Consider the following 57671-nt stretch of genomic DNA (forward strand, 5'->3'; position numbering starts at 1 on the left):
TTGACACCTCTATATAGATTGAGTACAATTAAATTATAAAAAATATAAAATCGGTTAATGGAGGTTGTTCCTATGTCCTTATACAATATTGAAGTAAAGACTATTAGAGGCGAAAAACAGACTCTAGCCCCTTATAAAGGCAAGGTCATGCTCATCGTGAATACAGCTACCAAATGCGGCTTCGCCCCGCAGTTCAAAGGACTTCAAAAACTTCATGACACCTATAATAAACAAGGCTTTTCTGTACTAGGCTTCCCCTCCTCGCAATTCGCCAATCAAGAGCTTAGCGACGACAGCAAGGTTGCAGAAGCATGCGAAATCAATTTCGGAGTATCGTTCCCTTTATTCTCCAAAGTGGATGTAAACGGCAGCACTGCGCACCCTTTATTCCAGCACCTGACGAATGAAGCGCGCGGCTTCCTCGGCACAAGGTCGATCAAATGGAATTTCACCAAATTTCTTGTCGACCAGAACGGTAAGGTACTAAAGCGCTTCGGATCAAAGGATACACCTGAGAAAATCGAACGATATGTACAGAAGCTGCTGTAAAGTTCTGTTAAGGTCTTAACCTCTCCAGTTAATATATCCCGCAAATAAAGAAGCCTTCTTCCCCACTCAAAGTGTGGATAAGAAAGCTTCTTTTTTAATTGCCGCAATATTCGCGTTACTGCTGCGAGCATGAAAAATCAATCGGATGATCACTTCTTTTAGCGATTAACCACTACCTTTGTCAGCCGTGCAGGAGAGCATGTTTTCGGCACGAATAACTCTAGTAATTAATAAGCGAGGTGATGACAATGGCGTTGTTAAAAACCAAAGAAGCCGCTCAGCTTCTTGCTGTCAGTGAAACAACAGTCAGACGTTGGATATCCCAGTTCCCCTCTTCTTTCGGTAAGGATACGCTCGGTCACTATACCTTTGATGAGACGGCTCTTCATAACCTGCAGCTGATTAAGCAAGAATTGGAGGAAGGGATCAGTCTGCAAGACATAAATCTTTCTCCCGTTCCACAAGATCTGCAGGCATCTGCACCTGTATACGAGGATCGAGAGGAACTGCTCCATCGACTGAGCCGTTTGGAAGCTTCCCTATCCCAGAAAGCGGATGAAGTCGTCACTTACCAGCTTCTGAGCCACCGGCAGGAGCTCGATGAGCTGCGGCTCGTTCTGACTCAGCTAACCGCAAGCATGGACGCTCTGCAATACCCCAAGCAGCATATCGCCGCCGCATCGCTTCCAACAAAGGATCGCACCAAACGACGCAAGCTGATCAGCATCCTATTCCCTTTCCTATAACGACTAATCCTCTAGCTCTCGTAATGTCTCATGACGGGCAGCCAAGCTAAAGAAGACGACGAGTACAACTTGGCTGCTCCAATATAAAACTTTTTTAACTTATTGATCCTTATCCACTTACCTTTTCTAAAATATAAATAGCTTCGTCGACACTCATTTCCCTTTCGACCCGCTCCTCCATATCCTTCAAGCGCACTAAGCCCGCCTTCCATTCCGCCTCTCCCACCAAAAGAGCGTAACGTATGCCGCTGTTCGCTACCGATGCAAGTATATTTTTCAGCTTTCGTCCGCTAGAATCGAGCTTCACTCGAATGCCGCTCGCACGCAAATCCGCTGCGGTTTGCAGCAGTTCTGCCGCCGTTACGCTTACGGGAATGAGCACTACGTTAACCGAAGTGTTCGCTGCAGCAGCGTAACGTTCTTCAAGCAAAGCCATAATTGACTCCATCCCAAACGACAAGCCGACCGCTGCATACTCAGCATCATCCCTGCCTATAAGCTGTCCAATAATGGCATCATACCGACCGCCGCCGCCAAGGCTTGATGCGAAGCCGTTCGAAGCATCAAATATTTCATAAACCGTACCTGTGTAGAAAGACAACCCGCGTGAGAGAAAAGGGTCAAACACACAAACAGACTCTAATCCAAGCTTGCACAAAATATCACGAACCTCGATTACTTCCTGCGCCCCAGCACTATATTGCAGGTCATATTTATCTATCAATGTCTCTAGTGTAGGCTCCTCCAGCTCAATCAACTCTAAAATCGCAGCGATGACCCCGTCAGCCAAACCCTTCTCAGCAAGCTCCGCCTTTACACTGTCTATTCCGATTTTTGCGAGCTTATCCAAAGTCAGCATAACCGACAACAAATCCTTTCCTTGGACGCCAATTGCTGCAAGCATTTCGCCAAGAAACCGCCTATTATTCCATTTTAATTGGATATCCAGCTCTAGGGTGCGAAACACATCGACAGCCAGCTGCATCAATTCCACCTCAGCTTCCGGCCCCTTCACCCCAACAACATCCACATCACATTGCAAAAATTCTCGCAGCCGCCCGCGTTTAACGGGACCATCGCGGAATACCTTCCCCATTTCATATCGCTTGAAAGGCAATTCAATACTCGGATTTAATGCCATCACCTTGGCAAAAGGGATCGTCAAATCATAGCGCAAGCCTAATCGTCGTTTTCGCTGATCTGTAAGCTGGTACATTTCCTTAACAATCTCATCGCCGCCTGCATATTTGGATGTCAAGAAAGCAAGATCAGTCAGCTCGGTAGACACCATCTCATCAAAGTCATACAGCTCAAACTTTTCCCGCAGAGTCTCCTGAATCTTTCTTCTAAGCGCTTGCTCCCTGCCGTAATAATCATAGGTTCCCTTTACATTTTGCATCACGATCATTCCTCTCACTGCATTATTGGAATAAAAAAAACGCGCAGGACCTCTTGGTCCTGCGCGCATCGTATGCTGCAGGGAGGCCAACGCGAGAAGCGCTAGCCCACCCTGAATGTTGATCAGGGGTGCTAACGCTTGGTGAAATGATGAAGCTGATTCAATTGGAAAGTGTACATAAGACCCAATCCCTTCGACTGAATTAATGTGATTATAGCGAATCAGCGCTTGTCGCGCAAGACCTTAACTTATTAGAGACATTCAACACAATGATAAAGCGATGAATTCGCATTTAAATCACGCAATATGATATTATACAAGTTGGATATAAAAGGTGAATGCTGCGCAAACCAGATCGTCTCAAGGTCATTTGCATTCGCAAATTTAAGGAGGATATTGAAATGCTGTTTAAGAACAAACGTCTTGGGATCATGCTTCTTCTTGCACTAACTCTGCTCATTGTAGCATCAGGCTGCGGCGCAAACGGGAGTAATGAGAAAACAGGATCAGGCAGTGGCAACACAAGCACAACTCCCCCTACTGAAGCACCTGCTGAGGAAGGGCCTGAGCTTCTTGGCTCGGACAAGCATCCTGTTGTAACGATTGAACTTAGCAATGACAAAATCATTAAGCTTGAGCTTTACCCAGAGGTTGCACCTAATACCGTAAACAACTTTATTTCTCTTATTAATAAAGGCTTCTATGATGGCGTTATTTTCCACCGCGTGATTCCAGGGTTTATGATTCAAGGCGGAGATCCAGAAGGCACAGGTACTGGCGGTCCAGGATACAGCATTCCAGGCGAATTTCTCAGCAACGGTTTCGAAAACAAGCTGAAGCACACTCGCGGCGTCCTCTCCATGGCTCGCACCAACGATCCAGACACCGGCGGATCACAATTTTTCATCATGGTAGCTGATGCACCTTCACTCGATAATGGATATGCAGCTTTCGGCAAAGTAACCGAAGGCATGGAAGCGGTCGATGAAATCGTCAATCAAAAGGTTGGCCCGGGCGATAAGCCGGAAACGCCGATTTCGATGAAAAAAGTAACTGTAGACACGCTCGGCATGACGTTCGAAGAACCAGTTAAGACGAAATAAGAGAAGGGCTGAGCCCTTCTCTTTTTTTACCGCCTAATATATAATATATTCATTAATCAATTAATGTTTTTAGAAATTATCCAATGTTAACCTAGGAGGATTTTCTACTTGAGAAAACAAACCATCATTTTGTTAACGGTATGCATGATGACATTTATGAGCGCTTGCAGTGGAAATAACGGCGGAAATGCAGCTCCACCAGCAGAGAGCAATCAGCCATCCGCAGCTAATGATACTTCAAACCAACCAAAAACGGAAGCGGTTACAGTGGAGGAGCCTTTATTCACTAACGCGTCCGTTCATGATCCGTCTATCATCAAAGTTCGTGATACCTTCTATATTTTCGGCTCGCATCTCGCTGCGGCGAAGTCGAAGGATCTCATGGCCTGGGAGCAGCTGAACTCCAGTGTCTATGAAGGGAATCCCATCATACCGGATGTACTGACAGAAATGAGCGAGGAGCTAGCTTGGGCCGAGACTGATACGTTCTGGGCAGGCGATGTCATCCAATTGCCGGACGGCAAATTTTATATGTATTACAGCATGTGCAAAGGCGACTCGCCTCGGTCGGTGCTTGGTTATGCGGTTGCCGATCAGGTTGAAGGGCCTTATAAAAATAAGGGCACAATTCTCAAATCGGGCATGTGGAATGATTCGAGCGAGGATGGAACGTTGTATGACGCGGCAGTACATCCAAACGTAGTCGATCCAAATTTGTTTTATGATAAAGACGGTATTCTATGGATGGTTTATGGCTCATACTCCGGCGGTATTTTTATTATGAAAATGAATCCAAAAACAGGTCTGCCCTATCCCGATCAAGGCTACGGCAAACGACTGCTCGGCAACAACCACAGCCGCATCGAGGCGCCTTATATGATGTACAACAAAGAAACGGACTATTACTATTTATACCTTTCCTATGGCGGACTAGACTCCACAGGCGGATACAACATTCGTGTGGCACGCTCAAAAAATCCCGACGGCCCGTTCCTTGATTCAGAAGGCAAGGAAATGATCGACGCATTTGGCGCCTTCGGCACGCTGTTTGATGATGCTTCTATTGCGCCTTATGGCGTGAAGCTCATGGGAAATTTCCAAATGGACAATGTCGACGGAGAAATTGCTAATATCGGGACGGGTTATACTTCACCTGGCCATAACTCCACTTATATCGATCCTGACACGGGTAAAATGTTTATTATTTTCCATACTCGTTTTCCATCTCGCGGAGAAAGTCACGAGGTAAGAGTCCACCAAATGCTCATGAACACGGAAGGCTGGCCTGTCATCGCACCTCATCGTTATGCAGGCGAAACCGCAGAGAAAGTTAAGACCGAACAAATCATCGGAGAATACAAATACGTGAACCATGGCAAAGACATTACGGCTGATGTGAAACCAGCAACACTGCTTTCTCTCAACAAAGACGGCACGATCTCAGGAAGCGTAAGCGGCTCATGGAAAACCACCGACGCTGTTACTATCGATCTTACAATTGATGGTTCGCTGTATCACGGCGTTTTACTCCGGCAGTGGAATGAAGGCACACTCAGCTATGTGATGACATTCAGCGCACTATCCAACGAAGGAGCTGCCGTTTGGGGCAGCCACGTCTCCAAAGAGTAGCTTTTATATTACTTGGCCTAGTCACTAACCTGATTCTTTGGCCTGATCCCCGTTAATCATCATCTCCGTCGGGTGGTGGGAAGAGGCGCATGGTGTATTAGGATATGGCGTAAAAAAAGCGGTTCTTAAAGGTTCTAATCAACCTTTAAAAACCGCTCTTTTTCCGTTTAAGCCATTATTTATTTTTAAGCATATTCATAATAACCGTAATCGCGTCTGCCCGCGTTGCTGTAGCTTTTGGCGCAAAGATATTGCCCGTTCTGCCCTGAATGATGCCTTTATCGCTAACTGCTTTAACCGCACCCTTCGCCCATGCCGGGATATCCTTGTTATCAGCAAAGCTGGTTGTCGCGTTCGGATCTAACGCTAATCCAGCACCGCTTGCAATCATTGACACCATTTCCATCCGCAAAATATTTGCGCCCGGACGGAAGGTTCCATCTGGATAACCGCTAATAATGTCCGCTTTGACCGCTTGTGCAACAGCTTCCTTTGCCCAAGCCGCAATTTTGTCATTATCAGCAAAAGCAAGCACCGAGCCTGTACCATCCGCTTTCAACGCGCCCATCAGCATAACGGAAAATTCCGCACGTGTTACCGTTTTATTCGGTTTAAACGTACCGTCTTCATATCCCTTCACAATTCCGGATGCGACCGCCTCTTTAATAGCAGCCTCTGCCCAGTGACTTGATATATCTGTAAAAGAAGGTACTTCTTCAGCTTTCTTGTCTACAGCGAATACAGCAAACTTAGTAAAATGATCAGATTGTACAGTAACAAAGTTATCCTTTACCGTACCGCCCATCTCTACCCATTGCTTCTTCACTTCATCGTAATAGAATACGGACGCCGTCTGACCACTCTTGATCAAAGCGGTATCAAACTTAAAGGTCAGCGTGACTGGAACGAAGAAATCAGCTGGTATCGACTTGAGTATTTCAAAAATTGACGACACTCGCTTGCTCGATGGCTCAACAATGCCGCCCGTTTCAGTCAGTTTCTCAATAGAAAGCAGCATTTGCTCCTTCGTCGCGCCTGCTGGAATAGATACAGTAACGCTATCATCCAAGCCAAGCGTACCTGCGCTGCCTGCACCAATCGAAACCTGTCCTTTATTTGGTACATTGCCACCCGAACCACCTGTACCGCCTTCTACTGGAGGAGTTGGAGTAGGAGTTGGAGTCGGTGTAGGCGTTACAGGCGTTTCAGGTACATCAACCTTAATATCTTGTGTCCCTACCGTTTCAAACCAGTTCTTCACTGTAGCAAAATCATTCGAGAATGCCAGCGAAAGCATAAGCATGATGCGTGCATGCTGCGGGTTTAAATTATCCCCGGCAATAATGCCGTTTCCGCCTCCAGTGATCGTTCCAGAACCTGTTCTAGTCGTCGATACGAATGTAACGCCGTGATCCTTAATTGCTGCGGACCGCGCCGCGCTCATCTTCGACGAAATACCAGCCGCCCCAGTGCCGGCTGTTACAATCCCTTTGGCTCCGTCAGCTACTAAAGCACGAATGGCACCTCCGCCAGCTTCTTGGTAGCTATAAACAATTTCAACGATAGGCAAATTGTCCTTCGAAATATTTTTCAAAGCAAACGGCGTTTTCCAATCCGCTTGTCCAGCTTTGAGCGCCCTAGCATTCAGACGATACATACGTACCGCTGCATCATCAACGTAGCCAAGCACGCCGAACATCGGTGTCTCAAACGTATCCGTCCGGTGCGAATTGCTCTTTGTTACTTCGCGTGCAGCATGAATGACATCGTTTAGCATAACGACCGTACCGAACCACTTTGTTTTGCCGCTCCCCGCTACCTTAATCGCTTGATACAGGTTGGCTGGAGCATCCGTTCCAATGACATCCCAAGGCCGCATTGAACCCGTGACAACTACCGGCTTCTCACTTTGAACAGTTAGATCGAGAAAATAAGCAATTTCCTCCATCGTGTCCGTACCTGTCGTAACAACTGCACTATCATAAATTTCAAGCGCAGCATCCACCGCAAGGGAGAGATCATACAGGTCCTTCATACTGTAGCCGCTCGAGCCCTTGTTGCCGAATTGATAAGTAGAGACATCCGCTATTTTATTTTTCCCAGGCAGCTGGGCTACCATATCTGCCATTTTATACGTTCCTGCAGCATAGCTTTGGAAATTAGTAGGGTCATTATTACTCGCTTTGCCAGCAATCGTCCCGCCAGTCGCCACTACAATGACATTTGGCAATGGAGAAGCTTTATGCTCCTCGGATAATGCCGGGATATCAAAGGTAGGCAGCTGAGGTGCTGCAGTCTCGGCACGAACCGAGCTGGCATAGCCAGTCAGTATCGTACTGAGGAGAGCCATAATGAGGAGGGGAATGAAAACTTTCTTTGCTGTAGTTGATTCGCTTCTTATGGTCATAACCGTACTCCTCCCACTAATTATGGCGTCACTGGTGCTGTTTCAGGCGTTGTTTCTGTAACAGCTGGAACTTCTGCTTCCGGTGTAGGAACAACAACGACAGGTTCCGTCACAACAGGCTCTTCGATTGGTTCTTCAATTGTCGTGCTTAGTACCGTATTTTCATCAACTGAAATTTCTACATCCTGTGTGCCAAAAGTCGTGAACCAGTTTCTAATCTTGTTTACATCGTTTGTAAATGCTAGGGACAATAACAACATCATACGAGCATGCGCCGCATTCAAGTTGTCTCCGCCAATAACACTTCCGCTGCCGCTATCATAGATAGAGCCTGAGCCTGTTCTTGTTGTCGATACAAATACGACACCTTTATCCTTAATGGCCGCGGAACGTGCAGCACTTAGCTTCGACGAAATACCGCCAGCGCCTGTTCCTGCGGTTACAATTCCCTTCGCGCCGTCTTCCACCAAACCGCGAATAGCGCCGCCGCCCGCTTCTTGATAGCTGTATACGATTTCTACTATCGGAAGACTATCTTTAGAGATGGTTTTCAAATCGAATGGTGAAGCCCATGCCGGTGTACCTGCTTTTGCTGCTCTAGCAGGAGCACGATAAATACGAACAGCCGGGTCATCCACATAACCTAATGCACCAAACATCGGAGCATCAAAAGTATCGGTACGGTGTGAATTTGACTTCGTAACTTCACGCGCCGCATAAATGACATCATTCAACATGACCACTGTGCCAAACCATTTTGTTTTACCGCTCCCAGCTAGTTTAATAGCTTGATAGAGATTGGCAGGCGCATCCGTTCCAATAACATCCCATGGACGCATAGAGCCTGTAACAACAACCGGTTTTTCACTGCGAACGGTTAGATCGAGGAAATACGCGATTTCTTCCATCGTATCCGTACCGGTCGTTACAACTGCACTATCATAAATCTTAAGAGCTTCGTCTACCGCAAGCGATAGATCATAAAGATCTCTAATACTATAGCCGCTCGAACCCTTGTTGCCGAATTGATAGGTAGAGACATCAGCTATTTTATTTTTCCCAGGCAGCTGAGCAACCATATCTGCCATTTTATAAGTACCAGCCGCATAGCTCTGGAAGTTAGTAGGATCATTATTGCTTGCCTTACCCGCAATCGTTCCTCCTGTTGCAACAACAATAACATTAGGAAGACTTGAAGCTTGATGTTCAGCGGATAGGGCCGGAATATCAAATGTCGGCAGCTGCGGCGCTTCCTCCGCGCGTACAAAATCCGTTTTTGTCAATACCCCTACCATCGCTGCAAGCAATGAAAGTACAAGCAGTGGAATTAAAATCTTTTTCGCTATCTCGCTCTTTACAACTTGTGTCATGTTTAACTCCTCCTATGCGATATAATTCTCTCTTTCTTCTACATCAGTCTATTTCATGTTATATAAGTTAACAAATCATTAAAGTAGACAAAAAAGCGTAACCATCGAGGTTAAACTCTATTTTTCATTCATTTGTACTCATATCCTTACTAAATTGAAGAAAACATATGTTAGTTTTATTTACATGAATTAACGAGATTACTAGATTAATGCTAAGTATAATAAAGGATTCTATAAATAAGTTTCAGTGTAAGAATTAGTAAGATAGACACTGTTTTTTATTCTCTATTTATTCGATAGACAATGTATATACATAAAAAATAATTATATCCCTCTTTAAATGAATGTTATCCTTATTTATTTCAATTCTTTTTACGAAATTATAATTATATTTATAAAAAAAGGGAGTGATACAACCTTACACAAAAAAACGCAATAGGCGAACAAAACAAATGAAGAGGTGGCTGCCGGGTTTAGGAAGCGGCATTAAGGAATATGAAATTTTCCGCGGTGCAGAGTGGCGCGGCACAACGACACATACCTCTTTCACAGATAGCGGATTAACACCTGACACATCGTATACATATACCATTCGCGCGATCGACTTCGAAGGCAACTAATCTCCTATTTCCGCACCAATTACGGTTAGAACGTTGAAGGAAAATGTGGAGCAGCCCGGTCAAGGCGGGGGCAATGGCGGAAATAATGAAGGCAGTACATTGCCTGCTTGGAGCCCCTCAACCGTTTATGTACAAGGAAACAAAGCAAGCTTTGCCGGGTTAGATTACGAGGCGCTGTATTGGACGTAAAATAATCACCCCGACACTTCTAGCGCTTGGAAGCTCCTTAGCCTTGTTGTACCCGAATGGAACAGCACAAAAGCCTATCTAGGAGGGACATATGTCACTTATAATGGCGACACCTATGTTGCCAAATGGTGGACGATGGGGGAAAGACCTGATCAAGGCGGCGTCTGGAAAAAAAGCTAAACAGCCCATGCAGCCGAATAGGGGCAGCTTCGTTATTTTAGCGAAGCTGCCCCTATTTTCTTTGTCTAAAATGGATCATTAAATCTCCCTGTTGACACTTATAGTACGCAATGCTATGGTGGACGTCAGAAGGCATTCTGCTATCGACGCGGGGTGCCTATCTGTATATTTATTTGGCAAGGGAGGACACAACGAATATGATTCAAGTAAAAGAATTTATTGATACGGATTCTGTTTTTGCTGAAAAAAGAGCAAATGAGTTTTTGGCAGAACTGAGCGACGATCAAGTCATTAATATTTGCTACGGCTCCATGATCAAAACAGCCACTTCAGGCAACACTTATCAGCGCAGCACCATACTTGTCGTTTATAAGCAAAGCAAAGAGAAGGAATAAAGAAAGCGGGTGATCCCATCATTAAGCCTCGTCAAGATAATCTAGAACATCATGAGACGCAGGGGAATGAGGACAAGGACATTCGAAACACAAAAAGAGATAAGTGGGAAATATTTTTCCGTATCCTTTCCTCCACGGCAGCATTTGGTTTGGTAGCTATCGCTATCGGCTATGTCACCTATTCATTTTTCATAAAATAGAGGCTGCTGTCTTGGAACCGTTATCACTTATTTTTAAGGTGGAGGTTTGCCATGAAATATTTTACTTATAACCGATGGTGTTTATTAAAGAGCGGAATATTCACAAAACCTTAGTCCCCCCTTCTCTGCAACAACGGCAAAGAAGCAAGCAGCCGTCGCCTAATCATGGCGCCAGCTGCTTGCTTCTTTGCGTTTTTTTCACTATTGCCGCTCAGCTCTTGTTACGCTTGCTCTTGTACCACAGGACGTTTTTTGCGGAAATGCCCTTCGCTTGGACGTTCAAGTCCAAGATGGTCACGAAGGGTGTCTCCCGTGTAATCTTCACGAAACAGTCCGCGCTGCTGCAAAATCGGCACGACATAATGAACAAAATCGTCGAGCCCTCCAGGAAGAACCGGAGCCATGATATTGAAGCCATCGCAGCCATAGTCCTCAAACCACAGCTCGATAAGGTCAGCCAGCTGTTCGGGCGTACCAACAAACTGCAAATGTCCCCTCGCTCCAAGCATTCTGCTGCCAAGCTCTCGCATCGACAGCTTATCTTTGCGCGCCATATCCATAATAAGCTGAACACGGCTCTTCATGCCGTTGGATGCTTCAACAGGATCAGGAATATCCGGCAGCTGATCATCAAGCGAATAGCTGCTTAGATCTACGCCGAGAAATCCTGATAAGAAGCCGACAATATGGGCGGCAGGAATGAGCCCCTGCAGCTCTTGATAACGCTGCTTCGCTTCCTCTTCTGTCGCACCAAGAATCGGGGAGAGGCCTGGCATGATTTTTAGACTACCGCGTTCCCTTCCATAATCTCCAAGCTTGCTGTTCACACTCTCATAAAAGACTTTTGCCGCTTCCAGCGATTGCTGCGCCGTAAAAATAACTTCGCCAATGCTGGCCGCAAAGTCTTGACCTGGACCTGATGAGCCTGCCTGAATTAGCACCGGATAACCTTGCGGAGATCTCGGCACATTCAGCGGTCCTTTCGTGGAGTACCATTCCCCGCTGTAATCAACTGGCCTTACTTTAGACTCATCGGCAAACTGACCCGACACCCGGTCAAGCACAAGCGCGCCATCCTCCCAGCTATCCCACAAGCGGGTTGTGGCATCCACAAATTCACGAGCCATCTTGTAGCGCAGGCCGTGCTCGGGATGTTTGGGCTGCCCGTAATTATGAGCTTCCAGATCAAGCTGCGAGGTTACAATATTCCAGCCTGCCCGCCCGCCGCTAATATGATCAAGCGAAGAAAACTTTCGTGCGACATTAAAGGGGGTGTTGTATGTGGTTGAGACGGTTGCAGTCAGCCCAATCTTCTCCGTAACAGCCGATAATGCGGACAATAGCGTAAGAGGCTCCAGCATGCCCGCTACCGCTTGCCCCACATTAGTGGCATACAGCAAATCTGCGAAGAAGAGCATATCGAACTTGCCGCGCTCCGCGGTTTGCGCAAGCTTCTGATAAAATTTCACATCAAACATTCCTTCAACACCCGACTCCGGATGACGCCAGCCTGCATGATGATGGCCTGTATAATAAATAAATGCTCCGAGATGGAGCTGCTCCTGCCGTTTCCCCATAATCCGTTAACCGCCTCTCCAAACGATTCATTTTGTCATCCTTTATACGTATCTCGCCAGCGAAGCCATTTGGTTTCCAGCAGCCGAATGGCCGTATCCGACAACTTTCCAAATACAGCGAACAAAATAATGCCCACAAAAACAATTTCCGTTTGCGAGTATGCTCTTGCATCCTGAATCATATAACCGATACCTGCACTCGTCCCCATCATTTCTGCAACAACAAGCAGCAGCCATGAAGCGCCAAGCGATAGCCTTACGCCCAATAAAATATTCGGCAAGGCCGCTGGTATAATAAGTTTTGTTACCTGCTGAAGCTTCGTATATTGGAAAATACGCGAAACCTCATACAGCTTCACATCCGTATTTCGAATACCAAGAAAGGTGTTCACATAAACCGGGAAAAAAGCGCCAAGTCCAATAAGCAGCACCTTTGAAAACTCTCCGATTCCGAACCACAAAATAAACAATGGAATCACGGAAAGCAGTGGCACCGTTCTCAGCATTTGCAGCGAAGGATCAAGCGTCCTCTCCATCACTTTGCCAAGACCCGCCGATAAACCGAGCAGCAGCCCGAGCGCTCCGCCAAGAAGAAACCCAAAACCAGCGCGGTACATGCTAATGCCGAGATGCTTCCCCATCTCTCCCGATTCACACAATGACACAAAGCTCTTCACAATGTTTGACGGGGCCGGCAGCAGTGTTTCAGACAACAAACCAAGCCCGCTGACCGTCTGCCAGACAATCACAATGAAAGCCGGAACAATCCAGCCATGAAACGGCTTCGGAACAACGCCTAACCAGTCCCGACCAGCTGCCTTTGCGCCCATTTCGCGCGAAGCGGTTCGTTCGCTCATCACTTGCTGCCTCCTTTGTAGCTGTCCTGCCAATTTAGCAGCCTCTTCTCAAGCAGCTTCACAAGCGAATCCGTCAGTTTACCGACTGCGGCAAAAATAATAATGCCTACAAATACAACCGAAGTAATCATGAGATAACGCGCATCATTAATCAGAAAACCGATTCCTGAGCTCGAACCCATCATTTCCGCTACAACAAGCCCAAGCCATGCCACACCGATAGAAAGTCGCACGCCGAGAAAGATATTAGGAAGCGATGCCGGAAGAACAAGCTTCGCAATCATTTGCCAGCGGCTAAACTGCAGCACACGAGCAACGTCAAACAGTTTGCCGTCTACGGAACGAATACCAAGAAAGGTATTGACGTACAGCGGGAAAAAAGCACCTTTTGCAATCAATAACACTTTAGATGTCTCATCAAAGCCAAACCACAAAATAAACAACGGAGCTACTGCCAAATGGGGCAAAGTACGAAGCATTTGCAAGGAAGGATCAATGAGCCTTTCCGTCTTATAGGAGAATCCTACCCATAATCCCGCAGCTAAACCTAATCCTCCGCCCAGCAAAAATCCAAGCAGCGCACGTCGAGCTGAAATACCGAGATGATAAAACAGCTCACCAGATAAAGTTAAATGAATGAATTCCTCCACAATTAAGCCTGGTGTTGGCAGCAGCGTTGGATTAAGCTTCCCCATCATTCCAGCAATTTGCCAGATGGCCAATAAGCCGACTGGAAGCAGCAAACTGAGCAGCAGATTAACCGTATGAATAGAGAGACGGCTCCTTGGCCGCCTCTTCATTACTTTGATGGGCTTATGCAATGCGCTTTCTGAGCCAGCTCCAACCATAAGAAACGCCCCATTCCTCTTGTTCAGTGTATTATTTCAACGCTTCTTCAATAAATTTGTTATCAAATACGGTGGACACGTCGATTTTCTTGCGAATGACTTTAATGTCGAACTGGAAGTCCGCCGTCTTTTGCTGCTCTGCAATAATTTCGTCCGATACAGGGATATTAATTGTCTTGGAGCGATTGAAGATTGCTTCAATTAATGCCGCAGGCACTTTACGCTCAGCCGCATAACGCTCGGTGGATTCGGCACGATTATCATTTTCCCAAGCAAGCGCTTTGTTCCATACTTTCAGATACAGGGTAACGAGCTCAGGATAATCATCAGCAAATTGTTTTCTAACAATGTTGAAGGAAGGAGAAAGCACACCCAACTGTTCGCCGTCCGCAAGCACCTTCGCTTTATCCTGCAGTGTGTTCAGCGTAATATTCGGCTCCCATGTCGCCCATGCATCAACCTTCCCCGTCTCAAAAGCAGGCTGCGCTTCATCCGGCTGCAGTTGAATAATTTCCAAATCTGATGCTTTAAGCCCCGCACCTTCAAGGCCGCGGTAAAGGAAGTTAAATGCGTTGCTCCCCTTGGCAACAGCTACCTTCTTGCCTTTTAAGTCAGCAACCGTTTGAAACGGGCTATCTTTAGGCACGATGATCGCGACATTGTTTTTGCCTTCGAGCGCCTGAGAAATGACAGTAAATTTAATGTCCGCAGCTTGTGCTGCAATGATCGGCATATTGCCAAGTCCAGCAAAATCAAGACGGTTAGAAGCAATTGCCTCTGTCATTGGAGGGCCGCTCTGAAATTCCGCATACTCCACTTTCACGCCAAGCTTGCCAAATTCATCTTCAAACCATTTCTCCTCAATCGCTTTGCCCATTAAGCCGCCGCTGCCCTGATACCCGATCTTTACAGTAACTCCGTCATAGCTTTTTGCTGCTTTGTTTCCCGCGTTGCCTGTTTCTTTCTTGTCTGAATTTCCGTTGCCAGAAGCCGCGCAGCCGCTAATAAATACCGCTAATACAATAATTGCTGCCGTAAGAAGGCGTAATCTGTTCATCTTCATTCTCTCCCCGACGATCTATATTTTTGGTGAAAAATAATTCATTAAATATCCGCGCCTTGATCGATTTCCGGCCCCTCAACCTTCTCAAACTCACCCAGCACCTTGTGCCGCATCTCTTGAAAAGCATGGCCTGCTCGTTTCCGAGGATACAGCAAATCAATCGGCAATATTTTTCGAATATGACCCGGACGCGGATTCATAATGACGACTCGCTCGCCCAGAAATACCGCCTCATCCAAATCATGTGTCACAAACAACATCGTCGTTTTGTTTTTCTGCCAAATATCAAGCAGCACCTCTTGCATATGCGAGCGAGTAAAAGCATCCAATGCGCCAAACGGCTCATCCAGCAGCAATATATCAGGACTGCGAAGCAGCGCTCTTGCAATAGCTACACGCTGCGCCATGCCTCCAGATAACTCGCGAGGATAAGAGTGTTCGAAGCCCTTCAGCCTTACAAGCTCAATGAGCTCATCTACTCGTTTACGAACCTCCGGCTTGCGAAGCGATAAATTTGCGGCTATATTTTTCTCCACCGTCAACCAAGGGAACAATCTCGGTTCTTGAAAAATAAATCCTTTTTCAATACTCGGTCCTTCAATCGGTTTTCCATTCAGCAAAACCGTGCCTTCATAGCCGGTATCGAGCCCTGCTACGATTTTGAGCAATGTGCTTTTGCCGCAGCCGCTCGGTCCAATAATCGTAATAAATTCCCCTTGTTTCACCTGAAGCCCAATGCGATCAAGCGCAATAACATCTCCCGAGGGTGTAGCAAATGTCTTATTAAGTTCATGTACTACGAGCATCTCTGCCGCCATAAGCTGCTCCTCCTATTCAATATTGCATTATTAATACCCGATTACTTGGTATTATGGTAAAATAAAAAGACTTAACGCGTATAATAACTAACGTTAAATCTCCAGTGGTCTGGTCGATTCGCCCATATGTCAAACCAATCTACAATTTGAATATTCATTCGGTTTGTTATGTTGCTTATTTTGCGGCATCATATCGACTTTGTCAACATTTTTTTCGCATGCCTAAAAAAGCTATTTTTTGATCTCAAATAATCGAATAATAGCCTCAACATTCATCTCTACCTTCACCTCATAATCGGGCGGACGCTGGAGTGTCAGGCCTTGTATAAGGCTTACAAAATAAAAAGCAAGCTGCAAGGGATCTTCATCAATGATAATTCCCCTACGTATGCCGTCACTCATAATATCAGCGACAGGGCCTAGGTTTACTGTGAAACGGTCCGTGATCGCCTTCTTAATGTCTGGCGGAGTAGACCCCGATAACCTTGCCGTATGCATGAGAATCGTGAACGCCCAGTTCGTCTCCAATGAGAGCCAAGAGGTAAGCATTACTCTAAGCTTAGCGATCGGTTCCATATCCATGGCCGCTAAATCGGTTACATACTTCCCATAATTGGTCTGCCCCGAGCGCAGCACCTCGCTGAATATCTCTTCTTTCGAAGCGTAGTAGTGATAGACATTACCTACACTAACCTTTGCTTCTTTCGCTATATCTTGAATGCTCGTTAATTGAAAACCATTAATCGCCATAACCTTCAGCGCACAGTCGAGAATATGCTGCATCTTTTTTTCACGCATCATTTTATCTTTTTCTACATTTCTAGGTGACAAGCTAAGTCCTCCTTACAATAAATCACACTTAACCTGCATTATACATGCAAATACGTTTTGCGGTCATTTTAGCAATAAAAAAAGAAGACAACCTTGTCCTCACGACAAGACTGCCTTCTGCACCATTTAAGCGTTAAAGCTGCTCTATTTTACACCTATCCGCATGCGGTAGCTGAACATGACATCAAGTGTTCTTCCCGCGAAATAACGCTCGACACTGCTGCGATAGCTCTGCAATTGCTCTTCCAGCGCCATCGAGCCAAGCTTGAAGACGGCCTGAATGCCGCCTTGGCTAATAGCCAGACCAATATAACGCTCTGCGTCGCAGCGCTCCATGTTATGGAACACGATTTCTTTGGAGAAACGGAAGAGACCGCTGTTATGAATTTGTGTTAAATGCTGTTCCTTATCTCGTTTGCTCGCTTGATCCTTCTCTGGGATATGAGCAGCAATAATCTCCTCAGAACGATCCATAAGCTGCTTATATTCTAATTCGACAGCCCAGTGCAGCGTTGGAGGCCAATCGCAGTCATAGGCGGCAAACACACCTTCCGGCTTCAGAACGCGGGCAAATTCAGAGAGCGTGCTGACGGGCTCCATCCAATGAAAAGACTGCGAGCAGGTTACAATATCAACACTGTCCGCATCTAAATTAAGCTGATCAGAATACCCTTTGATGAAGGAAATTGATTGATCCTCAGGGAGCTTGGACAAATGAGCCAGCGCTTTGCTTCTCATATCGTCATTTGGCTCAAAACCTACAATTCGCTCCGCATTCCCCAGCCATATAAAGGAGGACAACCCCGTTCCGCATCCAACATCCGCCACAACGCTCGGCACTCTTCCCAAATAGCTTGTCAAAATATTAACAACTGCGGCAGGAGCTTTCGGACGATGCTGGTCGTAATCGTTTTGAAAGCCTGAGAAACGGTCTACATTATTTTGCGAGCGGTTTTCCAAAGTCATTGTACAGCCTCCATTCCAGCGATAGGGAATTTTGCTACTTATTACTCACTACTCATAATAATAGCATTGTATTCACTATCAAAAGCAAACAAAAATGAAGCGGCATCAGCTAAATATTGTGCATCTACGTATAAAGTGCCTTTTTCAACAATAACCGTATGCTTCGCGTTTACTTTTAGTGAAAGTTTCCAGTTGTTTTTGGTCAGCTGCACTTCCTTGGCCGCAGCATTCCACTTGATATTCGCTCCCCATGCACCAAAGACAGCTCTCACAGGAAGATATGTTTTTTCTCCGCTCTTAAAAGGCTTTTGCAAAGCAGTGAATTTCACTTGCTTGTTATCCAGCCATACTTGAATATCTTTGCTCGCCGGCAGCAGCTCCGTACCTGCAATCAGTTCTTCTTTCGTACGAATAGGATTGAGAGCCTTAGGGTTCACCGGCAGCACTTTAACGCTATTGTTTAACGTGTCGGCTATGTACAGTTTTCCGCTCAAATACAGCAAGGAAGACGGTTGATTGAACTGCGCTTGCTCAACTTCTCCAACTTTATCGCCAGGCGCGCCTTGACCTGCAATTGAAATCACTTTCCCATCCGCTTGCAGAGCACGTATTCGGTTATTCAAGCTGTCTGCAACAAACAAAACCCCATCGGCAAATGCCAGCCCGCGCGGCCGATTAAACCGTGCTTCAGCGCTTATGCCATTCCCATAGCCGCCTGCCATATAACCGGTAAGCGCATCGACAGCTGTCGGTTTTCCAGCTACCGTCTTGACCTTGCCATCAAAAATATAACGAATAAGATGATTGCCGCTGTCAGCTACATATAAACCGCCCTTATCATCGAATACAAGCCCCATCGGTTCATTGAATAAAGCTTGCGCTGCGCTTCCGTCCTTGTACCCGCCTGTTTCGCCAGCAATTCCAGCAAAGGTAGATGTTACGCCTTCGGGAGTAATGACACGAATGACATGGTTTAGGGAGTCTGCTACATAAACATTGTCTTTGCTGTCTATTGCTAGTCCCGTTGGGGAGTTAAACTGCGCATCGCCAAATTTGCCGTCTTTATTTCCTGGCTTGCCATTGCCCGCAGCCGTGTATACTCGATCGTTTACAATTTTGCGCACAACGTGATTGTCGGTGTCACTTACATAAATGACACCCTTGCTGTTCACTACAGTAGAAGACGGTTGATTGAACGTTGAACTGGCAATCGTCCCATCGAAATAGCCCGCTTCCGTCTTTGTCGTAACAGGAGTAAGCTTCCCATTTTGCCATTTGCTAATCTGATTGCTGCCCGAGCCTACAACAATGATGCTCCCATCAGGGGCAGAAGCCAGCCCCCATGGTTGGCTTGCTTTCTCGATGACATTGGCAACTTTAGCGACGTTCTCCGTCTCTCTTATTTCTACTGGCTGCTCATTAGCTGCGAATGCTGTTGCATGAAACGAAACTAGCATCGTTGCAAGCGCCGTGCTTGCTGCTAGCCATTTAATATTGCTTTTCATAGAATTGCTCCTTTCGATATTTAATCTATAGTTATTGGCCTTATAATATGGAAGGGTATAATTATCTCGTCAATTTGTTCCTCTTTTTTCATAATGGGTATTGTAATATTTCCCTCGCCTCTTGCTAGTTCCATACTGAAATAGGATCCTTTAAGTATGAGTTTTGTATATTCACCATCATTCTCGAGCTCATATGCATCGCTCTCTAGCGGCATACTTTCAAACCAAAAGCAAGATGGCTCTTCCACGCAAAAATTTCCATCAATCATTATCTCTCCCAGTTCATAACCATGTGTGTAGATGAAAAGCTCCTTATCCTTCACTATATCGGGCCTGTTCTCAAAATCTACGTATCTAGGAAAGGCCGTTACTTTGCTATCTAAAGAGAAATGCTGCTCGTTTTCTTGAAAATCACCATTAACTAGGTTTTTCCAAGCATTCGGTATTACATACACATCAATATTTGAGTTGTATGCAATGGGATCTTTAAGCTTTACAATGAGCTGCGTTTGATTATCTTGGTCAACAGCAACACTTTCAATATCCGTTATGTTGAGGAGGGGCAGCTCCGCATTTCTACATGTTCTGCCCTCTGGAAGCTCTACCGCGTCGCATTTATAAATTATCAAACCATCTTTTGGAAAATAATTCCCAAAAGCAAGGCTCGTAGTAAATGGAAGCACTAACGTATACTCATCCTCCATAAATGCCGCTTTGGTTAAAGCCTCCGGAGGATTAGCTACCCGTACCGTAATATCAAGCTCTAGAAAGTTTTCAACCACACCATTACTTCCATTTTCTAAAGAAATACTCAAACGATATGCTCCAGGCCGTAAATTGCCTTCGGCAAAATAATTCCCTTTTAACATAACATCCGCCGTATCAGGACCAGTTACGCTAAACAGTAAAGCACCGCTAAGGTTATATTCAAAAAACGGATAACACTCCTCCGTTTCTTCAATTGGGCAAACTCTAGTTATTCTAACGTAAGGGGAGTTCCCCTCAGAAGGCCATTCAGGCATTCCATAACCAAAAGTTTTAAAGGATAAATTTTTGTTGTAATTGGTTTTCCCTAAAATAAATTCAATTGGCGGGTATTCACTGTTATTTATAAATTGAAACCCTTGTTCCATTTCTCCCCTTGCTGTAACTTGTTCATTCGTCTGCACATCATTGGTTTCCGAATTTTTTAATTTATTTTCATAGACCGTTATACGAATGATTGATCCGTACTGCACAGCTTCTTTTAATTTAACCACCAGCTGATTAGGTTCAGAAGGATGTATATCAACCGTCTCAACGATATCTAGACTTTCAAATTCACCAGCGTCATCCTGTCGCACCTCAAATTTGACGATATTTGCACTAGAGTCATTAAGAGCAATTGCCGTCGTAAATGGCAAAATAAACGTTTTGTCATTTTTCATAAACGATTCTAAATGATTATAAAACATCGTTAAATCTAACATTGGCGGCACAGGTACTGGCGTTGGTGTTGGTGTTGGCGTCGGTGACGCTGTTGGCGTTGGCGTCGGTGATGCCGTTGGTGTTGGCGTCGGTGACGCTGTTGGCGTTGGCGTCGGTGACGCCGTTGGTGTTGGCGTCGGTGACGCCGTTGGTGTTGGCGTTGGTGTTGGTGACGCCGTTGGCGTTGGTGTTGGCGTCACGACCGGGTTGCCGCCTCCACCGCTGCTGCCGCCTGTTCCCGCATTGTCCTCATATACAATAGTAGAGTTGGATTGTGAAGCTCCACTACCGCCTGCAGCTGTCGCCGCTTCTTCTTGTTTTTTCTTTTCAATTAGTGCTTTAACTTGCTCAATTAATGTCTTATCCGCTTTAGCATCCTTTTGAAGCAGCAGAAGATAATGCTCCAGGCCGACCAACGGAAGATCGAGATAATTCAGCTTTTCCTTTACTCCTGCCCCATCTTTATTCAGTGGCAGCTGTTCATTTGGATTAACAGTCGTCTCGTCCGTTAGCCCTGGTCCATGCTTCGTTTTTACTGCGCCTTCAAATACACCCAAGTAGCTCTCGTTATTCTCATACGTAACGGTAAACTGCGTCCCCATAACGCCCATAATGGCAGTTGGCGTCTCGATCTCAAATCTAGAATCGCCATCAAGCTTCTTCTTAATCGTGACAAGAACCTTTCCCTTTAGCAGGCTCAGGCTCGTTTTGCCGCCCAGTGCCTTTGCGCTTTTGACCAGTTCACTCACAACAAGCGTGGTATCCGTGCCAATCGTGACTTCTTTATCGCTGTCCAGATCCATCGTTACTTTCCCATCACTGCCGGTTAGTATCGTATCGCCTTTCGTAATAGCCATTCCTTTAAAAGCATTAAATTTCTTGGACCCGCCGCTCTTTTTCACTTCCGCTTTGCCTGAAATGGCCGTTATTTTCCCCGCCTTTTCCGTATCCTTCGCAAATACAGATGTCGGCATAATAATAGCCATGACTAGCAAAGTCACAAAAACTAGCTTTAACGTCTTCATTTTAGTCCCTCCAATTCATAGATTGAGATGCCCTGTTCTTTTCCTTTTACCTTGATCTCGCCAAGAGCGTTCGCAATAACCCGATCTTTAACCACCTGATAGACCGCATCGCTCATAATGATTTGTCCGGGCTTTGCATTGCTCTCCAGCCTAGCTGTCGTATTAACCGTGTCTCCAATAGCGGTATAGTCCATCCTGCTCTTCGAACCTATGTTGCCGAAGACGGCTGGCCCCGTATGAATGCCAAGACCAAACTTCACACCAAATCCAAATCGTTCCATTAACTTGCGCTCCAATGCGGCTGAGCCCTCTTTCATTGCCCACGCCGCTTCCACCGCTCGCATTGGATGGTCTTCAAGAAGCAGCGGCGCATTGAAAATTGCCATGGCTGCATCGCCGATAAACTTATCCAGCGTACCTTCGAATTTAAAGATGCAGTTGGCGGCAAGATCCAAGTATTCATTTAATATTTCAACGATTTCCTCCGGCTCCGCCTTCTCTGAGAGAGGCGTAAAGCCGCGAATATCAACAAAAAGCACAGTTAACTCACGGCGCGTTCCGCCCAGCTTTAAGCCCTCTTCACCATTTTTCAAAATCTGGTTAACGACCTCGGGGGCCACGTATCTGCCGAATATATCCGTCACCCTGCGTCGCTCCAGCAATTCCTCTACGTAATGGAACCCAACGACGATGATGCAACTAATAATTAGCAGCGGCACCACATAGCCGATTGATATAATGATTCCCTGACCGTACAAGTAGCTGCTTCCTACTACAAACGCAACGAGAATAACCGCAACCGCCAAAAATGAGATAAGCATATTCCACTTCCGGAATAAGAAGTAGGCAAGCGAAGCCGCAAGGAGCAAAATCAACGCATTCCATTTCCAATTAAGCTCATGCTTAAGATCATTTTCGAGCAGAGCCTGTATAATATTCGCGTGTATTTCCACCCCGTACATCATTTTTTTCACCTGCAATGGCGTCAGGTACTCATCCTTAAAGCCCGTGGCATACGGTCCAATAAGCACAATGCGATCCTGAAAATAATCCGCAGGCACATCCCCGTTCAGAACAGCAGCGTAAGGAATCGCTTCATATTGCCCTGGCCGCTCCGTATAGGGAATATGAAACTGTCCAAATGCATCAAGCGGAAGCATATCCGCACTTACGCTTTTGCCGAGGCGCTCCATGTACATTTTATAAATTGTCCAAGAAAAGCTTTCTACCTGCTCGTCTTCATACATAAAACGATATAAAGAGTTGCGTACAACGTGATCGCGGTCCGGTATCGTGTTGATATGTCCAACCGCCGCTGCTGCTTCCTTAAGTGCCGGAAACGGCTCAGATATTTCAAGCGCGTCAATTGCGCCCTGCTTGGCTGAAGCTTCAAATGTTCCATATACGGGAAAAACGACATTGCCCGCATTTTTCACTGCGCTGATTAGCGCTTCATCCGATGATGGATCATCTGCCGACGGTGCAGGGAAAGTGACGTCAAACGCAATAACTGCCGGTTTTCCTTCGGAGAGCATATCAACCAATTGAGCATGAACATTTCGATTCCAAGGCCAGCTCCCAAATTCACTCACACTTTCATCATCAATAGCGATAATGGCAATTTGAGTTTCGACAGGGCTTTCCTTTTGCATAAAACGATCTTGGAAAAAATAGTCCATTCGATCAAATGTTCCTCTATACATGAAGAAAATAGCCAGTACAGCAAGCAGGGCCATAATATGTATAAGCTTTATTTTCATACTATCCTCCTTTCCCTTCTTTTCCGTCAAATGAGATGAAGCCACTTCCAATATGGAACACAGAGCACAGCTATAAGTAGAACTGCAAATGCATAACCGAGTGCAAGCTTCCCGGCTTGACGATGGGTAAACGCTTTCCCCTCCGAGCTGTAATAGGCAGTTAAATAGGTAGGAGACTGATAGGCAAAGAAAAACGGATCTGTTGCAAGCAATATGACAAACACGAGCACCCAAGGATGAATGCCTACTGTCTCTCCTAAAGGAACAATAGCGGTGATAAGTAAAATAACAGCTGGATCATCTCGAATGACTAGTGTAACGACAAAGGAAACGAGAATGACTGCAACAAGGAATAAGGCAGGTGTGCTCACAAAAACAGACATATGCTCTCCAAGAAAGGAAGATAACAGCTCAGCAATTCCTAGCTGCTCGGCGACGCCCGCAAAGCTGAATGCAGCCCCGAGAAACAATAAAAAAGTCCAATCTATCCCTGTCGAAATTGTCTGTTTATCGAGCACGCCGCTAATAACTAAAACCGCAAAACCCATCAGCATAATCCACGTACTCTCAATCCCGTGAATCGGTTGAAGCACCATAAGCCCAATGCAGCATATAATCGTCCAGAGCGATACTCGCTCATCCTTTGTTAGCGGGCCAAGCAGCCTCATCTGTTCACTCAGCACTTCGCCTGTGACAACTTTGGCAGGCTCGATCTTACGGAACATAAAGAGCAATACGATAATCAACACAGTGCCGAAAATAATAAACGCTGGCAGCGCATACAATAACCATTGCAGCCACGATACCGATTGCTCTGTAGAAGCAAGGCCATAAGCCATAATATTGGTGTATGAGCCTGTCATAACAAAAGGCGCGGTAAAGCCAAAGAAAATCATAGCAATCAGCCCAAGGCCAGCGGCTCCCTTGCTTCTCTCTTCAAAGCCGAGCGATTCGGCGAGCGTCTGTGCCATCGGAACGCCAAGCGATACCTTGGCAGAGGATGAAGGAAGCAGCGGATTAAGCAGGACCCCGCCTGCAATAATGCCCCAAAGCTGTCCGCGGTAATGGGCAGGAAATCTTTTTAAAGCATGGAGTGCAAAGCGGTAAGAAATGCCTGATTTTGTTATTACCGCACTTATCGCCATAATAGAAATCATAAAGAGCCACGAGCTTGATGCAAATCCCGAGAGTGCCGTTTCCGGAGAGGCAACGCCCCCCAGCACCCACAGCATAATCATGCCAAGCGCCACAATGTAATCCGGCATAATCGGAACAATCCACATAATAACTGCAGCTAGCGCAATTCCGATAAACCGCATGCCCGCCTCAGTTAAACCGCCAATAGGATCTAATAGGAAAGAAAGTATGATGCAGAGCAGCGCCGCCATGACAGCCCCTGCTTCTGCAGCGCGATTCCCCTTCAACAAACGTCCGGCGCCTTTCACAAGCACCTCGCTGCGTTTTCTAGCCAGCTTTTGTTTGGCTAATCCATACGCCCGATCAGCATCCGGCAATTCAACTTTATTGAAGGATAAAGTGCTAGCTAATGCATCAGCCAGCTTCAAATAATCCAACGCTTGATTGTTTCTGCCAACACGTCTGCTAAGCTCCGTTCCGCACTCGTACAAAAACAAAAGCTCATGCGATTGAAATTTGTTAGGCTGGTTTAATGAGGCTTCTATAACAGCAAGCCCAATTTCCGGCGCATTTTTCTCACAGTAAGGTAGATAGGTTTGCAGCACCGTGTAATTTCCTGCGAGTATATCTCTAGGGCAGCGGCTAATGGTACGAAAAAGTTCTGCGCGCTGATGATCCGTAACCTCTCCTTCTATGCGAGCATACGTGTCTAGCGCTGCCGGCCAGTTCCCTTTATCCGCTTGGATCATGATGAATGCCACCCAGTTGCCTTGAGAAACATACCACGAGGTCGCATTTTCCAGCCAACCAGCCATCTCCTCGTACCCATAACGCTCCTTGCTTATATCATTAAGAACTGGTTTAATACCGCTTATAAGAGTCAACCATTCCGATGTTAACGGATCATCTTGAAAGCACTCCCGAAGGAAGAGATTCTCTGAAAGCTCCCTTTGCATTGTCATGCCATAGGTATGCTCCACAAGCCCTCTGCTAATAAGAGGAACATGTGCGCACCACTGCAGAAACCGAGCCGATAGCTCGCGCAATTGTCCAAGCTCATACGCAATTCGCTCGGATTCCGTTTTCTTAGATGCTTGAAGCTTCGCATTCGTTGCGATCAATCGTTGCGAAAGCAGCTTGATGAAATAGGATGAGAAAATTGCATTCTCAGCAACAAGGCGATCAAACATCCTGCTGTCAATGATATGCAGTACAGCATCCTCCGCAGCTACGGCCTCAGCAGACCGCGCTTCCCCAGTAAGCAGAGCCATTTCACCAAAAACCTCGCCTGGCCCAAGCACGGCAAGCGAACGCCGAACGCTGTCATCCGTTTTTGAGAATAGCTCAATCGTGCCGCTTTCTATGATGAACATTTGATCGCCATGCTCGCCTTGATGGAACAACCTCGTTCCCGCAGGAATCTGTTGTTTATCAAGCATCCCCAGCAGCTTCGCAAGCTCTACATTAGAGAGCCCTTTAAACATATCAATACCTGTGAGCTTCACTAATCTATCTACCTCTTATCAAAGAAATTAGTTCTTTAGTATTATTAATCTATTATATATGAATATTGAAAAAAATTGGTAGTTATCGAAAGTTGTCATTTAATAATATTTTTGATCGATTAATCATTTGGTTATTGCCAAAAGAGCTTAAATTATCTACTATTAAATTATATAAATCCAATACGGAAAGTTGGTTTTTATAATGAAGGAGATTCCCATTCCATTTGTTCGAAGTAATCAAGTCGGTATCGTAGCCGTACTTCTTCTTGCGATAGGCCTGCAGTTGCCTTGGCTTATTGCAGCACTTTGGATTATTCAAATAATTGGACTTATTTTCGGTCCCAAAGCTAATTTATTCATTATTGCGGCTCGCCCTTTCCTAAACGGTCGAATTTCTTCCGCACAAACAGAAGCAGCTGAGCTGCAGCGCTTCAACAACTCCCTAGGTGTAGGTTTCCTCACTTTCTCGCTGCTTAGCTTTATGCTCGGCTGGTCTGCAGCCGGTTATATATTTGCTGGGATGATGGGAGCTGCTGCGCTAGCCGCCATTCTCGGCTTTTGCATCGGCTGCACGATCTATTTTCAATACAAGCAATTCCGCGCACGGAGATTAAAACGAGGTTAGCTTTAACAAAAAGAGCAATTGCCCGCATGCAGGCAATTGCTCTTTTCTGTCGTTATAGCTTTACAATGGCTCTGCCTTTTGCTTGCCCATTCAAGAGGGTAGCTACCTGGTGGCTCACCTGGTCCAGACTAATTTCCGAGAATAATTCGCCCAGCATACTTGGCTTATAGACATCAGCCAATAGCGCCCATATTTTGCTGCGAATCTCCATCCCTGCCATGACAGAATCAATACCGATCAGCCGTACTCCTCTTATGATGAATGGGTATACGGTCATCGAAAGGCCCGCTCCGCCTGTCAAACCGCTCGCCGCTACGGCGCCGCCATATTTTAATTGAGACAGCACCGCGGTTAATGTCTCCCCGCCCACACAATCAATAGCTCCTGCCCATATCTGCTTGTCCAGAGGCTGCTTGGAACCAGATAGAAGCTCTTCTCTTGGCAGAATTCGCTTCACGCCTAAATCAAGCAAATACTGCTGCTTATCCAGTTTCCCCGTACTCGCTGCCACCTCATATCCAAGCTTCGCCGCAATTGCAGCAGCAATACTGCCTACTCCTCCAGTTGCACCAGTCACGAGAATAGGACCATCCTCTGGCCGAATGCCATTTTGCACAAGCTCATATACGGACAAAGCCGCAGTAAAACCTGCCGTCCCCAGTATCATAGCTTCCTTCATCGACAAACCTTGCGGCAGCTTGATTGTCCATTCCGCAGGCACACGGGCATATTCGCTAAAACCGCCAAAATGATTGACGCCGAGCCCAAATCCCGTGACCACAATTTCGTCGCCCTCTTGGAATCTCTCATCTTCACTCGATACAACCGTACCCGCCAAATCAATACCCGGTACAAAAGGATAACTTTTCACAATACCGCCATTAGGCAAACAAGCTAACGCATCTTTGTAATTCACACTGGAATACGCAACCTTAATAAGCAATTCACCCTGCGGCAAATCGTATAAGTCCAACTGCTGTGTATTTGCGATAATCTCATTTTCTACTTTGTTAATCACAAGCGCTTTAAAAGATGACATATACGCAACCCTCCATTATATAGGCTTATAAACAAGCTGAAATTATACGGAACCTATGCCTAACTCATATTTTAATTCTAATGTAACAGTTATTGCGGGCGATTGCGACTGAGCTTACTAAGCGCAAAAAAAGACGTCTCTCACCCTATTCGGCGAAGACGTCTTCGTTCATTCATATTCTGCTTACTCTGCAAAAAACTGCGGCAAATACGCTTTGTTCTGCTCCAGCATTTCATCCAGCATACGCTGCGCGTCATTCGTTGAATCAACGAGCGGGTGATGCGCGAGTGCCAGCAATGCCGTATCCCTATTGCCGGATACAGCTGCCTCAATAGCCAGCTGCTCATACACTTTCACAGCATGAATGAGTCCTTTCGCTGCCGCTGGCACAATAGCTACAGGCTGCGGAATTGGACCTGCCTTCGTAACGACACAGTTTACTTCAATACAAGCGTCATCCGGCAGAAAGTCCAGCACCCCTTGATTTGGCACGTTTAACGTTTGAATATCACCGCTGTCGTTATATAGCGAGTTCATCAGCTTTACAGCCGCCTCCGAATAATAAGCACCGCCGCGCTGTTCAAGCTGCTTTGGTTTCTCCGACAGATTCGGGTCTTTGTAAATTTCGAATAGCTCATCCTCAAGCCGCTGAACCGTCTCCGCCCGCGTTTCACCTTTGGCAGCTGCTGCTTGCTGCTCGGCCAAGATTTCGCGCTGCAAATAAAAATATTTTAAATAATAGGACGGGATTGCTCGCAATGAACGAAGCAAACTGCCATTCCAAGCGTACTGAGGTACGTTTTTGGCGGAGTACCCGTCTTGGTTACTCAAGAGCTCATCCAGCTTGGATTCACCATTAACTGTAATGGAGCTAATCCAGTGCAGGTGATTAAGCCCAGCGAATTCACATCTAATGCTATCAACCGGTACTTGGTACAACGATGACAGCCATTTATATGCAGCTATTGGAGAGTTGCATAACCCAATCGATTTGATGCGTGAATGCTTATGGATAGCCTCTGTAACCATGCCGGCCGGGTTGGTGAAATTAAGCAGCCATGCCTCTGGGCAAAGCTCCTCCATATCCTTGCAGATTTCAAGAAGAACAGGAATGGTGCGCAGAGCCTTCATCATCCCGCCTGCACCCGTCGTCTCCTGCCCAATCATATTGTATTTGAGCGGAATAGACTCATCCCAGCCGCGCGCTTCCAATCGGCCGACACGCATTTGCGTCGTTACAAAGTCAGCATCCGCCAGCACCGAACGTCGATCCAGCGTCAAATCCAGCTTAATAGGCAAGCCTGATTTCTCAATCATGCGTTTGGCAAGCTGACCGACAATAGCCAGCTTATTCCGTCCCTCCGGTATGTCTACCAGCACAATTTCCGTCACAGGAAAGGTCGCATAGTTTAATATAAAACCTTCAATTAACTCTGGCGTATAAGAAGATCCTCCGCCAATAACGACTACCTTTAATCGATCACCCATTCTGCTTGCGCCTCCTTCACTGATAAACATTGTTGTAAACAAGCATATACAGACTCTTCAATAGAAGAAGTCGTTTTATCCATAGCTAATAAAATCGCGCCTGCCACAGGCTCCATCGACAACACGGTCAAGCTGCAATTTGGAGCTGCCCGTTTCACATGCTCCTCCAAATAAGGCGCAACGTAGCGGCTGTCGCCGCGGGTCAGCACACTGCCAACCATAACGAGATCAAATACATCATGATTCATATTCAGCTTCGAAATGACAGCACTCGCCGTCATGCCAAGCTCCTCACCCTGCCTCTGCAGAATGCTGCAAGCTACCTCATCCTTTTGCTCCGCCGCTTCAAACAGCAGCTTCGCAAGCTGGTGAGGAATCATCCTACCCTGATTCAAGTAGTCGTGGAACATATTTTCAACGGTGTCGTAGCCTAGTTGTTCTAGGGTCAGATCCGTAAGCAAGGTAGCTTGCCCTCTGCCCTCCCATGAGCGTATAACAGAACGAAAAACTTCCACTGCCAGCAAGCTTCCTCCGCCAAAATCACCGAAAGCATAACCGAATCCGCCGCATTGCAAGCTCTCGCCATGGCGATTAACGCCAAAGCTGTTCGTCCCGCTGCCGCAAATGACAACAACCCCATCCGGCTGCTTCGTACCGGCTCTCAGACCGATTACCGTATCGCAAACGATCTCGTAGTTTTCAAACCCAAGCTTCGCGATCATCGGCCTTAATATTTGAAAGTCAGCCTCGCGATCTGCTCCCGCCAAACCAAATACCGCATATGCAATTTGCTCCTGTGTTACCTTTGCATGCATCAGGGCATGGATAACAGCTGCCTGAATATTGCTTCTAGCAAGTTCTACTCCTAATTGATGATTGCCGCAGCCGCTCTCACTAGCGCCCACAACCCTCCCCATTTCGTCACATACAACAGCGATCGTTTTACTGCCTCCACCATCCACACCCAAATAATATGTCAATTATATTCTCTCCCATGCGAATACTTGGTTTTGAAGGCTATTCTCTTCTCGCCATGCATGCAAACTATCGCTTAAGCATGAACAATAGAGAATATAGCCTCCAATCCCACTGCTGCAGTTGAATCCAGCTAGCCTGTAATTAAAAACACTATTTTTTTAATTTGCTTACGTTTTCTTGCCACTTCTCGGTCTTGTATTTCAAAAGCTTCTCATAACCAGCTTGCTGTGCATCGGCTTCAGCCTTATCCAAAATTTGATTAACTTCTGCATCGGAAGATGCATTCATAATCGCTTTCGCTCTCGACTTCTCATAGATTGAGAATACGCTTGAACCAACGATGCCCTCATCTGTATCTCCAGCAGGGTCCAAGTTAACGAACTCTGTCGTATCGAGCTGCGTTTTCCACGTAATTTCCGATTGCCAGTACGTTTCCCAGCTCCGTTTCTCCACAGGCAGCGTAGATTCAAACTTCATCTTCGAGTTGTCTACATATACCGTATTTCCTACCCATTGAAAGTTAACGATTGAAGCCATTAATGCCTCGCGCTCTTCCACGTCATTTACAAACTTATCGGTGAACAATGGCGCTTCATCAGCATCCACTCCGTCCCAATAAATCCCCTCTGGTCCCCACATACTTAGGCGCTGTCCTTCTGGACCCGTGAACCAATCCAAAAATGCGAAGATCGCTTCTGGGTTTTTAGCTGCTTTCGTAATGACACTGACGTTCCAACCTAGCTGCTTGTAATCGCCAGGGAATATTTTGTTTTTATCAAGTCCCGCTTTATGAACCGGCCATGTGATGAAATATCCTGCACCTGGGTCCTTGGCCGCCAATAGCGCATTGCCCTTCGCACCATACTCCGTCGGGCTGGAAGCCGCGTAAACCGCTATTTTTCCCGTTACAATCTTCTGCTCAACCTGCTCAGCCTTTTGCGTAAAGCTATCCTGCGAAATCAGTCTTTCACGGTATAATCTGCTTGCGTATTGAATCGATTCCCGGTAGACAGGATCTGTAAAGATCGATACCAGCTTATCGCCTGACGGTACAGCCATCATTGCATTGTACGTATAAGGACGGTTTTCAGCAAAAGCGGATGCCATAATGTCGATACCCGAAGCGCTTTGTCCTACTTCCAGAGGGACTACATCCGGATATTTCTCTTTCACCAGCTTCAAGTAAGCATAAAGATCGTCCGTCGTTTCCAAGCTCGGCTTGCCAAGCTCATCATGGATCTTCTTGTTTACCAAATAACCTGCATTGCCATTAGGCTGCGTCGTATACCAGTTCGGAAACTGATACAGCTTGCCGTCGGATGAGCGAAGCATATCAAGCGTAGCCTCACCAGCCCATTTCTTTAAATTCGGATATTTATCTAAGTAATCGTCAAAAGCAACGAGCATTCCTTCCGAGCGCAGCTTCTCTACGTCTGCGTTGCGCTCCATCCAGATCACATCAGGCAGTTCTCCCGCTACAATCATCGTGTTGAATTTTTGTTTCGCATTGCCTCCTGAGCTGATTGGCACCACATTTACTTTCTTATTCTCCTTAATCCATTTCGTCGATAAATCGTCGCCCCAAGGAGGCATCGTATACCAATCATAATGGCCGTAAAAAGAAAACTCGAGCGGTTGATCTCCTAACACAAACGCAGCTTTGCTTGAATCCGGCTTGTTGTCGGTTCCTTCCTTTACCCCGGAATTCGCCCCATTATTGCTTGAACATCCTGTTAGTGCAAGTACAACGACAAGTGTGATTGACAATGCTGCATGAAAAGCTTTACTGAATTTAGCCATCGCTTAAACTCCCTTCTGCTTGTCTATCTATGGTTAAAGCTAACGCTTTAAACCCTTGGTTATTCCTTCAAAGAACCAACGAGAACACCCTTCACGAAATACTTTTGTACAAAAGGATACACACAAAGTATTGGAACGGTCGCCACCATCATGGTTGCCATGGATAACGACTTTGAAGTCACCGCTTTCATTGCACTCATTCGGCCTTGTGCCGCTGAATCCATTTGGGACATTTGCTCCAGCATAATATTGGAGTTCAATATTTGCTGCAGCTTCGTTTGAATCGGCAATAGGTTAATATCTGAAATATAAAGACTCGGTGAAAACCAATCATTCCAGTGATACACCGCCGTGAACAACGAAAGCGTTGCAATGACAGGCCCCGATAGAGGAAGAACAATGCGAAATAGAATACCCCAGTTGCTGGAGCCGTCAATTTGTGCCGATTCCTCAAGTCCATTCGGAATGCCAAGGAAGAAGGTCCGGAATATGATCATGTTCCATACGCTGATAATTCCCGGTATGATCATAACCCAGAACGAATTCATCAAATGAAGCTCACGAATGAGCAGGTAGCTTGGAATTAAGCCGCCGCTAAAGTACATGGTCAACACGCAAAAGATCATGTAATACTTTCGTCCAACTAGATTCCGCTTACTCATTCCGTATGCAAAAATCGCTGTTGCTGCAATGGATAGGAGCGTACCTATGACCGTACGAAGAATAGAAATAATAAATCCATCTATAAGTCGTTTATCCTTGAAAACGACCTCATAATTGTCCAACGAGAAGACGCGCGGCCAAAATGTGATTCCACCGAGCATCGTATCGGTTCCCGCATTAAAGGAAATCACTGCAGCATTCCAGAATGGATAGAAGGCTGTGAAGCCTAACACAAACAATAGAAAATAGTTGACTGCCATAAATGTTTTGTCGCCAAAGGATAATTTCATCGTTTCGCCGCCCTTTCTCTCTTTACCACAAGCTGTTGCCTGATCGGCGAGCCAAATAGTTTGCTCCTGCTAATAAGCCGACGCTAATAATCGCTTTGAATAGACCGGCAGCCGTTGCATAAGAGAAACGGGAATTTTGAATACCCAGCCTATACACATAAGTATCGATAACATCACTTACATCACGCAGCACCGGGTTCCCAGCTAGCAGCAAAATATCTTCAAATCCGGCATTCAACAGGTTGCCAATTGCTAATATCGAGAACACAACAACAACGGGCATAATCGATGGAATCGTAATCGTAACAATTTGTCTCACTCTGCTGGCTCCATCAATTGAAGCCGCCTCATACAAATGCGGGTTAATGCCTGCAATAGCAGCTAAGTAAACGATAGAAGCAAAGCCAATTTCCTTCCAAACACCGGTTGTGACAAGGATCGCCCAGAAATACTCCGGCAAGGATAAGAAATTGATTGGCTCTTTAATGAGATTCACGGATTCCAGCAGCATATTTAAGCTTCCGTTATCAGTGGATAACATCGATATAACGAAGCCCGATACGATAACCCATGACAAGAAATGAGGCAAATAGCTAACCGTCTGAATAATTCGTTTAAACGTACGGTTATTAATCTCATTCAGCATCAGTGCCAGTAAGATTGGCGCTGGAAATCCAATACCCAGCTTCAGCAAACTGATGACGAGTGTATTTCGCATAACCACCCAAAACTCGGGAGCATTAAAAAACATTTCAAAATGTTTAAACCCTACCCACGGACTGTGCATGAACCCTTTGAAAATGCTGTAATCCTGAAAGGACATCAGCACCCCATACATGGGAATGTAATTAAAGACAAAAATGAAGAGCAGCGCTGGTATAACCATGAGCTGAATATCCCATTGTTTGATAAAGCGTTTCGTCTGCCCGGGCTGCTTGTACACATGCTGTTTGGTTTCTAGATCTGTTTGCAGCATGCTCCCCCCCTTTTTTCTAATGTTAGTTAAAGTAACATAAATGCGTTATCCATTCGTCATGTGTTTATTTTATCTTTTCCGTTGTGTTGATTCTCCTCTTAAACGATTGATAACTAACACTATCTTACTGTTTCCATATGATTTAGCCTCTTGCGATTTTCGGGCAGGAGCCAATGTGCTTCTTAAATAAACGGTTGAAATTAGATAAGCTGCGAAAACCGCATTCCAGTGCGATTTCTGTAATTTTCATATCGCTGGTTTCGAGCAGCATGACGGCATGCTCTAAGCGAATATGAATCAAATAAAGCAGCGGAGGCGTCCCTACTGTACGCCGGAAAATATCGCTAAAACGGGAGGGGCTTAAGTAAACAAGTCCCGCGAGTTCCTCAAGCGTCCATGGATAAGCAAAGTTTTTTTGCATGTCGTAAATGACCTTGCGCATCTTGTCCAGCTGCCTTGCGCCGATGCTGTCCTTTCCCCGATTTAACCCTTCTCTGCGGAAGTAACGATTTACGCATGCATGAAAGCGGATTAAATTTGAATAAACCAAAGAACCGTAAGAGGTTTGCTCCTGATCATGTTCATCCTGAATTTCAAGAAGCAGACTTCTAAGCTCGTTCATATGAGGCTCATTGCGGTCCAGCAAATTAGTGAAATGCACCCCCATTTCCTTATAGGGATGCAAAATTTCTGAATCATAACGGACAATATTAAGCAGCCAAGAAGCATCAAAGCAGATCACTTGCATGACCAAATCCTTGGTTTCGTAAGCACAGTGCAAATCATTCGAGTTAATAAGCAAAATATCACCCTCTTGAAACTCAAACGTTTGCCCGTTAATGATGTAATAGCCGGTTCCTGATTTAATTAAATTGATTTCAAGCACATCATGCCAATGAAGCTTCTGATAGGTCGCATTGACGCCTATCGTTTCCAATACTTGAATGGGATAATGCTTAGCCAATATGAGCTTTTCTTTCGGAATATCCATATTTAACAACTCTGTCATAAAAACCACTCCTCAGCATGAAAATGAGCTTCACAAAGCATGTAAATGACATAAAACTAACATAAGATTAAATAATTAAAAACCTTTTTTATTCATGTTACAAGATTTTCAACCGAATAACCTCACATAAAAGATACATATTTACAAAATAAAAATACCTCATTCCCCTTATATTTAGAGGAATGAGGCATTTTCTATATTGACAACGATAATTATATAAAAACTTATGCTCGCGGAAGGGTAACGGTAACCGTTGTTCCAACTGCCCGCTTGCTTTGAATATCGATACTGCCTTGATGCAAGGCCACCAATTTCTGCACGATAGAAAGTCCAAGTCCGCTGCCTGAAGCAGCATCATTGCGAGCTTTGTCCGCCTTATAGAAACGGTCAAAAATGAATGGGAGATCATCCTCTGATATGCCTGTTCCCTGATCTTCGATGACAACAGTAATGACGTCGCTCTCCACTATTTTAATGCTGATCGGCTTGCCTGCATCCGAAAACTTAATGCTATTGGCAATCAGGTTCAACCACACCTCATAGAGCAATTCTTGATCAGCATGGATCGTCGTATCCGGCAGCTCAAGCTCCAATTGCAAATTTTTCTCCGTCCATTGCCACTCGAGTGTAATTAACAGCTGGCGCAGCTGTTCGTCTAAGCGAAAGCTTGTCTTATGGAGCGGCTTATTATCCTTGTCGAGAGCAGCAAGTGTTAGAAGCTGCTTGCTCATGCGGGATAGACGCTTGCTTTCTTTTTCTATAATGGCCATATAGCTATCCGTCTGCTCCGGCGTCGTTTCCTTATCGAGCACAGCCCGAGCTAACCCCTGCATGGATGTAAGCGGTGTCTGAAATTCATGCGAGACATTCGCCACAAATTCTTGCCGCATCTGATCCAGCTGCTTAATCGCCACCGACATCACCGAGAAGTTACGTGCCAGCTCGCCGATCTCATCCTTGCGCGAGAGCTGCAGCCCCGCTTCAAAATCACCTGCAACAATCTTTTTCGTTGCTCTCGTAAGCTCATTGACCGGCTTCACAATGAGGCGCGATAAGAACACAATTAACAGCAAGCTGATGACGAAGGTAGCGCCGATCAATATCGCTGCAATAATACGTATTTCGCCAATTTGCTGCTGCAAGTCAGGACGGATAAACAGCGCTGCATACCCATTCTGCGTCTGAACTCTCATACCCGCTGTGTTCAAAACACTATTTTTGAAATAAGAGAACAGCTCAAGCCGCCCCTTCTGCTCCTCCAGCCCCCGATAAACCGCTCCGTCCAGCACCGATTGCATTTGCTGCTCGCTCAGCTTTCCATGCTTGAACGGCGAGCCATAGGCTTGTCCTTGCAAATGGTCATGAACCAAATAAATTTGAAAGCCAAGTGCTGCAATATGCGTCAGATAGCTGTCCAGATCCATTTGCGGATTTTGCTCATATTGGGTGCTGATGTTTTGTGCGATTGCGATCATTTTTTGCTCATTGCTGGATTGCTGATTATTTTGGTAGTACAGACCCGTAAATAGCAAGCCTAAAATAAGGCTAATCATTGCGACCATCACAAAAGTGAACACAATTCGCACATACAGCGACTTCATCCCTCATGCACCTCCAGCTTATAGCCGAGACCCCTGATCGTTGTTATCGTGAAATCGTCCTGACAATCCGCGAAGCGCTCGCGCAGCCGTTTGATATGAACATCAACCGTGCGGCTGTCCCCTTTAAAATCCGCGCTCCAGATGAGCTGAATAAGCTGTTCTCGTGTATAAATGCGGCCCGGGTGGCTTGCAAGCTGTGACAGCAGCTCAAATTCCCGCAGCGGCAGGGTAATCACTTCATCGCCTATTTTAATTTCATAGCCTCTTCGATCAATGGAGACGTTCCCGAGCTTAATAACCTCAGAGGATACAAGGCGATAGCGGCGCAGCAGCGCTTTTATACGAAACAAAAGCTCCTTTGGCTCAAACGGCTTAACTAAATAATCGTCCGTCCCGGAGTCAAACCCTTGCTCCTTGTCCTCCATCTCCGCTCTTGCAGTCAGCATCATAACGGGAATGTCATAATGCTCTCTGATTTCGCGGCACAGCTCGTACCCATTTTTACCGGGCATCATAATATCGACGACAGCAAGATGTACCTGTTCATTCTCAAGCAAGATGGACGCTGCTTGTCCATTTTCCGCTTCGAGAACGACATAGCCGTCTTTGCCCAAAACAAAACGCAAAAGCTCCCGAATGGAAGGATCATCATCTACAATTAACACATGCATTCTCATTGGCTTGCTCCCTACAAATAATCATATTTATCATAGCTGCTTCCATTATACTCCTCCATGCACGCGAAGCGAAAACACCTGTATAAGAGAGCAGCAAACGCATCTCCTACAGGTGTCTTTTCACCAATTTCAAAGACCCGAATCATTTTAATAAATAGCCGAACCCGTGCCTATTCTTGCCGCAATGCCGAGCTGTTCGGAATCGCTTGCCCCGTCCCACCAAACGTCCCTGACGTTTAAGCCGCGCAAGTATTCATAATCTGGATGGACCACAATATCCTGCAAGTACGCAGATATAGAGGCATTCTCATAGCGCATGCGATTCAGCGCATTAATAATATCTTGGCCGGATTCAATGCCGATGCCATGGCCGAAATACAAATCATCATCCAGCATGATGACATTCTCCCCCTGCCATTCCGGTGTATCCGGATCATGCTGAGGGTTCTTGAAATAGAGCGCGTCGCCGGGGTAGGCTTCATTTTTATCATAGGTAGTTATTAAGCTTAAATCACGGTCGTATTGCCAGTCTCTTAAAAACAGGTTTTTAAAATAAGCGTTGAACACAGCGTCTCCAACCGTATCAAGAACTGCCTTATAAAAGATAATGATAATGGCGCCTGCGCATTCAAAGCCGTACAAATGTCCATTTTCAAAAATATCGTTAATGCCAACCGAAGGCAGTACGCCTCCCTTTAGCTGAAAGCCGCCGTTTTCCGTACGCGTCCAGTATTGCTCATTGCATTTTGACCCTGCAAAGGTCGCAAAGCTCACTCCACTGGCATAAAGCGCTTTGGCTGCCTCAACCGTATGCATGCGCGTCTTCAGCTCAAATTCGAGCGCATCAACCGATGGATAGCGATAGACAACTTGGCTCTTCTGCTTCTCTTGCAATATTTTTCGTTCAATCTCCGATAACGTCAAAGGATTAATCGAAAACGTAGGACTATCCGCAACAAGTATCACCTTAGTTTCCCTCCATTTCATTCCAAATCGATTAGGTTATTGTACGTGTAAATTGAAAAAATGTGAGTATGGATGTGGAATAGGAGCGCTGCAAATGTTGTCGAATACACAATCAATCTTCTGTTCATTGTCAGATCATGGTATAATTTGGCCAATATCTTGAAGGAAGGTAATTATGCCTATGAGCTATTATTTCAACATTTGCTCTACTGCCAAGTATCAAGAGGCCTACATCGCTTTTTTGCTGGAACATTTCGTGCAGCTAAACCTGCCCTATTCCTTTCCTGTCTCTCTCAGCTACCTTTCAAGCCCTCTGTTTATGGAGAAAGAATCTATTCTATTTCGCAATCCCGATGATGAAATCATAGGCGCAATAGGGTACATACACGGCACCGGAGATCAAAACTATGAAAATGAGCATATCGTTCAGATTCAGACGGTTTTTATTAAGGAAAGATATCGTAGCACCCGATTATTTCTCCAAGCTTCACAGTTTCTCGCTCAATACTTAGCGCAGTTGAAACAGCCTGTTACAGAGCTTCGGTTCTGGATACCCGCACAGCCGAATCTTAAACGCCTTTGCGCGAAGTCAGCGAGGAAAGTGGCGGTTCAGAATACGGATCATGGCGTTATTGAAGAGTATGTAATGGATTTCACCCAATGGCACGATGATGTGATGAAATACCCTCATGAAATTTATTTCTAAGCTCAGAAGGAGCACAATCCGTCATGGTATTTATTGTTCTTAAGCACTTAGCAGGCTATATGCGTGCCTACAAGCCTCTGGCTATATTTTTTTTCGTTACGCTATTTTTAGATCTCATCTTCATGTCACTAGCGCCACTGAGCTTTCAATTTCTAATCGACAAAGCCATTCTTCCTAAGGATCTGCATGCCTTTTCTCTTATCATCATCATTCTGGCGGCTAGCGGCATATTCTGTCTCAGTGCTGGCGTTTTCAGCGATTATGCTCTTGCCAAGCTGAGTGCAAGGGTGCAGCAGGATTTGCGCAAACAATTATTTGAGCATATGCAGCAAGTGAACCTCGCTTTCTTCCAGAAGACGCGCTCAAGTGAGCTGCTCTCCTATTTCACAGTCGATCTTCCTGCCATTGAGCGGGCAATGAATGCAATTCTGACGGTAGGAATACAATCATTTTCCGTTGTAGTCATTAGCACCGCGGTTTTGTTTTATTTGCAGTGGAGTATGGCACTAGCCATATTGCTCGGGGCTGCCCTTATTTTTGCCGGACCTTACTTGCTGGGCGCTCGCGCGCAAGCCATTAACGTCGCTCATAAGGAGCAACTCGATCATTTAACAGGCGACATACAGGAAAACATTAGAGCGCAAAAAGTAGTCAAAGGTTTTAATCTCCAGCAGGCGATGACACATAAATTTGTGGGCAGACTGCAAACGATGTATCTCATTCACTATCGAAAAAATGTGATTAACGCTCAGCTCGAGCGAATTCCGCTGATCAGCTTACTCCTGATCAATTTATCCATTATTGGGCTTGGCTCTTATCTCGCGCTTCACGGACATATTACGATTGGGGCTTTGGTTGCCTTTTTCACGATGTATACTTCAATGGGGAATTCCGTTTTTAATTTAACTGCAACGATTCCAGTCTTTACGGATGCTTCCGTCAGCATTGAGCGAATGAACAAGCTGCTGCATGCGCCTAAGGAAACAACGGGTAAAGCACTTATGACGAGCCCCCTAAATCAGTTGCCGGATATTCGCTTTTCAGACGTTTCCTTTCGCTATAACGAGGAGCAGGAAGCACTAAAAAAGATTAATTTACATATTAAAGCTGGAACAACAGCTGCATTCGTAGGCTCTAGCGGCTCTGGCAAGAGCACGCTCGTACAGCTGGTGCTGGGCTTCTATGACCCGAGTGAAGGTCAGCTCGAAATCAATGGTATTCCCATGCAGGAACTCAGTCGAAGCTCTTACCGAGATCAGCTCGGCGTTGTATTTCAAGATAACTTTCTCTTTCGAGGTTCCATTATGGACAATATTCGCATCAGCAAACCAACGGCAACGAGGGAAGAAATCATGGAAGCTGCCAAACAAGCTGAAATTCATGTGTTCATCATGACGCTGCCAAATGGTTACGATACGCTGGTGCTGGATGATGGGTCTAATTTGTCTGGAGGGCAGCGGCAGCGGCTCGCCATTGCTCGCGCGATATTAAAAGATCCCCAGCTATTATTGTTGGATGAAGCTACCTCTGCGCTAGACCCGATAGCTGAGGCATCTATTAATCGGACATTTAGGGATTTATCACGCAATCGAACCGTTATTACCGTTACGCATCGTTTATCTTCTATTACAGGTGCAGATTGCATTTTTGTGTTTGATAAAGGTGAGCTGGTCGACATGGGGACTCACGAGGAAATGCTTGCACGCGAAGGCTATTATAAAGAGTTATGGGAAAAGCAGAATGGTATGCTGATTTCAAATAGCGGGCAGGAAGCTGATATTGATGAGGAAAGGCTCGCAAAGCTTCCTTTCTTTCAAGGTATTGATCACGAAGTACTGAAAGAAATTAGAAGTCTGTTCAACACGGAGACATTTAGCGCAGGCCAATCTGTCATTCATGCCGGAGATCAGGGCGAGAAATTTTACTTAATTGCACGCGGCCGGGTTGAAGTATCACGCAAGGACGCAAATGCGATTGATGGAAAGCTTCGACTTGCCATATTAGAGGACGGAGACCATTTTGGCGAAATTGCTTTGCTTAACAATGTGCCGCGTACAGCCGATATCGCAGCCATTACGCCTTGCGTGTTCCTTACCTTGCAGCGGAAAGGGCTTCATTACGTGTTATCTAAACATCCTGAAATTAATAACCGAGTCAGGCAAACGCTGAAGGAACGAAAATAGAAGGAGGTTGCTTAACGATGCTTGCGCAGTACCGCGTTTGTAAGAATGATGCTGATTTAGCACAGTATGCCCTATATTTCATCAGGCATCGCACCGATTTCAGCAGCAAGTTTTCGCTTCCGGATACCTTATATCATATTTTACAGTCTATACAGCAATCCAAAGTAATGCTAATCCTGAGCCTGGAGGGCGACACGATTGGATGGGCGCATTATAGATATTTGTCTACGGAATATGAGCCTGTTCGCGAAGGGGAAATTGCTTTCGTAGATTCCGTCATTATAAACGACGCCTATCGAAGCGGCCGATTGTTCATTAACGGCTTTCGTTTTCTAGCAAACCATATCGCCGCTGAGAATCCGAAGGTCAGGACATTTGAATTTCACGCGCTAGCAAGCCATGCCTATCTGAACAGACTTTATTCCAAATTCGCGACTATAGTAGGACAAAAAGATGGGTACCATGAATTAGAAAATGCCTATTCCACTGATTTCAACCAACTTCTTCACTACTTAAATCAAACAAAAAATGACAATTGACGCCACTTTATTCCATATGTTACTGTGAATATATTCTATTAATAAAGGAGGTCTTTACATGTATCCCCCAAGAGTAGATCTAAACAATAAAACCGACCGCAAACCTCTTCAATTTTCAAACCTGCTTAAGCTGAATGAACAAGCTCGAGTAACTACTGCGAAGTAATCGTTATAGGCTGCAAAAGAGCCATCCACCTTTGTAGGTAGACAGCTCTTTTTTTATTTCTTATTAGTTGGACAATCCGCCGCTTGCTGCACCCGCTCCGCTGGAGCTGTACGAATCGGAATATTCCGTGTTTGTTTTATCCCATACATCCTCATATGCGGGATTCCGCTTGAACTCGGCTAACGCATAGGAGCAAGAAGGAATAATCCGTCTCCCCTTCTCCCTAGCCTCTTCTACTACAAAATCAAGCAGCTGCCTCCCCAAATGCTGACCGCGATAGTCGCCATCCACATAAGTGTGGTCAATGACCCAGGTGTCTACGTCGACCATCGTGTAAGTGATCTTACCGATAGTTCCTTTGGTTGTAGTCAGCACGTAGCTGTTGCCTTGCTTTTGTGCCAATATTTCCTCTTCTACTTCGCCATACAAGTCTCTATCTGTATCCATTGTTGCCTGCACCTCCTAGAAAGCTGTTAGTTATTGCTTCTTATGGTCAAGCTATCGGTCTACTACTTCTTACCCCGATAGAGGAACAATGAATCGTATGGCAATCTATTTGCTATTTTCCGAAGAGGAATTAGGCGCTTCCTTCACCATGTATAACACTAGTTCATCGTCGACACGAACCATGCTGCCGGGCTTCACAATTACATTCTCGTACGAAATTCCTCTACCGTCAGGAATATAGCCTCTGCGAGCGTAAATGCGCTGTGCACTGCCATAGCTAGGGTAGAGCCCTACACCGATCCCTACAATTCCGTATTTTTCAAATGCGATCTGCTCAATGCCATCCATCAAAGCATTTCCAATCCCTTTGCGCCGCAAGGCTGGGATCACATCAAAATTGTTTATTTCAGGAATGTTGTTTTGCTGAAAATAGGGATAATACGATTGTGACAGCAGATGCAGCCATCCAGCGAACTGACCCTTGTAGAAAGCGACGAGGGTGACGCGCTGTCCCGTTTTATTTTCTTCCCAGCATCTTGCAATATAATCTAATCGCTTACTAATATCTTGATGTTCAATCGCATGAAAAATGACATTGACATCATCACTTTCCATCGCTCTTATTTGCATGTCTTCACGCATTCGATCATCCCCTTACTCTTCTGCTGCTTCCATATTTTCTTCTTCCCATAACAATCTCATTTCCGCTGAAACCGCAAGCAAATGCTGTAGACTGCCTTGCGCTTCTATTTTCCCATTTTTCATGACGATAATATGATCGGCACGTTGCAAAGCGGCTTTGCGGTGGGAAACAATGAGGCATGCCGCATGCGGCGTCTGTTCCACTCGTTCCCAAAGCAGCTTCTCTGTCGTCACATCCAGCGCGCTCGATAAGTCGTCAAATACGAGCAGCTCCGGCTCACGAACGAACATGCGGGCAGCTGCTGTACGTTGTGCTTGACCGCCAGACAGCTTCACGCCGCGTTGCCCAATCATCGTTTCGAGTCCATGCTCAAGCTGCAAAATATCTTTGTCCAGCACAGCGGTGTGAATGGCTTTCTGCGTGCGGCTTGGTACATCTGGCATACCAAGCAAAATATTCGTTTCAAGCGTTTCGCTAAACAAATTAGGAACCTGCGAGGTATAGGCGCTGCGCGGCGGAACAAAAAATGAATCCGGATCTGCTACGCGCTCGTCATTCCACCAAATTTCTCCCGCCTGAGGAGGCAGCAGCCCAAGTACAGAGCGAAGCAGCGTTGTTTTGCCTGAGCCAACCCGTCCCGTTACAACGGTGAAGCTGCCTCTTGTCAGCTCCATGCTTATATCTTCAATTCCTCTGCCGGAATCCTTATACCGATAGCTGAGTCCCCGTACTGAAAGCGTACGAAATGGAGCCTCCTCCTGCTCCTTTGAAGCGCGATCGTTTTCAGGAAATGCACCGCCCAGCTGCAAGTGAGTATGCTCGGTAAGCTTTTCGGTTGATGCGCCTTGCAACAGCTGCACCATTCGCTTAAACGAAATGCCTGTTTGCTGCAGCGTAGCTAAAAATCTGCCAAAAAACGCAGTGAAATCGGTCACGAACGTTAAATAATAGACGAATAATGCAAAGTCACCGACGCTCAGCTCCGAGCGCTGCATTGCAGAAGCGCCCAGCAGCAAAATAAATCCTGTTCCTATATTCACGATATTAGAAAATACCGAATCAAGTATAGATGTGAATAATCGATCCTTAAGCGCAGCCTGCCTGCGCTGCTTATTCAATAAGCGAAGTCTGTCGATAAACCGTTTCTCCGCGCCAGCAAGTTGAATGGCTTGCACCGAGCTGAACATTTCACCAACCATACCCGTAACTTTGCCCGTAGCATCGCGGCTGGTAGCACGGTAGGCCTGCAGGCGCTTGGAAGCAAGCTGGGTGACTGATACAACGAGTATAAGCGGCAGAAATACATAGCAAGTAATGCTGACGTTAACCCGCAGTAAAATGAAGATTGCCGCTGCCGCAAATAACAATTTGCCAATAAAATCAAGCGTCCAGCTGATGGCATCCTCTGCTTGATTGGCATCGTCTCGAAATTGTGTAACGGCCTCGCCTGGCGAGATCGGAATGGCCGCCGCTGCCGGCTGACGCAAAATCCAGCGCAGCATGTTCCACCGAAGCAATGAGCCCATGCTAAAGCGGTGGATCGTATCCGTTAAAGCACCCGCATAGATCGTAACGATTCTCGCGACAGCTACAGCCATTAACAAGATGGCTAGATTTGATGCGCTAAGCGACCAGCTGGCATGACCTGTGAGCGAATCAAAAAATTGCTGAATGATTAAGCCGGGCAGCAGCGGGAATAGATGAATGGTCGCCCAAAGGATCGCATTGGCAGAATAGAGAACCGGGCGATAGCAAATAAGCCGCCACATCGCTTGCACCGTTGTCATTTCTTTGCTGTTCATACAAGCACCTCCACAGCGCCGGTTTGCAGTAATTGGTATAGCCTTGAGCTTGGATCAGCCGCTAATTGCGATCGATTGCCGGATTCCACGGGCGTTCCAGCATCTAAAATTAGGATGTCATCCGCTCGTTTAATTGTTGCAAGCCGGTGGGCAATAATAATGGCAGTGCGCCCTTCTAGCAGCTTATCGATTGCCCTCTCAATATGCGCTTCCGTAGCAGGATCGAGCCTTGAAGTCGCCTCATCAAGAATGACGAGACCCGGATTAGAGAGAAAAGCACGGGCAAATGCAAGCAGCTGCGCTTCTCCTGCCGACAAACCGCTTCCTCCTGAGGCCAGCTGAGTATCAAGCCCTTCGCCAAGCGAAGCTAACCAGGCGCCCAGCCCTAAATCTTCTAATACATCATGCAGCCGCTCATCCGAAATCGTTGGATCGTAAAGCGTGAGATTATCTCGTACGGTCGCTTGAAACAGCTGAATATTTTGAGATACCATTGCAATTCGGCCTCTCAGATCAGCTAGCGTATAATCCCTAATATCTGTTCCGCCCAGCTCAATAGACCCTGCTTTCACATCATAGAAACGAACAAGCAGTCTGGCCAACGTACTTTTACCGCTCCCCGTACGTCCAAGCAAACCGAGCACTCGACCGGGCTGAAGTTTAAAATCGACATCTCGGAGCACTCGCTCCCCGTCCCCGTCCTCACCTGTGTAAGCGAATGCGACATTCGAAAAGCTTACTGAAAGCGCACCTTCAGGCATATCAGCCGCTATCTCTTTCTCTTTTAGCTTCGATTTCGTAGCGAATAGCCCGCTAACCCTTACAATACTAGCATCCGCCCGTTGTAAATCTTGAATTTGTGTACGGATTTGCTCAAGCGGATGATTGAGCAGCTCGGTATACGTAAAGACCAAATAAATCGTGCCAAGGCTCATCGAATCCGTTGTCCACAAATATGCGCAATATAATAACGCAAGTGATCGGCCAAGCGTAAATACAAAAATAGTGGATACCCACATCGAATATCCGCCTATGCTTGCTTTCAGCGTAATCGGAAATATTTTGCGGAGCAGTCCATGAAATCGCCTCATCACAAACTCGCTTGCTCCATTGGCGCGTGTATCCTCTGTTCCCGCCAAATGCTCGCCAACAAACCCATAAAACTCCGCCTGCACTTCGCTTGATTTCACCCAAAAAGGCGAAAAAGCCGTTCGTATTCGTTGAAGCACGAATATCGTCAATACAACGAACACCGTCATGCCTGCCCCTAAGCGCCAATCCTCGCGGAACATCAATACGAGTACCCCTGCTATGAGCAGCAGATTCGCAACGAGCACAAATATGAAATTGGAGAAAAAATGCGACAGCTCATTCACATCGCCATCGATCCGCTGAATTAATTCACCGCTCGTTCTCTCCTTATGAAAGCTCTGATCAAGGTGCAAGCAATGCTTCGCCAAATCACCTCTTAGCTCATTCGTTGCTGTCCAGCCGACTTGTTCTCCAATATAGCCTGAGGAAACGCTAGCGAGTTGATGCAATAGCGCAACTGTAATAAAAAGCAAAGCGCTGCCGATAAGATCATTAATCTGAATGCCAGGCTGCAGCGCGCTATCAATAAAATGCCGTATGATCTGCGGATTCCAAAGCTGCAAACCAATGCTGGCAAGCAGCAGTATAGAGAGCAGAACGAGCTTGTGCCGCTCATGCTTTAAATAAGTGCTTAACAGTCTCCAATATTGTTTAATGGGGATATTCATTTTCTATTGCCTCCAAACACACCATCCATATATTTCATATTTATCTTAAAATGGGGAGAGGACTGGTGGCAAGGTAAAGAACAGTTATAGCCGCTTAGCACAGAAAGCGATTGTTAAAGATTAAAGTGGGAAAGGGGCAAAAGAGGACACGAAAGGATTCCGCCGTTTCTATCTGAGGATGTAGATTCATGCCACTATTAATAAGAAAAAGCCAACGCTATAAATATGCGTCAGCTTTTTTGTTCAATTCTATTTTTGCATATATTCACACAATCTTATATTGAACAAAGCGACGTACATGTGCTATATAGGGAAGACGAGAAAAGTAACGAACTCTTGGAACAATGTGTACTGGAGCTATTTAAATACATCGGATTTGTTTATAAAGATAACGAAGTGTGGTGGATTTGTGAGAATGGACACAACTTTCAATCTAGAATTACTAATAGGTTACATGGAAACGGGTGTCCTGAATGTTTTAATTTAAAGAGAACTGAAGTAACCAAGGAAGATTGTCTGGCTGCTAAATGCCCAAAACTATCCTTGGAATGGCATCCCGTTATGAACCAAAATACGACTTCTTTCGATGTTTGGCCAACTTCTACATACAAGTATGGTGGAGATGCAAAAACAACCACGAATTTCAAGTATCCGTAAGGGGGAGATATTATTATAGTGATAGATGCAAAAGATGCAGCTATGATCAAAAGGTTGAAAAGAAGCAGATAAAGTTAGAAACTATAAAAAGACTGCTGGACGCACAAGTTGGAAGAGAAGAAATAGCAAAAATAACTAATATAAAACTTAGTACGTTGTTTCAATATCAAAGAGGGCTATTAACACCATATCAAAAAAAAAAAGAGCAGCGATCGCTACTCTCTTTCTTCTTTCGCATTAAAAAACTACTAAAATACAAGAGAGGATGCAACCGTTAGGCAGCACCCTCGTTACTCCTGCTCTAATATTTTTGCGAGATATACCATAAATCCTATTACGAATATGGTTCCAAATAAAAGATAAAAGAGTGGGGAAAGAGGACTTGGAGAAGTATTTCAAAATATAAAATAAAATTCTCGATAACACTCTAGATAACACTCCAATTATTTTGAATGACTTGAAGATAGCCAGTTATGTAATTGATTAAATGCTCAAAAAAGATAATTACACTAGGAATCACGATAAAGGGGAAAAGAACTAATCAAACGGTAGCTAAGTGAGAATGTTTATCTATTTTTGCAACAAATAAAATCCATTTATTAAAACGGCTAAATACTAATCGCACGATGTTGTCTTAATTCTGAAGGATGATGTCCACGACCTGGATCTTGTTTTGCATTCAATCGATTAAGTTCTTTTTTTCTTTTTTTATCGATGATTTTTTATTAAAGGCCCTAGGACTGACCCCATAACGTGAGACAAATCAAAACACCTTCAAGAAAATGCAACCATGTCGTAAGATATGGAGGCAACCTTGGAGGTGTTTTTACGTTGGCAACAAGAGTAAGTTACCCAGTGGAAGTAAAGACAAAAGCAATTGAAATGAGAATAGCAGGCATACCGGTCAAGGAAGTAATGGGGCAACTCAACATACCAAATGAAACGCAAGTGAAAACTTGGATGCGATGGTACCGCAAGGGCGAGTTAAACCGTTTAGAGCAGCCTGTTGGCCAACAATACAGCTACGGTAAAGGACCTGAGTTTACCTGGAGCAAATAAAGGCGGAGAATCGGTTCTTAAAGCAACAAATAGATGTGCTAAAAAAGTACAAGGAATTAGAAAGGAGTTATCACCAAAAATCATAGTTGAACTGGTTGAGCTGATTCACTGGGAAGTTAAGATCACCAAAGCTTGTGCATGGCTGGGTGTGCCACGTGCTACCTATCACCGTTGGAGAGCAAAAAACGAAACTCGGCCATTGGACAGCATGGTTGAGGAAATTCGAGAACTCTGCTCTGAGAATAATTTCCGTTACGGATACCGCAAGATTACAACACTGCTTCGAAAAAAGTACAAGATTAATCACAAGCGCGTACAACGAATCATGCAATGTGAGCAACTTCAATGTCGAGTCAGAGTAAAGAAACGAAAGCATACAGGGCAGCCTGCGTATGTAGCTGAGTACCTTTTAAAGCGAAAATTCCAAGCTGAAGCACCGATGCATAAACTCGTCACGGATATTACGTATTTACCATTCGGCAGAAAAATGATTTACCTATCGAGCATCCTTGATTTATATAACGGTGAGATCGTAGCAAGCAGTCTATCCGATACACAAGACAAGGCCTTTGTCCTAGATACACTCAATCAATTGCCAGCTGTGCCTGGTGCGATCCTGCATAGCGATCAGGGCAGCGTCTACACATCACTGGGTATCAGGAAGCTGTAAAAGGAAAAGGCATTACTATGAGCGTCCCGCAAGGGAACGCCCGCTGATAATGCCCCCATTGAATCGTTTCATTCCACACTAAATTCTGAAACGTTCTACCTCGAAGGGTCGACCCAAACAACGACGACAATCGTTGAACAGACCATTCGAGACTACATCACTTACTATAACGCAATTCGTATTCAAACGAAACTAAATAACCAGTCGCCGATTGATTACAGGCGACTGGCCGTTTAAACTTGAAAGGTGTTTTGATTCCTGACTCACAAATGGGGGTCAGTCCTGTCCCCTCTCACACATTTCCAGGTTTTTATTCTTTCACCTGTCTACCGTATGGGAGCATATCCGTCCTAAACTATAGTGTTCCTTTTAGTTCAAATCGATTGATTTTTCCTTTTCTTACGCTTAATTAAATCTATAATAACAACCAGAATCAATAAAAGAACTGACTGCAATAAAGGCTTAAATAAGCTTGATTCACCGTAGATAAAGTAAGCGATTATAAAGTTCAATGTGAAAAAAATTAAGTATGTCAATATATAACCATCTCATTTCAGAACCAAGGTTCAATTATTGAGGATGCTCTTTCATCAGTACCTGTGGAACCACCAGTTCCATTTGAGTTTTTAGTAACTCTTATCTCTTTTTTTATTTGGTAATCCCCGATGAAAGTGCCGTTCATATCGAAAAATCCAGCTCCTAATTCTCGGTAGTAGTATTTGATAAATGTATACAAGTCTTCTGTTTCAGAATTTACGAAATAGTAAACGGCGAATCCACCAACAGCGACTCCAGCAATTTCTTGCCAAGGTGAAAAGATATTTTTGGCCCATGCAGTAAAGGCTGCCCCAAAAGCTGTTTTTGTTGCAGCAGTGAATTTTTTCGATTTTGTAATATTATATAGTGGCATGTGTGTGTAAGGAGTGGGATAAGCAGTAGCAGCTATAGAACCACGATTAAGTTGAGACTGCGAGCTAAGTAAATTATTGACCGCTGTAATAACTTCAGTTGATGTTTGGTTTAACTTAATATTACCATCTACAATTTGAAAATCAATGTTATTTTCCTTTAAGATGTTTACAACTCTTTCATTAACTGTAGGTGGGGCCTCTGTTTTGGCTTCGGCTGCAGAAGCCATAGGAATAATACACGTAACAGCAATACAAATGGAAAGAAATAGAATGTAAAACTTTTTCAATAGAAAAACCTCCCAAAATGATTTTTATTCCAACAACTTTTATGGTATATTTTGGGTTAAGAATTTAATATAGTACATTAGCATTGATTGTTCGACAATTTATGTGTCAAAGGTAATGGGTAAATAAGTATTTTTAGTAAATACATTACATATTTCTAAAATTATGTTAATTCACCAAAAAAAAGATTTTTATACCCAAATATGGTCTTAAGGTGTTTTTGAAACAAAGATTGATAAGAAATATTGAATTATCGTTCTTTATTTCAAATTGTATTATGTGTCTACTCTTATCCCTTTAACAAACCAGCCTTGATTAATCCGTTGCGAATCCCCTGATCATCCACATGCGTTGTCACATAATCTGCGAATGGAAGCAGGTCTGGATGCGAGTTGCCCATTGCGATACCTAGGCCTACTGTCTCCAGCATTTCAATATCATTCAAGCCATCGCCAAAAGCGACCGCATCGGCAGTCGTATAGCCGAGTTTCTCGAGCAATGCCTCAATTCCTTGAGCCTTGGAGCCTCCTGCGGGAAGCACATCAATCGCTTGTGGGTGCCAGCGAATAAGCTTCAGCTCGTCATGCAATTCATCATACAGATGCTCGTCGTGGCTCTCACAGTGTAGAAACACTTGAAAGATATCGTCCGTTTTCCAAAATTCCGGATTATAGCCTGGCAGATCTACCTTTAATGAGTTTACCGAATCTATAATAAAGGGATGATCCTCTTTGTCTGCAAAAAAGTTGTGCTCCCCTTCAAATACGAGTCCATGATTATGCTCAGCTGCAACCTTTACAAGTCGCTCCAAACGGCCTTTTTCGATCTCTCGTCTATATAGCGGAGTTCCTTTGTACACAACATATCCGCCGTTTAGACATACGAATGACTCAATGCCAAGCTGCTCAGCAAGCGGCTTTATAAAGTAAGGCGCTCTGCCTGTTGCAATAACCGGCTCCACACCACTTTCCTTCAGCTCCGCTATAGCTTTGATCGTATCTGCCGGAATTTCCTTATGCTCATTAATCAGCGTGCCATCGATATCAAAAAAAACGATTTTATACCCCATTCTCTGTTCTCTCCTATCCGTAGTCGCAGACGTATGACGCCTGTCCTTTTTATACAGTATAAAGAATTAAGCCATGAAAAGAAATCTTTCGCCTTATTTTGCAAGCTCGACCCGCCATCAAAAAACCTGCCTCACAGCCCGCAGTGTACAGCATGGCACTTATCATCTAACGGACATAGGATCCGCTATTTCATGAAATAAAGGCAAAAGTGGCGGGGTAACGGACATACGATACGCTATACGGGCGGATTGGGGTGTCAAATCTTCTTTTTAACCCAAATAAGGGCCTATATGTCCGTAAGCATAGCAATAAGTGGGGAATTTCGCAGAATAACGCATCTCATGTCCGTTGACCTTATTGTTGGCGAGAGTTTCGACAAGCGTTTACCGAATTCAACAAAAAAATAGCACCAGCGGCTGCTGATGCTACTAAATTTTTAATATCGTTACCAACCATAATCCAATCCCTTACCCGTCTCAACAAAGGTTTTCAAATTGCTTAGAATCATCCACCACTGACTATCCGTCGTTGGAATCGAAGGATGGTCCTCAGTAAAGTGGTCATTAACCAAAGTTAGCTTCGTCGTAGCCCCAACCTCTTCTAGCGTAAAAGTGATCCTTGACTCCAGCTCTGCATGATTCGACCGATAAGAAGGACCTGGATGCTCCAAAAAGCTAAGTATTTTGCTTGGCTCATATGCTAAAATAGTACCATAGATATGAACGGTTTCATCGCCTTCCGTACCTGGCCCAACATATTTAAGCGATGAACCTACTTCGAAAGTCGATTCAATAATACAGCCAAAAAACGTTTGACGCGTTCCCTCAGGCGATACGAATGCATCCCATACCTTCTCGGGCGCTGCACCGATATAAAACTCATATTTAAACTCCATGTATTACACTCCTTTTTCTATTTAAAATGGTTGACGTTTTCTACTCGTAGTATAAAACTATCTGCTAGGATCGTATTGTAAAAACGCGACAAATTGATCAATAGGAGTGATATAGTAATGAACACTATCGACCAAAAACGCAGTTTGGGTATTTTACAGCGGAGTGAGAGCGAGAAAAAATTTCAGCTTTCCCGTTATGCTCCTTCCGATCCTCTCCTGCCATTCATTAAGCATTACTGGATAATAAACTGGGATTTAGAAGGCCATGCTCCTCATTTTCAGGATGTCGTCCCGAATCCTTGCGTCAATCTCGTTATCGAAGACCACCAAAGCGGCATTTATGGCGTTGCCAGTCAAATGTATACGAAAAAAATTGAAGGCAAAGGACGAGTATTCGGCATTAAGTTTCAGCCTGGCGGTTTTTATCCTTTTTTAAACTCACCTTTATCTGGTCTCACAGATCAAGCGTTGTCGATTCAAGCTGTTTTTGGGACGGAAGCTATCGCGTACGAGCAGCAGCTAAGGTTGGCAGCAGATCCTGCCGGCATGATCGAACTTACCGAGGCCTTCCTTCTACGTCATCTCCCGCAGCCGGATGAGTCGATTACACTCGTCAATCAAATCATCTTACGAATACACGAGGATCAAGAACTGACCAAGGTAGAGCAGCTATGTGAAACCTTCGATATTAACAAAAGGAAGCTGCAGCGCCTCTTCAGTCAATATGTCGGAATAACGCCAAAGTGGGTGATTAAGCTGTACCGGCTGCAAAATGCGGCGGAAGCGATCGATAAGAGCACTCATTATGATTCACTTAAGCTCTCAGCAGAGCTTGGCTATTATGATCAATCACATTTTATTAAGGACTTTAAATCCATTATTGGGAAAACGCCAGATGAATATGCAAAGCGACAAGCTTTGTAGTTCGCCTGCTGCTTAGCCAATTTGACTGAGGCTTGAATGATCCTGTATATTTATAAAAATCAATAAAATAAGTACGGCTTACGATGGAAGCACCCGTAAGAGAAGGCGTATAACGCCTATCTTGCAGGTGCTTTTTTTGCGTTGTTTGCCCAAAACCAAAGGAGGTTTTATTGATCATGCCATCTGCTTCCAAATTAACCGTAGTTTTGTTTGCGCTCTTGCTTGCGTTTCTCAGTCCAGCTACTATTGCTGCCGCACCGTTTGAATTCAGCGTGACTGCCAAAACAGCTTTTGACAAAATGAAAGGAACCGCGGATAAAGGTACCTCTGCCAAGTTAACGTCACAATACACGGAATTGCAAGAAATTCAGAAGCTGACCCTTGATTGGGATGTGCGGATAGACAAGCTCCATTACCAAAACGAGGAGACCGTACTGGCTACTCGCAAGCGGATTAAGGAAGTAGGCGCAGAGAAGCTGGTTCAGCTAGAGGCAGCTGTCGTGCAAACCAAAAAGAAGTACGAAGCCCTATTCAACCTTTATGACTCCTTGAATCAACAGCTGAGCCTCGCCAAATCGTTCAAGGATAAGTGGCTTACGAATGCGCTGAAGCCGCAGGTCGAAACGACTAAAGCTGCCGTTCAGCTCGCCAAGCTAGATATACGCAGCAAAGAAACGGCGCTTAGAACAGCCAAAGCGAGCACCGCCAAAACGATTAAAGATTTGCGAGAGCTGCTGAGCGGCATCGACCCGCTTAAGGTGAAAATCAAAGCATCCAAGAGCACCATCAGCAGTATAAAGAAACAGTTCACGACGGAGACATCGATTTTGAACCAAGTGTTGAAAAAAGGCGATTCAACAGCAACATCAAGCTCTTTTACTCGCATGCTCGCTTACACAAAGCAAATTAACGAACAGAAACAAAAAACATACAACTATGAGCAGCAGACAATGAGCATTATAGCTAAAGTCGACGCGCAAATAGCAGCTATCAAGTAAGTAAAGCAAAAAAGCGCGTCTCGGCATCCGAAACGCGCTTCCATCTATGATTCGTCATCTTTATACAGTAGGGAGCCATACCTCAACAATAGTACCTACACCAAGCTCGCTGGACAACGATAAACGACCACCATGCGACGATACTATTTTATCTACAATCATCATGCCTAAGCCGTTCCCGTCCCGTCTTGTCGTATGGAACGGTTGTCCAATACGCCGCATCACTTCATCTGTCATACCTACGCCGTTATCAATAAATTGAATGCGTTGATAATTGTCCACCACATCGAGCTTAATATTAACTTCTCCGCCGAAGGGCAGAGCTTCCATGCAATTTTTCAAAATGTTTAAAAATACCTGTTTGACTTGATCGCGGTCGCATAGAATTTTTGTCTCGCCTACTTTTGCGCTCCGTATTTGAATGCCGTTCATCTCAAATTGAAGCTCGAACACCGATATGACCTCTTGCAAAATAACATCACAATCTTCTTCCTTATACTGAATCGCTTGCGGTCTTCCCAATATTAAATATTCGCCCACAATCGCATTCATCCGCTCCAGCTCTGACATCATCAAGTTGTAGTGATGGGGGTTTGTCGTTTTGCTGGACAATTGCAGCATGCCTTTTACTGTAGTCATAGGGTTTCGAATCTCATGCGCGATGCTGACAGCCAGCTGGCCTGCAAACACAAGCTTCTCACTATTACGAAGCAGTTCTTCCGCGATCTTCATTTCTGTTATATCCCGCAAGCTGCCGACAACCCGCGTAAGCTGGCGCTCGCTGTCGTAGATAGGAACCACATCCAGCATATAGTAGCGCAGCTTCTCTTCAACTAGAATAGATAGCTCGATCCCTACACAGGACTCATTGCGTTTCATAACCCGTTCAAAATAAGTACCAATGATACCGACTTCAAATACACTTGTGCCTAAGCAGCCATTTTTTTCATGATCCGAACTGTTCAATATCGCAGCGCAGTATTTGTTTATTTCTACAATTGCACCTTGCGCATCGGCAATAATGACACCATAATAATTCGTTTCCAGAAGAACCTGATTTAAGATTTGAAGCTGTGTATTGTGTTTACGGAGCAGCAGCTCTCGCTCGATAGAATCAACGATTGTGCATAAAAGTGCAAGCAAATGAGGATGGGCAAACTGAATTTCCGTCATGATCGAAATCGAACCAAGCAGCTGACCGCTGTCCTCCATAAAAAAAGGAGCTGTATAACAAGCTAGCTGATGTAGTACTTTCTGATAATGATCTTCGCCTACGAGCTGAATGGGCAGCTGTTCACGCAAACATAGATCAACCGCGCTTGTACCGATCTCTTCGCAGTATCGCACGCCTTCTACAACACCTAGCTGGCGCACCTGATTAATAATAGAAGCATTGCCTCTGAACTCAAGGATATACCCCTCATTGTCTGATATGGCAAGGAAAAAAGGATCATCTGCAACGGTCGATAAAAATTTTTCAACAAACACGCTGATAACTTCAATCGTTTCTTTATAATGGCCCTGCTGAGCTTTAAGCTCCGCATCCGTAAACCGCTGGGTAAATATAGGCAGTTCATCACGATTAAGTCCATACCGCTCGCATTTTCGATGTGATTCTATGATTAAATCGTTATTTATCATATGGTATACCAATTAACCTTTCCAGGACAGCTAGCTTCCATTTTGTTGGACATTATCCAATATTCTAGTTTAACCTGGCATATTCCTTCCCAAATTCATTAAAAATCACTTATTATCTACAATAATCTCCAAAATCAGCGTCGAGACCCCAAAAAGCGACAGCCCTTCGTTCGAAATTTGCACCAAATCAATCCTAAAATAAAAAAAAGCGATGCTTAATAGTTAAGAACCATTAAGAAATCGCTTTTTTTCAATGTTATGCAATGTTATGATTAGCCCTTTGGCGAAAGCTCAATTTTCATGTCATCGAGGTACAAAGTTGTCAGACCCTCATAGCCGGAGTCGCTGCCCACAATGACATAAAGCTCACCCTTCTCGTTGGTTTGCAATGTTGCCGTATAATCCATGGCGACTGGCTGAAAGCCTTTCAGCGAATCATCCGGCTGCACCATGTTTCCAACGATCTTCATATCTTTGCCTTCGGTCTTCTGATTGCCTTTATCCAAATTCATTCGATAGTAATGATCGCCACCGCTATCAACCTTGACAGCTTGAGGCTCCTTGCTTACAAAGCCTGCTTTGATGCTGACAGCCTCTCCAGGAGCGCCGCCAACACCCATCATGCCGCCCGATTGATCCGTATACAGCTTAAAGGATAATGATGCTTGATATACCGTGTTTGGCTTCAGCCCATCGATCTTCTTCGTCGCGAACATAAACAAATCATCGCTGCGATTCATCCCTTTAAGCTTCAGTGCGTAATTAGTCTTGTTATTCGCAAGAGGAAGCAGTTCTCTAGCGTATTGCAGCTCGTAAATATCCGGATTGTAGTCTACTGGCAAATCGGCAAAAGCTCCATTCCAGCCTTCCTCGCCCTGGTCAAAGTTATAATGGAGCGATAGCGCAGCCTCACTCGTTTGCACGGTAACTTTTTTCTGCTTCGCGTCCCAGCTCGTTTTTGCTCCTAACAGCTGTGCTACCATTTTTGCCGGTATGAAGGTCGTGCCTTTAATAACAACAACTTTGGCAGGCAGCTTCACGTTTTTAATGAAGCTCCCAACTACCGCATCGCTATTTTGAGTAAGAGTCACTGCAAGTCCAGCACGGGTTAAAATAATTTGTTTCGCTGCCGCATCCAATTGAATGTTTGCTTGCAATCCCTCAGCCAGCGCTCTGACAGGGACCATCGCAATACCGTTCTGTAAATAAGGCGCCACCGCAAGCTTATGCTCTCCGCGGTAATCAATCGATTTGGTGCTTCCTATTTGAAATTGAAGAGGAGCAGGCGAAACGGCTGAAGCGCCATAAGCGGTTGCTCCGCTAGCTGCTGCACTAAGAAATAAAGCGGACGAAAGAGATGCTATCATGAGGTTTTTATTTAACAATTGTTTAAAGGCCATTTGTCTACCATCCTTTGTTGTTAGTCTTTTGGTGCGTACCCAAACTAACGAACAAAGATGAATATAAGTTGCAATAGGCTAATTTTTCATGACTTAAGACTCTGCTCTAGATCTTCAAGCAAATCCTCGCTATCTTCAATCCCGACTGATATTCGCACTAAACCATCCGTAATGCCAAGCTGCTTCCGCCGCTCGCTTGGTATAGATGCATGCGTCATTCTCGCGGGAACGGAAATAAGACTCTCTACAGCACCTAAGCTCTCAGCAAGCGTAAAATATTTCAACTTTTTGATCATCGCAGACGCTTTCTCTGCGCTGCCTACATCAAATGATATAATGCCGCCAAAGCCGCGTGCCTGCCTCTTCGCAAGCTCATGCTGCGGATGGCTCGGCAGCCCCGGGTAATAGATGTTTTGTATGGTTTCCAAACGCGATAAATAAGCGACGATTGCCTCAGCATTCTCTTCATGAGCTTCCATGCGGAGGCCAAGTGTCTTCAACCCGCGGATGAGCAGCCACGAATCCTGAGGACCAAGCACGCCTCCCGTCGCATTTTGCACAAAATGCAGCTCTTCGCCCAGCTTATCGTTGTTCACAACAGCCAGACCAGCCACAACATCGCTATGCCCGCCAATATATTTGGTAGCGGAATGCAGC

At 45.2% G+C, this 57671-nt stretch carries 48 protein-coding genes and 2 pseudogenes (1 of these 50 running past the window's edge); 16 read left to right on the top strand and 34 right to left on the bottom strand.

Annotation, left to right across the window (positions count from 1 at the left end):
- The first annotated feature begins 72 nt into the window (after window positions 1-72).
- The gene (locus tag BK120_RS16070; RefSeq protein WP_076268504.1) at window positions 73-549 is read left to right on the top strand and encodes a glutathione peroxidase; all 477 of its coding nucleotides are present in this window, start codon (window positions 73-75) and stop codon (window positions 547-549) included.
- Window positions 550-797: 248 nt separating this feature from the next.
- A complete protein-coding gene (locus BK120_RS16075; RefSeq protein ID WP_076268505.1) occupies window positions 798-1295 on the top strand; it encodes a MerR family transcriptional regulator in 498 nt (165 codons plus the stop codon).
- Between the two features lie 109 nt (window positions 1296-1404).
- Here BK120_RS16075 and hisS read toward each other — a convergent pair whose 3' ends face one another.
- The gene (gene hisS, locus BK120_RS16080; RefSeq protein WP_076268637.1) at window positions 1405-2694 is read right to left on the bottom strand and encodes a histidine--tRNA ligase; all 1290 of its coding nucleotides are present in this window, start codon (window positions 2692-2694) and stop codon (window positions 1405-1407) included.
- Window positions 2695-3095: 401 nt separating this feature from the next.
- Here hisS and BK120_RS16085 point away from each other — a divergent pair, with 401 nt between their 5' ends.
- A complete protein-coding gene (locus BK120_RS16085) occupies window positions 3096-3797 on the top strand; it encodes a peptidylprolyl isomerase (RefSeq protein WP_076268506.1) in 702 nt (233 codons plus the stop codon).
- Between the two features lie 108 nt (window positions 3798-3905).
- Window positions 3906-5426 (top strand): arabinan endo-1,5-alpha-L-arabinosidase AbnB, encoded by a 1521-nt coding sequence (gene abnB, locus BK120_RS16090; protein ID WP_256710914.1) that lies wholly within the window; start codon window positions 3906-3908, stop codon window positions 5424-5426.
- Between the two features lie 175 nt (window positions 5427-5601).
- Here abnB and BK120_RS16095 read toward each other — a convergent pair whose 3' ends face one another.
- Window positions 5602-7833: an asparaginase domain-containing protein gene (locus tag BK120_RS16095; RefSeq protein WP_076268507.1), complete on the bottom strand. Its 2232-nt coding sequence runs from the start codon at window positions 7831-7833 to the stop codon at window positions 5602-5604.
- Between the two features lie 20 nt (window positions 7834-7853).
- A complete protein-coding gene (locus BK120_RS16100) occupies window positions 7854-9203 on the bottom strand; it encodes an asparaginase (RefSeq protein WP_076268508.1) in 1350 nt (449 codons plus the stop codon).
- A 452-nt stretch (window positions 9204-9655) separates the two neighbouring features.
- Between BK120_RS16100 and BK120_RS34925 the strand changes: the two genes are divergently transcribed.
- The 4 genes and pseudogenes from BK120_RS34925 (at window position 9656) to BK120_RS16115 (ending at window position 10587) form a co-directional block, all read left to right on the top strand.
- Window positions 9656-9823, top strand: a complete 168-nt coding sequence (locus BK120_RS34925) for a fibronectin type III domain-containing protein (protein WP_144376777.1) — start codon at window positions 9656-9658, stop codon at window positions 9821-9823.
- Window positions 9824-9856: 33 nt separating this feature from the next.
- Window positions 9857-10012 carry a hypothetical protein gene (locus tag BK120_RS34610; RefSeq protein ID WP_179089812.1) on the top strand — a complete coding sequence of 52 codons (156 nt, stop codon included), beginning with the start codon at window positions 9857-9859 and terminating at the stop codon, window positions 10010-10012.
- A gap of 108 nt (window positions 10013-10120) precedes the next feature.
- Window positions 10121-10192 (top strand): annotated as a pseudogene (locus BK120_RS36425) (hypothetical protein); the annotation flags it as partial.
- 197 nt (window positions 10193-10389) lie between these two features.
- On the top strand, window positions 10390-10587 hold the full coding sequence (locus tag BK120_RS16115) for a sporulation protein Cse60 (RefSeq protein ID WP_076268509.1): 198 nt from the start codon (window positions 10390-10392) through the stop codon (window positions 10585-10587).
- Between the two features lie 421 nt (window positions 10588-11008).
- On the opposite strand, the gene BK120_RS16120 is transcribed toward BK120_RS16115, so the two are convergent.
- From BK120_RS16120 to BK120_RS16175, 11 genes are all read right to left on the bottom strand, one after another.
- Window positions 11009-12364, bottom strand: a complete 1356-nt coding sequence (locus tag BK120_RS16120) for an LLM class flavin-dependent oxidoreductase (protein ID WP_076268510.1) — start codon at window positions 12362-12364, stop codon at window positions 11009-11011.
- A gap of 35 nt (window positions 12365-12399) precedes the next feature.
- Window positions 12400-13221: an ABC transporter permease gene (locus BK120_RS16125; protein WP_076268511.1), complete on the bottom strand. Its 822-nt coding sequence runs from the start codon at window positions 13219-13221 to the stop codon at window positions 12400-12402.
- Window positions 13221-14021, bottom strand: a complete 801-nt coding sequence (locus BK120_RS16130; RefSeq protein WP_076268640.1) for an ABC transporter permease — start codon at window positions 14019-14021, stop codon at window positions 13221-13223. The genes BK120_RS16125 and BK120_RS16130 overlap by 1 nt, the downstream gene beginning before the upstream one ends.
- A gap of 79 nt (window positions 14022-14100) precedes the next feature.
- Entirely contained in the window at window positions 14101-15126 is a 1026-nt protein-coding gene (locus tag BK120_RS16135; RefSeq protein ID WP_372238998.1) for an aliphatic sulfonate ABC transporter substrate-binding protein, read from the bottom strand.
- A 47-nt stretch (window positions 15127-15173) separates the two neighbouring features.
- Window positions 15174-15950, bottom strand: a complete 777-nt coding sequence (locus tag BK120_RS16140) for an ABC transporter ATP-binding protein (protein ID WP_076268513.1) — start codon at window positions 15948-15950, stop codon at window positions 15174-15176.
- Window positions 15951-16181: 231 nt separating this feature from the next.
- A complete protein-coding gene (locus BK120_RS16145) occupies window positions 16182-16781 on the bottom strand; it encodes a TetR/AcrR family transcriptional regulator (protein WP_076268514.1) in 600 nt (199 codons plus the stop codon).
- Between the two features lie 144 nt (window positions 16782-16925).
- Window positions 16926-17747 (bottom strand): class I SAM-dependent methyltransferase, encoded by an 822-nt coding sequence (locus BK120_RS16150; protein ID WP_076268515.1) that lies wholly within the window; start codon window positions 17745-17747, stop codon window positions 16926-16928.
- A gap of 41 nt (window positions 17748-17788) precedes the next feature.
- On the bottom strand, window positions 17789-19252 hold the full coding sequence (locus tag BK120_RS16155) for a stalk domain-containing protein (protein ID WP_076268516.1): 1464 nt from the start codon (window positions 19250-19252) through the stop codon (window positions 17789-17791).
- Window positions 19253-19272: 20 nt separating this feature from the next.
- Window positions 19273-21744 (bottom strand): FecR family protein, encoded by a 2472-nt coding sequence (locus BK120_RS34615; RefSeq protein WP_083682059.1) that lies wholly within the window; start codon window positions 21742-21744, stop codon window positions 19273-19275.
- Window positions 21741-23504 carry a CHASE2 domain-containing protein gene (locus BK120_RS16170; protein ID WP_076268517.1) on the bottom strand — a complete coding sequence of 588 codons (1764 nt, stop codon included), beginning with the start codon at window positions 23502-23504 and terminating at the stop codon, window positions 21741-21743. Before BK120_RS16170 ends, BK120_RS34615 begins: the two co-directional genes overlap by 4 nt.
- A gap of 26 nt (window positions 23505-23530) precedes the next feature.
- The gene (locus BK120_RS16175; protein ID WP_076268518.1) at window positions 23531-26146 is read right to left on the bottom strand and encodes an SLC13 family permease; all 2616 of its coding nucleotides are present in this window, start codon (window positions 26144-26146) and stop codon (window positions 23531-23533) included.
- A 202-nt stretch (window positions 26147-26348) separates the two neighbouring features.
- Between BK120_RS16175 and BK120_RS16180 the strand changes: the two genes are divergently transcribed.
- Entirely contained in the window at window positions 26349-26771 is a 423-nt protein-coding gene (locus tag BK120_RS16180; protein ID WP_076268519.1) for a DUF4395 domain-containing protein, read from the top strand.
- 52 nt (window positions 26772-26823) lie between these two features.
- Here BK120_RS16180 and BK120_RS16185 read toward each other — a convergent pair whose 3' ends face one another.
- The 10 genes from BK120_RS16185 to BK120_RS16230 all read right to left on the bottom strand — a co-directional run bounded on the left by BK120_RS16185 (window position 26824) and on the right by BK120_RS16230 (window position 38258).
- Entirely contained in the window at window positions 26824-27810 is a 987-nt protein-coding gene (locus tag BK120_RS16185; RefSeq protein ID WP_076268520.1) for an oxidoreductase, read from the bottom strand.
- A 183-nt stretch (window positions 27811-27993) separates the two neighbouring features.
- A complete protein-coding gene (locus BK120_RS16190) occupies window positions 27994-29298 on the bottom strand; it encodes a 6-phospho-beta-glucosidase (RefSeq protein WP_076268521.1) in 1305 nt (434 codons plus the stop codon).
- The gene (locus BK120_RS16195; RefSeq protein ID WP_076268522.1) at window positions 29283-30278 is read right to left on the bottom strand and encodes an N-acetylglucosamine kinase; all 996 of its coding nucleotides are present in this window, start codon (window positions 30276-30278) and stop codon (window positions 29283-29285) included. Before BK120_RS16195 ends, BK120_RS16190 begins: the two co-directional genes overlap by 16 nt.
- A 148-nt stretch (window positions 30279-30426) precedes the next feature.
- Complete coding sequence (locus BK120_RS16200) at window positions 30427-32076, bottom strand: extracellular solute-binding protein (protein ID WP_076268523.1); 1650 nt, start codon at window positions 32074-32076, stop codon at window positions 30427-30429.
- Between the two features lie 59 nt (window positions 32077-32135).
- Entirely contained in the window at window positions 32136-33029 is an 894-nt protein-coding gene (locus BK120_RS16205; protein ID WP_076268524.1) for a carbohydrate ABC transporter permease, read from the bottom strand.
- 22 nt (window positions 33030-33051) lie between these two features.
- On the bottom strand, window positions 33052-34005 hold the full coding sequence (locus tag BK120_RS16210) for an ABC transporter permease (RefSeq protein WP_076268525.1): 954 nt from the start codon (window positions 34003-34005) through the stop codon (window positions 33052-33054).
- 142 nt (window positions 34006-34147) lie between these two features.
- Window positions 34148-35014, bottom strand: coding sequence for an AraC family transcriptional regulator (locus BK120_RS16215; protein ID WP_076268526.1), 867 nt, complete (start codon window positions 35012-35014; stop codon window positions 34148-34150).
- A 224-nt stretch (window positions 35015-35238) separates the two neighbouring features.
- On the bottom strand, window positions 35239-36615 hold the full coding sequence (locus tag BK120_RS16220; protein WP_076268527.1) for a sensor histidine kinase: 1377 nt from the start codon (window positions 36613-36615) through the stop codon (window positions 35239-35241).
- Window positions 36612-37292, bottom strand: a complete 681-nt coding sequence (locus BK120_RS16225) for a response regulator transcription factor (RefSeq protein WP_076268528.1) — start codon at window positions 37290-37292, stop codon at window positions 36612-36614. The genes BK120_RS16220 and BK120_RS16225 overlap by 4 nt, the downstream gene beginning before the upstream one ends.
- Window positions 37293-37439: 147 nt before the next feature.
- Window positions 37440-38258 carry a protein-glutamine gamma-glutamyltransferase gene (locus tag BK120_RS16230; protein WP_076268529.1) on the bottom strand — a complete coding sequence of 273 codons (819 nt, stop codon included), beginning with the start codon at window positions 38256-38258 and terminating at the stop codon, window positions 37440-37442.
- Window positions 38259-38433: 175 nt separating this feature from the next.
- Between BK120_RS16230 and BK120_RS16235 the strand changes: the two genes are divergently transcribed.
- Genes BK120_RS16235 through BK120_RS16245 form a run of 3 tightly spaced genes read left to right on the top strand, consistent with a single transcriptional unit; the run spans window position 38434 to window position 41686 of the window.
- Complete coding sequence (locus tag BK120_RS16235; protein ID WP_256710915.1) at window positions 38434-38964, top strand: hypothetical protein; 531 nt, start codon at window positions 38434-38436, stop codon at window positions 38962-38964.
- A gap of 23 nt (window positions 38965-38987) precedes the next feature.
- Complete coding sequence (locus BK120_RS16240; RefSeq protein ID WP_076268530.1) at window positions 38988-41147, top strand: ABC transporter transmembrane domain-containing protein; 2160 nt, start codon at window positions 38988-38990, stop codon at window positions 41145-41147.
- Between the two features lie 17 nt (window positions 41148-41164).
- Window positions 41165-41686, top strand: coding sequence for a hypothetical protein (locus BK120_RS16245; RefSeq protein ID WP_076268531.1), 522 nt, complete (start codon window positions 41165-41167; stop codon window positions 41684-41686).
- A 229-nt stretch (window positions 41687-41915) separates the two neighbouring features.
- Here the strand turns inward: BK120_RS16245 and BK120_RS16250 are convergent, their stop codons facing one another.
- The 4 genes from BK120_RS16250 to BK120_RS16265 form a co-directional block, all read right to left on the bottom strand.
- The gene (locus BK120_RS16250) at window positions 41916-42299 is read right to left on the bottom strand and encodes a GNAT family N-acetyltransferase (RefSeq protein WP_076268532.1); all 384 of its coding nucleotides are present in this window, start codon (window positions 42297-42299) and stop codon (window positions 41916-41918) included.
- A gap of 105 nt (window positions 42300-42404) precedes the next feature.
- A complete protein-coding gene (locus BK120_RS16255; RefSeq protein ID WP_076268533.1) occupies window positions 42405-42941 on the bottom strand; it encodes a GNAT family N-acetyltransferase in 537 nt (178 codons plus the stop codon).
- Between the two features lie 12 nt (window positions 42942-42953).
- A complete protein-coding gene (locus BK120_RS16260; RefSeq protein WP_256710916.1) occupies window positions 42954-44744 on the bottom strand; it encodes an ABC transporter ATP-binding protein in 1791 nt (596 codons plus the stop codon).
- Window positions 44741-46504, bottom strand: a complete 1764-nt coding sequence (locus tag BK120_RS16265; protein ID WP_076268534.1) for an ABC transporter ATP-binding protein — start codon at window positions 46502-46504, stop codon at window positions 44741-44743. Before BK120_RS16265 ends, BK120_RS16260 begins: the two co-directional genes overlap by 4 nt.
- A 225-nt stretch (window positions 46505-46729) precedes the next feature.
- On the opposite strand from BK120_RS16265, the gene BK120_RS36430 reads away from it, so the two are divergent.
- Together BK120_RS36430 and BK120_RS16280 are read left to right on the top strand one after the other, a co-directional pair.
- Window positions 46730-47161 carry a zinc-ribbon domain-containing protein gene (locus BK120_RS36430; RefSeq protein WP_083682061.1) on the top strand — a complete coding sequence of 144 codons (432 nt, stop codon included), beginning with the start codon at window positions 46730-46732 and terminating at the stop codon, window positions 47159-47161.
- Window positions 47162-47992: 831 nt separating this feature from the next.
- Window positions 47993-49127, top strand: a pseudogene (locus BK120_RS16280) (IS3 family transposase).
- A 316-nt stretch (window positions 49128-49443) separates the two neighbouring features.
- Here the strand turns inward: BK120_RS16280 and BK120_RS16285 are convergent.
- From BK120_RS16285 to BK120_RS16295, 3 genes are all read right to left on the bottom strand, one after another.
- Window positions 49444-50088, bottom strand: coding sequence for a hypothetical protein (locus BK120_RS16285; protein WP_076268536.1), 645 nt, complete (start codon window positions 50086-50088; stop codon window positions 49444-49446).
- A 287-nt stretch (window positions 50089-50375) separates the two neighbouring features.
- Entirely contained in the window at window positions 50376-51155 is a 780-nt protein-coding gene (locus BK120_RS16290; protein ID WP_076268537.1) for a Cof-type HAD-IIB family hydrolase, read from the bottom strand.
- Window positions 51156-51601: 446 nt separating this feature from the next.
- Window positions 51602-52051: an SRPBCC family protein gene (locus BK120_RS16295; protein ID WP_076268538.1), complete on the bottom strand. Its 450-nt coding sequence runs from the start codon at window positions 52049-52051 to the stop codon at window positions 51602-51604.
- A gap of 117 nt (window positions 52052-52168) precedes the next feature.
- Here BK120_RS16295 and BK120_RS16300 point away from each other — a divergent pair, with 117 nt between their 5' ends.
- On the top strand, window positions 52169-52975 hold the full coding sequence (locus BK120_RS16300) for a helix-turn-helix domain-containing protein (protein ID WP_076268539.1): 807 nt from the start codon (window positions 52169-52171) through the stop codon (window positions 52973-52975).
- Between the two features lie 176 nt (window positions 52976-53151).
- Window positions 53152-53973, top strand: coding sequence for a hypothetical protein (locus BK120_RS16305; protein WP_076268540.1), 822 nt, complete (start codon window positions 53152-53154; stop codon window positions 53971-53973).
- Window positions 53974-54033: 60 nt separating this feature from the next.
- Here BK120_RS16305 and BK120_RS16310 read toward each other — a convergent pair whose 3' ends face one another.
- From BK120_RS16310 to BK120_RS16320, 3 genes are all read right to left on the bottom strand, one after another.
- Window positions 54034-55614: an ATP-binding protein gene (locus BK120_RS16310; protein WP_076268541.1), complete on the bottom strand. Its 1581-nt coding sequence runs from the start codon at window positions 55612-55614 to the stop codon at window positions 54034-54036.
- A gap of 272 nt (window positions 55615-55886) precedes the next feature.
- A complete protein-coding gene (locus BK120_RS16315) occupies window positions 55887-57014 on the bottom strand; it encodes a copper amine oxidase N-terminal domain-containing protein (RefSeq protein WP_076268542.1) in 1128 nt (375 codons plus the stop codon).
- Window positions 57015-57100: 86 nt separating this feature from the next.
- A protein-coding gene (locus BK120_RS16320; RefSeq protein WP_076268643.1) for a bifunctional cystathionine gamma-lyase/homocysteine desulfhydrase crosses the window boundary here: on the bottom strand, window positions 57101-57671 show its 3' portion. The gene runs 566 nt beyond the window's last position; 571 of the gene's 1137 nt are visible here — the last part of the coding sequence; its start codon lies beyond the right edge, outside the window; it ends in the stop codon at window positions 57101-57103.

Source organism: Paenibacillus sp. FSL A5-0031 (assembly GCF_001956295.1).
GTDB lineage: Bacteria > Bacillota > Bacilli > Paenibacillales > Paenibacillaceae > Pristimantibacillus.

What these genes read in the sequence shown, in the direction of transcription:
- BK120_RS16070 (WP_076268504.1), top strand. Translation starts at nt 73, where the DNA reads ATGTCCTTATACAATATTGAAGTAAAGACTATTAGAGGCGAAAAACAG.
- BK120_RS16075 (WP_076268505.1), top strand. Translation starts at nt 798, where the DNA reads ATGGCGTTGTTAAAAACCAAAGAAGCCGCTCAGCTTCTTGCTGTCAGT.
- hisS (WP_076268637.1), bottom strand. Translation starts at nt 2,694, where the DNA reads ATGCAAAATGTAAAGGGAACCTATGATTATTACGGCAGGGAGCAAGCG.
- BK120_RS16085 (WP_076268506.1), top strand. Translation starts at nt 3,096, where the DNA reads ATGCTGTTTAAGAACAAACGTCTTGGGATCATGCTTCTTCTTGCACTA.
- BK120_RS16095 (WP_076268507.1), bottom strand. Translation starts at nt 7,833, where the DNA reads ATGACCATAAGAAGCGAATCAACTACAGCAAAGAAAGTTTTCATTCCC.
- BK120_RS16100 (WP_076268508.1), bottom strand. Translation starts at nt 9,203, where the DNA reads ATGACACAAGTTGTAAAGAGCGAGATAGCGAAAAAGATTTTAATTCCA.
- BK120_RS34925 (WP_144376777.1), top strand. Translation starts at nt 9,656, where the DNA reads ATGAAGAGGTGGCTGCCGGGTTTAGGAAGCGGCATTAAGGAATATGAA.
- BK120_RS16115 (WP_076268509.1), top strand. Translation starts at nt 10,390, where the DNA reads ATGATTCAAGTAAAAGAATTTATTGATACGGATTCTGTTTTTGCTGAA.
- BK120_RS16120 (WP_076268510.1), bottom strand. Translation starts at nt 12,364, where the DNA reads ATGGGGAAACGGCAGGAGCAGCTCCATCTCGGAGCATTTATTTATTAT.
- BK120_RS16125 (WP_076268511.1), bottom strand. Translation starts at nt 13,221, where the DNA reads ATGAGCGAACGAACCGCTTCGCGCGAAATGGGCGCAAAGGCAGCTGGT.
- BK120_RS16130 (WP_076268640.1), bottom strand. Translation starts at nt 14,021, where the DNA reads ATGAAGAGGCGGCCAAGGAGCCGTCTCTCTATTCATACGGTTAATCTG.
- BK120_RS16135 (WP_372238998.1), bottom strand. Translation starts at nt 15,126, where the DNA reads ATGAACAGATTACGCCTTCTTACGGCAGCAATTATTGTATTAGCGGTA.
- BK120_RS16140 (WP_076268513.1), bottom strand. Translation starts at nt 15,950, where the DNA reads ATGGCGGCAGAGATGCTCGTAGTACATGAACTTAATAAGACATTTGCT.
- BK120_RS16150 (WP_076268515.1), bottom strand. Translation starts at nt 17,747, where the DNA reads ATGACTTTGGAAAACCGCTCGCAAAATAATGTAGACCGTTTCTCAGGC.
- BK120_RS16155 (WP_076268516.1), bottom strand. Translation starts at nt 19,252, where the DNA reads ATGAAAAGCAATATTAAATGGCTAGCAGCAAGCACGGCGCTTGCAACG.
- BK120_RS34615 (WP_083682059.1), bottom strand. Translation starts at nt 21,744, where the DNA reads ATGAAGACGTTAAAGCTAGTTTTTGTGACTTTGCTAGTCATGGCTATT.
- BK120_RS16170 (WP_076268517.1), bottom strand. Translation starts at nt 23,504, where the DNA reads ATGAAAATAAAGCTTATACATATTATGGCCCTGCTTGCTGTACTGGCT.
- BK120_RS16180 (WP_076268519.1), top strand. Translation starts at nt 26,349, where the DNA reads ATGAAGGAGATTCCCATTCCATTTGTTCGAAGTAATCAAGTCGGTATC.
- BK120_RS16185 (WP_076268520.1), bottom strand. Translation starts at nt 27,810, where the DNA reads ATGTCATCTTTTAAAGCGCTTGTGATTAACAAAGTAGAAAATGAGATT.
- BK120_RS16190 (WP_076268521.1), bottom strand. Translation starts at nt 29,298, where the DNA reads ATGGGTGATCGATTAAAGGTAGTCGTTATTGGCGGAGGATCTTCTTAT.
- BK120_RS16200 (WP_076268523.1), bottom strand. Translation starts at nt 32,076, where the DNA reads ATGGCTAAATTCAGTAAAGCTTTTCATGCAGCATTGTCAATCACACTT.
- BK120_RS16205 (WP_076268524.1), bottom strand. Translation starts at nt 33,029, where the DNA reads ATGAAATTATCCTTTGGCGACAAAACATTTATGGCAGTCAACTATTTT.
- BK120_RS16210 (WP_076268525.1), bottom strand. Translation starts at nt 34,005, where the DNA reads ATGCTGCAAACAGATCTAGAAACCAAACAGCATGTGTACAAGCAGCCC.
- BK120_RS16215 (WP_076268526.1), bottom strand. Translation starts at nt 35,014, where the DNA reads ATGACAGAGTTGTTAAATATGGATATTCCGAAAGAAAAGCTCATATTG.
- BK120_RS16220 (WP_076268527.1), bottom strand. Translation starts at nt 36,615, where the DNA reads ATGAAGTCGCTGTATGTGCGAATTGTGTTCACTTTTGTGATGGTCGCA.
- BK120_RS16225 (WP_076268528.1), bottom strand. Translation starts at nt 37,292, where the DNA reads ATGAGAATGCATGTGTTAATTGTAGATGATGATCCTTCCATTCGGGAG.
- BK120_RS16235 (WP_256710915.1), top strand. Translation starts at nt 38,434, where the DNA reads ATGCCTATGAGCTATTATTTCAACATTTGCTCTACTGCCAAGTATCAA.
- BK120_RS16240 (WP_076268530.1), top strand. Translation starts at nt 38,988, where the DNA reads ATGGTATTTATTGTTCTTAAGCACTTAGCAGGCTATATGCGTGCCTAC.
- BK120_RS16245 (WP_076268531.1), top strand. Translation starts at nt 41,165, where the DNA reads ATGCTTGCGCAGTACCGCGTTTGTAAGAATGATGCTGATTTAGCACAG.
- BK120_RS16250 (WP_076268532.1), bottom strand. Translation starts at nt 42,299, where the DNA reads ATGGATACAGATAGAGACTTGTATGGCGAAGTAGAAGAGGAAATATTG.
- BK120_RS16255 (WP_076268533.1), bottom strand. Translation starts at nt 42,941, where the DNA reads ATGCGTGAAGACATGCAAATAAGAGCGATGGAAAGTGATGATGTCAAT.
- BK120_RS16260 (WP_256710916.1), bottom strand. Translation starts at nt 44,744, where the DNA reads ATGAACAGCAAAGAAATGACAACGGTGCAAGCGATGTGGCGGCTTATT.
- BK120_RS16265 (WP_076268534.1), bottom strand. Translation starts at nt 46,504, where the DNA reads ATGAATATCCCCATTAAACAATATTGGAGACTGTTAAGCACTTATTTA.
- BK120_RS36430 (WP_083682061.1), top strand. Translation starts at nt 46,730, where the DNA reads ATGCGTCAGCTTTTTTGTTCAATTCTATTTTTGCATATATTCACACAA.
- BK120_RS16290 (WP_076268537.1), bottom strand. Translation starts at nt 51,155, where the DNA reads ATGGGGTATAAAATCGTTTTTTTTGATATCGATGGCACGCTGATTAAT.
- BK120_RS16295 (WP_076268538.1), bottom strand. Translation starts at nt 52,051, where the DNA reads ATGGAGTTTAAATATGAGTTTTATATCGGTGCAGCGCCCGAGAAGGTA.
- BK120_RS16300 (WP_076268539.1), top strand. Translation starts at nt 52,169, where the DNA reads ATGAACACTATCGACCAAAAACGCAGTTTGGGTATTTTACAGCGGAGT.
- BK120_RS16305 (WP_076268540.1), top strand. Translation starts at nt 53,152, where the DNA reads ATGCCATCTGCTTCCAAATTAACCGTAGTTTTGTTTGCGCTCTTGCTT.
- BK120_RS16310 (WP_076268541.1), bottom strand. Translation starts at nt 55,614, where the DNA reads ATGATAAATAACGATTTAATCATAGAATCACATCGAAAATGCGAGCGG.
- BK120_RS16315 (WP_076268542.1), bottom strand. Translation starts at nt 57,014, where the DNA reads ATGGCCTTTAAACAATTGTTAAATAAAAACCTCATGATAGCATCTCTT.